Raw genomic sequence first — 57,671 nt, forward strand, 5'->3', positions numbered from 1 at the left:
TGACGACGGCAGGGAAGCGGTAACCGTGATAAAGCGATTTGGGTTTCTTCATCACTTCATTGTACCGCCGTCTTCCGCAGCAAGCTGACAGAGCCCTCTGCCACCATCCGTTCGAAGCCCGTGCGCGTTTGCGTTCCGGCCGCAGAGCGCCCCAGATCCTCGTCGATCACTTCGATCTCGTTCCAGCCCAACTGATGCAGACGATCCTGCATCGCATACTGAGCTTCTGGCTCTCCAGATTGTGGCTGACCTGGTAGGCCGACGACTGGCGCACGTACAACATGGCCTTGCGCGCCAAATGCTGCGACCGAATTTTGTCACTCATCGCGCACCTCCGGCTCGTGGACGACGGCGAACAGCCCGCGACGGTGTTGCGCCAGCAAACGCACGGTCTGCTGCCGGACCTCTTGCGGCAGGTGCGCGCACTGCGGTGCCTTCGGAAAAGGACGGAACAGGTCGAGTTGACCGCCCGGTTATAGATTTGTCTGGCGTGGCATCAGCACCTCCTGTAAGGGACAAAGGATGGTGCTCGGCTTGTACCACACCGTCCTGCCCGGCACGAGTTCCCTGCGCCAGCAAGCGCTTCGGTTCCCGCAACGCTTACAGTTGACGGCGGCAGACGTTGCCGAAGTAATGCGAAAGCAGGCAACTGGATCGAACATCCACTGCGGCACTTCCAGCAAACGCGCCGTCTCGAACGGTTCCAGCGCGCAGCGCAAAACCGTCTCTGCATTCTTCCTCTCGACCGTCCACACACCGTGTGCCCGCACCACGGGTGCCAGCGGTAGAGAACTTCCTTTGATTCGCTAATATGGGTGTTGTGTTGTCGGCTTGTACAACCAGAAACGGCCCCATTCAAGTCTGTCCGATCAGACGCCGGATGAGGCATACTTCGGAACGCTGCCAGCGATCAAATCGGCAGCTTGATGACCCCGGCGCTTCAACTTGTAAGGTCGATCTGACTGTCCGAACCAACGGCGCCACCTCTCCAGCCGGAACGCCCAAGTCCATCAGAACGAGGCCGAGCGCGAGATTCAAACTTGCGACGCCTCCATCTGAAAGCCCGAATTCGTGCTCAATTGGCTGGACCAACGTTGAGAAAATGAAGCGGTCAGCGACGTTTGAAGTGTAGATCGCGGTTGCAAGCCTGTGCACCGACGCCGGGCGGCGTAGACTGCTCGGATTCAACTCTCTCGCTCTGTGGATTCGACGACGTCATCCGGAACGTTTTTTCGACTCGACGGTCGGATTGATTGCTTTTGACTCGTTGTGTCAACGAGTCAAAATGTTTTTGGGGGAGTATTTGTACCTACTTCGCATGCCGCGTCGGAACGTTGACGCTGGCCGGTTACATGATTAGACTGGGTGGAAGAATTTTTGACCGTACGTCTGCCCAGTTCTCGCTGTCGCTTTGACCTGCCTAAAAAGTTGGGTGGTGACAGAACAGAGAACCAGTGTTTTTCCCCATCACTTCGGGCAAACGTCCTCTCGCGATTGCTCGACCGCACAGCTCCGAATGCCTCGACTCGTTAAAAACACAGCACAAGAAGCGGCCACAGAGACTTCCGCGCCGCCAGCCTCTAAAAAGGGCAACGTTAGATCGCTTAAGCGGTTGCTCGTGCGCGAGGAAATCATCAAAAGTGCCGCGACTTTGTTTGCCGAACGGGGTGTACGGGCCGTAGCGCTTGATGAAGTCGCCAGCACGCTTGGATACACAAAATCGAGTGTGTACTACTACTTCGAGAGTAAGGATGAGTTGCTGTGGGCGGTGTTCAACTACATCTCCGGGCACTTTGTGGGGGAAGCCGAACGCATTGCTGAGTCAGTCCCCGACCCCGTCGATCGCTTGACGAGCTTGATCCGTATGCACGTACGCTTCCTTGCAGAGCACCGTGAGTGGGCCACCGTCTTTTACCGCGACATTCAGGCCTTATCTGAGCAGCGACAAAAAGAGGTTCGCGGCATCATCGTTAAATATGACGCAATTTTCAGGCAGGCAGTATCGGAAGGTGTAACGAATGGGGGCATGCATCCGCTCGCGCCTGATATCGTGGCCAATGCTGTGCTCGGAGCCTGCAACTGGATGGTGAACTGGATCTCGCCTAGGCATCAGCAGAATATTGAAAAAATCGCCGACACCTATGTTTCACTTTTTATGAATGGCATTGTTAAACGGCCGCAGGCATAAAGCGATCAACTCCAAGAGAAGGAGGCCAGGCGCCAGCGCAGGATCGCGCTAGAGCATAAGCCGCCGATACCGATAGTCCGCTCGGGTTGTGGGCCGCCCCGGCGAAAACCGGACACGAGGTAACGGTTAAACTTTGAGGTAGAACTTCAATGGGTTCCACGGTAGAGCTGGGCTTAAAAGCAGGTCTGCTGAGACGATGACCAGCATGACTTTAGACGCCAAATTATTCAAGCGTTTGAACGAGCATGTTCACCCCTTTTTCCGCCGAATCCATGCCTTGTCGTATACGCCATACCAAGATCCGCGATGTGAAAATCGTCGAACCGCACATCGTTAATGATGCGCGCGGACTGTTTTTTGAGAGCTTCGACCAGGAGTGGTTTGAAGAGAATGTAGCCCGGGGGTACAACTTCGTTCAGGACCAGCATATGGTCTTTTCCCATAACGTATTGACCGGCCTCCACTATCAATTACAGCAGCCTCGAGGTCTGTTGCTGCGAGTGGTGAGCGGGGATGTATTCGCCGTTGCGGTCGATGTTCGACGGTGGTCAGTCACCTTCGGGCGCTGGGTTGGGGAGCGTGTCTCCTCGGCAAACAACTGGCAGATGTGGATTCCACCCGGGTTCGCCTATGGATTCCATGTGCGCTCCGACGTTGCAGAGATACTTGTCAAAGCGACGTCGAACCGAAACGCAACCTTTGAGCGCACTGTGTGTTGGAACGATCCCGAGATCAATATCGCGTGGGGCATGAAATCGGAACCTCTGGTGACAGCGGCATCTGCAAACGGCGTGGCCTTCCCCGCTATTGAAGTTTATTAACTCGCGCGCTTCGAGCGACGAGTGTTGAGTGGATCTGAGAGACCTGTTAGACGGAAGGTAGACAATGCGCGAATGAACCCAGTAGGGTGGCGTCCGGTGTCGAAGGTCGGGTTCCCTCGGTCCAGACTTCCTTCACGGCCCTTGCTGCCACAACCCCCGTCCGTGGCCGGCTTGCTTCGGCCCTTCGTGCTCCCAAGAAGGACCGCTTTTTTTGTATTGACGGTCCTTAGCTCTCCCCACGCGGAGTGACATGTTCGACCGCTTGCGGAGCCGTTCACGAACAATACTAATCAAACATGCTGAAAGTCACTAAGGCTGTCTTCGCAGTTGCAGGTCTTGGGACCCGCTTCCTTCCTGCCACAAAGCCAGCCCGAAGGAGATGCTACCCATCGTCGACAAGCCGCTAATCCAGTATGCGGTGGAAGAAGCGATTGCGGTGGGCATTACCGAGATGATTTTCGTGACGGGCCGAAGCAAGCGCGAGATTGAAGACCATTTCGACAAGGCGTATGAGATCGAAGCTGAACTCGAGGCACGAGGCAAGACGAAACTGGTCGAGCTCGTGCGCAGCATTAGGCCGAGCCATGAGGACTGCTTCTACGTCCGCCAGCCTGAAGCGCCGGGCTCAGGCCATGCAATGTTGTGCGCGGAAAAACTTGTCGGAGACAACCCGTTCGCGGTGATTCTCGCGGACGACCTGCTGCACGGCACCCCGCCGGTCATGAAGCAGATGATCGACGTCCTTGACCACTATCACAGCTCCCTTATCGGCGTTGAAAAAATCTCGCCTCAGGACTCGAAGTCGTACTGAGTTATTGACGACAAGCTCTGGGCAGACTCAATCGTTAAGATGTCCAACATCGTCGAAAAGCCGTCTGCCGAAGTCGCTCCGTCAAATCTCGGCGTGGTTGGCCGATATGTGCTCAAGCCACGCATCTTCGACCATCTCCGCACCCTCAAGCCGAGCGAAAGCGGCGAACTGCAGCTGACAGATGCGATCCAGTCGCTGCTCGGTGACGAACAGGTTCTGGCGTACAAGTATCGCGGCACGCGCTTCTATTGCGGCAGCAAGCTCGGGTATCTGAAGGCGACGGTTGAGTTCGTGTTGAGCCACCCGGAAGTACCCGCGGATTTCCGGAAGTACCTTCTGGAGCAGTTCGGGCCGTCATATGCAGACTCACCGGCACCTTAGGGAAATCGGCGCCGTGTTTGTGACGGCGTGGCGATGCTGTGTTATGCCAGCGACTTTTTGCGAGGTCCAATCGACCTCTAAACCGTTTAGTTGTCCGGGGGCCGTGGCCAGCTAACGCCGGCCCGTTTCTTCACCCGAACTCCAGAATTATGACCTGGCATGGGTGGTAGATGAAGCAGCATCGTGAATCGGGTGGTACGTTCAACCAAAGTGCCAATCGCAGAGCTGTTCAAGCCGATGATCAGATCTTTTCCCAATGGCCTGGAAAAGCGCGATCGGGAACTTCGGCCGGACGCTCACTGATCAGCACCTCCGAGGTGATAAATCTTTTACCTCGTTGCTGCGTTCTGGCACGTGGCACGCGCAGTACCCGGCCGGTACGCAGACACGCAGAGAGTTCGCGTCGCAATGCACCGCAGCCCTGAATGTAGAGCGCTTGATAGATGGCTTCGTGCGAGGTCCGCATAGACTCGTCGTCGCCGCCAGCAGGGCATCGAAATATTATGTGAATCATTCTCTGGACTCGGCGTTCAGCGTTGTTGACGCGTCCTGAGTTCTCCGCGCGGTTCTCGTGCGCGCTTGCCGTCGCGGCGACATCGAAGCTGAATTTCCTGCCGCCGGCGTGCGCAAGACGCCCGGCCGCCATTTCCTCTGCGCGCAAACATTCAACGCTCGGCCATCGCGGTGGCGCTTTCGGAACAGGTCATGAGTCTGGCCTATCCAAACTTCAAAAACAGCATCAAAGATTCCGCGCTTCATGCTGCGGCCGCAGAAATTTTGGCTGTGCTGGCAGAGCTTCAAAAGCATGAACGCTATCGCAAGACGCCACAAGGATTCGGTAAGCATCCGATTCGCTGATCAATGGAAATGCTTAACGACCGAAACGGCTAATGATCGGCGGGTTTAGCAGTCCTCCTAAGGAGATACTCAATGAATGTGAGCCAGGCAAAGGCACGCGTTGTCGCGACTGGCAACTTGACGGCTATCGTGACCGGTCTGGATCGCGGCGTGTACGCATTCCGCAACTTCACCTGCAGCACCGAAGTGCGCGCCGATGTTGGCTACTTCGATTCTAATGCCGGCATCCACTGCTACGGCGATGGGAGCAGTGAGGCGCAGGATCGTCCGGAAGTAGCGTGAACAAAGACGGTGACGCGGCAGCCAAGGCGCTGATGGATGCGGTGGAACTGATCGACGTTCATCGACCCAGCATCGAATCAAAATATCTGCTGGCTGCGTGCATCGCGTGTTGCGAATACGAACTGGATGCCGCCCGCACGACCGCAAAGAACGCCCTTGCTTACGCAAAGCAACGCAGTCGCCCGGCTCACTGATTTTCAAGCAGAGTCTGGCGCGTACGGCAAGCCGGATAATCGGACAGAAAGAGACGGGGCGAGTTATCTGCGAGACATTCAATGATCGCGCAGTGGCGGCCCTGAACACATCGAAGTATGAGGCGGTTCCTATGCTGGAATATTTTCAGGAGCGAATCACAAGCTTCGAAGCGAGGCCGAATGTCAACCCGAGACCTGATTGATAGGGCCCGCGCGCTGGAGCGAGCAAAGACTCCAACATCCGCCCTTATTCATGCCGTTGCAGACTCTGCTGCGCGATGTCTGGCGGCCGCCACGGGCGGCCGCGTTGATATAATTTTGCAGGGCGTCGTTGCTATCTCGCGAGCCCCTGAAGGCGCGCGAACCAAGCAAAAAAAGTAACGTGAACGAACAAGCAAGAAGTTTCGAAGCGGCAACACTTTGCGAGATTCAAGCGGCCGATATCGCTCGCCGCGTGACCGCCGCGAAGATCGTGTCGCTTTAGTTCATGCAACCGCCCTCTGCACCCTTCGCAAATCGAGGGACGTGCTACGCATCGACATGTCGCATGGAAAATCGAGCTCAGTCTGCGGGCTGGTGTGGGCGGTCGGGGCATTCCCGGACCCCTCATGGTCCGAGCACTTCGGCGCTCTGGCAGCGCAGACCTGAGCCGGCAGCAATCCGGTCGCAGTACAGCGCCCGCACCGACGCCCGTCGGTTGCGGGCGCTGTTGTTTCCGGCCGCCGGGGATGCCCTGATTCGGACAATTGCGCGAGGCGCAGAAAGTCGGTTAAAGTTCTTCTCGAAGGGTAGACCCGCAGGAGCGGCATCTGCCTTTTTCTGTTTACGCTTCTCGAAACCGAACCAGGAAACAGTGAGCTGCTACTTTTTTGACATGGACGCCGTCATGGGCCACAGGACGACCTGCCAACGCGAGCGCTGAGCGGGTCATCGGGGGCGGCAGCGCGCTGGCACCCGTCCGCATGCCGCGCACGCAACGTCGCACGTCGGTGCGCAAACCGGCGAGCGCGGACGGTGAGCCCGCGCCTCGCTCACACGTCCACTGCTATACGCGCCGTTTCGAAAATCAATCGGACGAAACCACCCGTGTCCGCCCCGCAGAGCGGCGCATCCCGCCTAGCCGTGCACGCCATCGCCGGACATCTGGGGAGCCGCACCGGCGCGTAAACTGCAGCGGGTACATCCGGTAGATTGACCGCGTCCGCTGTAAAATCACGGGGCTTGCAAGTCAACCATCGAGCCGCGTGAACAACCGCGCCGAGAATAGTCACCAGCAAACCCGCAGGCGCGAACGCCAGATGTGCGGCTTTCGCGATGCCCGTCGCACGCAGGCGTTTCTCTCATGCTTCGGCCCGAGCCGGCAGCACTTCGCGTTGCCCAGACATCGGATGAGCGCGGCATGTCATCGCGCCATGTTGCAAGAACGGCTCGCTACATGGCATGACTGGACCGCCTCACTGGCAGCCAACCGGGCTATCTGATAAGGATAACTATTCTTGAGGCCGGCACGTAGCCTGTGCTCCTCAACTTGACAGTGCCCGAATCCCCAGTTACGGTGGTTGTCGGTCAGCTTCAGTAACCAGTCAGCGATCTGATCGTTCTCCGCATTGTGCTTTCGCTCATAGCGGTAACACGTCGGGCTTACGCCAAATGCCTCGCATGCAAGCCGGATCGACACCCCCTCGGCGTGCTACTGCGTCCCTGGCCATCTCGCGGCGAGAAGATGGCCTCAGTCTTTTTTTTGCCAGCGCCTCCGCGACGATCTCGGCCTTGAACTTCTCTTTAACGTACATCTTGCAGCCGTGCGTTCTCGGTCTCCAGCTCCTTCATCCGCGCCATCAGCGATACGTCCATGCCGCCGTACTTGCCGCGCCAGTTGTAGAAGGTCGCCGTGCTGATACCGAGCTCCCGGCAAATCTCCGGTACCGCCAGCCCGGACTCCGCCCGCCTCAGCGCATCCATGATCTGGCTATCTGTTAACCTCGACTTCTTCATTGCGTAGAACTCCCTTTGCTGGAAATTCTACTTCTGATCCCGCTTACTGGACGGGAGGATTACCCACCAACCCCGGCCTCGGCGGCTTGTGTCGCGAAGGGCTGCCCCAGCAGCGTGGCATCGCCACGGCCGTCTAGCAGGGCCTGATATTGTTCTGTCACGCCGCCAGCGGGGGTAAAACCGCAGCCGTTTTCGTCGATGCCAGCTTCGCGCGACATGGCTTGCAGGGCGATGACAAAACCATTGTCAACCGCGTCGACGAGCAGGTTGGCGCCGCGCAGGTCGGCCACGCTCTTGCGGTCAGGCGCGGCGACCAGCGCCAGGGGCGTGGTCGGCTCGACTTGCGCCACCACCCGAAAATCCTTGGGGCCAAGCCGACGGTTCCAGCCGATGACGTTGTCTATCGCCGAAACGACGGCGTCGACTTCGCCCGCGACCAATGCTTTGAACTGCGCGTCGGAAGAAGGATTTCGGCTGGCCTGGATGGCGGTTGCCCCTGGCGCTTGCCCTGCCAGCACAGCCAGGGGCAGTGCCACGAACCACATTACGTTGATGTGATTCAAAATGCGTTTTTTGCTTCCCGGTACGACGCGCCGCGCGCAGGTCTCAGAAGGAAGTGCGCCAGTGCGGGCAGCAGGATCAGCGCGCCAAGCATGTTCCACAGGAACATGAAGGCCAGCAGCAGACCCATGTCGGCCTGAAACTTGATCGGGCTGGCAACCCAGGTGACGACGCCGACGGCCAGTGTGACGCCGGTGAACATCACGACTTTGCCGGTGAAGAGCAGGGCGCGATAGTAGGCTTCTGACATGCTCTTGCCCTCGCGCAGCTGCGCCAGTGTTACCGACAGAATGTAGAGCGCGTAGTCGATGCCGATGCCCACGCCCAGAGCGATCACCGGTAACGTGGCGACCTTCACACCCATGCCCAGTGCCACCATCAGCGCCTCGGCAAGCACGGAAGTCAGCATCAGCGGCAGCACCGCCACCGCTACCGCGCGCCAAGAGCGGAAAGTGATGAAGGACAGCACCACCACCGCGCCATACACGAGGTACAGCATCTTGCGCCAGGCGTCCTTGACCGCGATGTTGGTCGCCGCCTCGATGCCGGCGGCGCCGGCGGCCAGCAGGAACTGCACATCCTTTGTGTTGTTCTCGCGGGCGAATGCCTCGACGTGCTCCACCACGCGGTTCAGCGTGTCGGCCTTGTGGTCGCGTAGGTAGACGTACAGGGTGAGGAGGCCGCAGCTATCGTTGTAGAGGCCGCGCGGCGCGCCGGCCGTGACGGTGTTGAGCATGTCCTGGTTGGGCAGGAACTCGTACCACTTTGGATTGCCTTCGGTCAGGCCGACCAGCATGCGGCGGTTCAGGAGCGCAAGCGAATTGGTGTCTTCCACGCCGTCAAGTTGGCGCAGTTGCCATTCCAGCGCGTCGATCTTGTTGAGCGTGTCGTATTGGGAGCAGGCGCCTTCCGGCGTTTTGATCATGACCGCGAGCACGTCGCTGGAGGCACCGTAGCTCCGGTTCATGAAGCTGACATCGCGGTTGTAGCGACTGTCGGCGCGCAGCTCGGGCGCGCCCGGATCGAGGTCGCCGATCTTGAGATGGGCGCCAACGGCCAGGCCCGCGATGCTCATGACTACCGCCGTGGCTACCGCGATGGATGCCCACTTGCGCTGGGTGAAGTGGTCCAGGAAGGCCCATAACGCGTGCTTGTCCTCGCCAGCGGCGTCGGCGGTTTCGGCGCGCAGGCTGCGCGCTGCGGCCTTGGCGCTCACGCCGGTGTAGGACAGCATGATGGGCAGCAGGATCAGGTTGGTGAAGATCAGCGCGGCCACGCCGAGCGAGGCGGCGATGGCCAGTTCACGGATGACCTGGATGTCGATGACCAGCAGCACGGCGAAGCCCACCGCGTCGGCCAGCAGCGCCGTCAAGCCCGCCAAGAAGAGGCGGCGGAAAGTGAAGCGTGCCGCCACCAGCTTGTCCATGCCGCGCCCGACGTCCTGCATGATGCCATTCATCTTTTGCGCGCCGTGGCTCATGCCGATGGCGAACACGAGGAAGGGTACGAGGATGGAATAGGGGTCGAGCGTGTAGCCGAGCGTTGGCAGCAAGCCGAGCTGCCACACCACGGCGACCAGCGAAGCCGCAACGACCAGCAGGGTAGAGCGGATGCAGCGCGTGTACCAGAAGACCATGGCCGCCGCGATCGCGACCGCCAACGCGAAGAACATCAGCACCGCGCGCACGCCGTTGATGAGGTCGCCCACGAGCTTGGCAAAGCCGGTGATGTGCACCTTCAGGCCCTGCTGCTCGTATTTCACACGCAGGGCGTCGAGTTTTTCCGAGAAGGCGGCGTAGCTGAACGGCTGGCCGTCGGGCGTGCGGGCCAGTAGCGGCACGAAGATGACGGTGGACCGCGAATCGAGGGAAACGATCTGGCCGATCTCGCCCGAGCGGGCGATGTTGGCGTCGAGCGCCATCAGGTTTTTCGCCGTCCCGGTGTAGCCGTCGGGTATTACGGGGCCGCCTTCGAGGCCATCCTCTGTCACGCCGACCCAGCGGGTCGAGGGGGTCCACAGCGATTTCATCTTCATTCGGTCGACGCCGGGCAGCAGGAAGATCTCGTCGGAAAGACCGCGCAGCGCGCGCAGATAGTTGGCGTCGTAGATGGTGCCCTTGGGGTTCTCCACGGCGATGCGCACCGCGTTGCCGAGACCGGAGAGTTCGTTCTGGTAGCGCAGGTAGTTCTGGATATAGGGGTGGTGGGACGGGATGGTTTTTTCGAAGCTGGCGTTTAGGTGCAGCTTGGTGGCCTGCCAGCCCAGTAGCGCGGTGACGATGGCGCACAGTACCACCACGACCAGACGGTGGTTGAACAACGCTCGTTCCACGAGCGAGCCGGAGCGCGGATCGAAGGTGCCGACTTTGTCCATGTGGATGACGGGAACAGACTTCATTTCTGGCCTCCGTTGGGCGCAGACAGAACGCCCCGAACGCTGAGCGTGAGCAGCGAACCGTCGCGCCTAGGGAAAACGCCGGTCAGGGATGGCAACCGGGTGCTGTTCAGCGTAGCGAAAGCGCCTTCGCTTTCACTGAGCACCATGCCCGCCTGGTCCACCAGCACCAGCGAGCCGTCGGCGCGCACGGCCGAGCCTGTGATGGATGCGGCGTCTGGCGTCGTGATTTGCTTCCAGTTCGCGCCGGCATCGAGCGAGCGCAGCACGTTGCCGCGCAGCCCGGCCACCACGATTTCGTTGTCGGAGGGAAGCTCGGCGGTGAAGAAGCTGCCGCTATAGGGGGTCTTGATTGCCGTGAAGGTCTGGCCGCCGTCTTCTGACAGCCGCACCAGTCCCTGTTCGCCGCACACGAGAATGCGTTCGCCGTGACGCCGGATCGCATACAGGTGCAGGCCACGAGGGTTGTCCAGGCGATCCGCCCAGGAGCTCCACTTCTGCCCGCCGTCCGTGGTGTAGTAGGCCATGCCGTAGGCGCCGACGACGATCACGCGCCGTGCGTCGAGCACCAGCAGGTCGAGCAGGGGCTTGTCGGGGCCGTCGGCCACAAGGCGCTCGGCGTCGTGGAGGGCCGTAGCATTGCCATTGGCCTGGGCGGCAGCAAGGGAAATCTGCGCGGCCTGACGGCCGTCGAGCACGCGTGTCCAGGTCTCGCCGCCATCGACGGTGGCGAGCACGGTGCCGCTGTGGCCGACCGCATAGCCATGTTTGTCATCGGCGAAGCGAATTGCCGTCAGTGTCACGCTGACGGGCGCCGAGACCTGGCGCCATGTAGCGGCATTGTCGTCCGATACCACCACGATGCCGCGCTCGCCCACTGCAATCAGACGCTTGCCCGCCTGCTCGATACCGAGTAGTACCGATTGCGCTGCCCGCTGCGAGATGACGGCAGGGCGATCCCGCGCGGGACCGACGGGCGCGGCGGACCAGGCTGTGCCCACGCCGAATGCACCGATGCAGGCGGCAAGCAGAGCTCGCGCGTGCCACCGGGTGGGGTGATAAAGCATGACATTGTCTCCTGCCTGCTGGCTCTTGGTTATATACAACCGATACGATCCGTATTAGGACGCAGATGTACCGTGCACACGTCAAACACATGGATCGTTCCGGCTTTGTTCGGAAGGGTCCGGGTCTCCATACTACGGACGCAACTATCCATTTTTGAAAGGAATGGGCCTGGCAAACGAGTTCCACCGGTTAAGAATGTTCGCGATACTCACGCCCTCGCGTTCCTGCGACCCGATTTTTCGTGTCAGCAAGGTCGAGCCGATGCATCGCTTGCCGGTAATTTGCCGCATCCCCCAGGTAGCCCCACTACCTCTCGGCAGCGGGGCCCCCGAAGAACTGTACGTGCAAGATTCCCTGCATACAGCTCGAGCGCAGCATTAAGCGCCGTATTGACGCCGGTCTTGCCATTGCAACGCAAGCCCTTCGGAAACGTCACATCGTTGATTCGCCTCAGTCGAGGGGCGCGTTGTCTCTGAAGCTTCATACCCAACCGTTACCAGTTACGCATGCCAGATAGGCAACTGCTGGTCGTACAGCAGATCACGGCGCGACGATCCGTTTAAATTTCGCCGTGCGTGACAAGGCAAAAACGAGCTTTACCGCCTGCTACATGCCGCTTGGCGCGCGGCAGACGGCGACACGTGTCGCACTAGATCAGTTCAACGTAAGCCGCGGTGTACGACGGCAGTCGTCCGGAGACCCCGCGCACATACACCGGCGCGTTGATGAACTGCGCCTTGAGATCGCCCTCGGGAAAATAGAGGCTGATTTTCCCGCGTTTCTTCAGGCTCTGGTTATATTCACGACAGTTCGTTACCACCGGTAGCCGGGCTTCTCGCGCTTACGCTCCTGACCTGCTTTGAGTCTGGCTTTGTACGGCATCCGCTTTGATCCACGCGCCCCTTGATCTTACGGTTTTATAACAATCGCGCCCCTTCCGAACAAAGCCATACTCATGTTGATGTGAGGGTTAGCGCACGCTTTCGCCAGCCATGTTTTCGGGTGCGAAGAACGATTCCGGATAGGGGGTCGCGTTGATCTTGTATTGCATCTTCTCCTCGGCGCCGAGTCCCATGGCGTCATAGCTGCCGGCTGACAGGTCGTAGGCGCCGAAGCCGAAGGGGATCTCGCCGGGGACGTCGGGCATGGCGACCGGGATCGAGTAAGTCATGCGCCAGAGCTTGTCGTTGGCGTCGTAGCGGTCGGCCAGCACAGCCAGCCAGGAGTCCTCATCGACGTAGTAGAGCGATTTCTTCGAGGTGTGGCGCTCGCCCGGTTTCAGTGTGGCTTCCACCACCCAGACGCGGTGCAGTTCCCAGCGGATGTAATCGGGGTTGAGGTGATGCGGGCCGAGGATGTCGCTGTCCTTGGTGGCCGCCAGCCAACGGTTGCAGTTGTAAGGGATGTACATCTCCTTCTTGCCGATCAGTTTCCAGTCGAAGCGATCCATGCGACTGGCGAAGGTTTGGATCTCGTCGAACGACATAACGCCCGCGGCGGCTGGGGTCGGCGTGTCGCAGCAGGCGTTGGGCAGCTTGCGCACGCGTCGCTGGCCTACCAAGTACACCCACGTGTTGGTGTGGGATTCGTCGATGGTCTGGTGGCCGACGATCGCTTCGCCTGCGCGGATGGCCGGGCCGTGGGTGTCGACGCGGACCATCGAGTAATCGTCGCGGAGATTGTCGGAAGATCCGTCCTTGAAGTAATAGGGCGAGTTGCTTTGCTCGGTGACGTCCGAAAGCAGCACGGCCTTGCCGTCGGCCGTGACCTGCCAGTTGTGCGCGCTCTCGACAAAGGACTCGCCGCCCCAGTGCAGTTTGTGATTGAGCATGACTTCCGCCCCATTCTTGGGGATAGGGAAGGGAATGCCGCCAATGGCACCCTTGGACATTGCCCCCGAGCTGGATTCGACCAGCGTGGCGCGCGTGGCGTTCTGGAAGGTATTGTCGTAGACGTATTGCGGCGCGGCGGCCGAGCGGTGTGTCGGGTAGACGTCGAGGCGATAGGTGTCGGGGTACTTCTTCAGCAGCGCCTTGACGCCCTCGGCCAGCTTGTCGGCATACTGATCCATGTTCTTCGCCGTGATCTGCAGTATGGGCTTTTCATTGGCGAAGGGGTCAGGGCGGCGGCCGCCGTTCTTGAAGCCGGGAGTGGGCGTTATCAGGCCGCCGGTCCAGGCGGGAATGGTGCCTTCCTTGTTGCCGGCCTTTTCGGCGCCGAACGGTGTCAGGTCGCTTTTCAGGTGGGCGGCTTCGTCGGCAGTAACGGCGGCGTGGGTGGAGGCCATTACGGCCAGGGCGGAAAGCACCGTGGCGGCGCGGGCGAGTGTCTGGAATTTCATGAATTGCTCCTCTCTTGCCTTTGGATCAGAAAGTAGTGCTTACGGACAGCGCGACGAAGTCACGATCTTTCATGTACTGCCCGTAGGTGAGGCTCGCGGGGGCGCCGGCTAATATCGGAGCACTTGGGCCGTAGAAGTGCGTGTAGGCCAAACTGAAGTACCACTGGTCGAGGTAGGTGCCCTTCACGCCGATGCTCATGTCGCCGCCGTTTGTTGCGGGCAGCGAGGGGCCCAGGGCTTGCGAACGTGAGCCGGCGGGACTCCAGCCGATGCCGAGGGGCACGCTGATGTCCAGGCCCGGCAGCACCTGGCGGTAGGTCGGCTCCAGCACCATGCGGAATGCCCAGGCGTCGCGCGTGGAGTTGGGATCGAGCGCCTGGGGGTTCTTCTGCACCGACAGCACGCGGTTCCACATGACTTCGGCGGTCAGCGAGGCTTCGCGGGCCAAGGGCGACGAAGGCAGGGTCCAGAGCGTGCTGGCGTTCATGTGGGCGGTGCGTCCCACGGCATAGGCGGGATTGCCGCTGTTGTTGTTGGCCGCCGTGCCGGTCAGCGCCGACACGTCACTGGCGCGGGGGGAGGCCAGATCCTGGTTGTTGCGGATCGATGCCTCGATTGCCAGCTGGATGTCGCCGAAGGTGTGCGAGGCGCTGGCGCCCAAAGCGGTGATGCCCTCCTGGTAGACCAGGTGGTAGTTGGTCGGCACGCCGGCGGCCCCGATGTCAGTGACTACCTGCGGGTTCTTGTCGTTGAAGCGTACAGCGTACAGGCCGAAGTCGGTATCAAGCGCCGAGAAGCGCAGTTCCAGACCGCCCTGGCCACTGTTTTTCGCGTCCTGGTTCCGGCCCCGAAACAAAGGGTTGGGATCGCCGGGGATGTACAGGCCTTCGCCGCCTGCGGGCTCGAAATCCAGGCCGGAGAAATAGCTGCCGGCTGGGGGCAGGCGGTTGGCCTCCCAGGTGAACTGGTAGAAGGCGCCCACCGAAACGGCGGGGGTCAGTTGCCATTGCGCCGACAGTTGCGGTACCGGCAGTATGGCTTCCTTGAACTGTGTGCTGGGCACGGAGGCCAGCTTGACGACGTCCGAGGGGGCCATGGCGCCGGCGATGGCGTTGCTGCCGAAGAACAGACTTTCGCCCCACAGCACCGAGTGCTGGCCGGCTCGCACGTTCAGACGCGTGCTGCCGATGTCGAATCCGCCGAACATGAAGGCATCCAACAGCTCAGCATCGCGGCCCTCGAGGGTGCGGGTCGTGGGGTTGAAGGTGTTATAGGCGCCGGAGAAGCGGTTGGCGGTACCCGGAGAGTTGTTGTCGTTATATGTGTTGTAGACGCTGTCGTACCAGGCCGCCCCACTGACACGAAAGCCATAGCGCTGCTTATAGACCACGTCGAGCTCGCTCAGCCAGTCCACGCGGTTGGAGATCAGGCCCGGTTTGAAGTTGCGATCGCCATCATCCGTGTTGGCGGAGAAGGCGTTGCCAGTGAGCAGCGAGTTGCTCTGACCATTCACCCTGAACGCATTGCTGTATTTCAGCGTGTTGTCCCAGCGGACGGAAAGATCGTCATTGCCCGTGCCGATATTGAAAGCATGCGCCTGGGGAGTGGCGCAGGCCGCCGCCGCCAATGCGAGCATGCCCAAGCGATGATTGGGTTTCTTGCAGTGTTCCACCTTTGTCTCCTCTCGCGCGTCGTGTTGTGTTGTGTTGTGTTGTGTTGGGGGGGGGCTGTCTGGTAGGAATCCTAAATTGGCTCGCCGAGGAATTTGTAGCAGTCCAGCAGCAACGCGGCGGTTCTTTGCGCGTTGCCGACCGGGTCTTCGCGTTCCCATCGGGAAATCTGGAACGACGCCTCCCAGACGCGTTTGACGCGCGGAATGCGGCGGCTGCTGTAGGCCTCCAGCGCCTGCGCGGCCTTGCCCGGGGCGGCCAGGCACTCGGCCAGCACCACGGCGTCTTCGATAGCCCTGCCGCCGCCCGAGGTCATCGATACGACTACATACCGGACCTTTCGTCGCCGTCCTTCGAGCAACGCGTGTCCGACGAGCCGTGCACCGGTCATGCCGTAGGGATGCCCGACGGAAATGCCTCCGCCGTGAACGTTGTAGCTGAGCGGGTCAATACCAAGCCGGTCGCGGCAGTAGAGAGCCTGGCACGCAAACGCCTCGTTCAATTCCCACAGGCCCACGTCCTGAACTCGCAGACCGTGATGGGCCAGAAGTTTCGGGATGGCATAGACTGGGCCAATGCCCATTTCCTCCGGCGCACAACCAGCCACGGCCATGCCAAGGTAGGTACCGAGAATGTCTAGTCCACGCCTCTCCGCGAGCTGGCTGTCCATCAAGACGCACGCGGACGCCCCATCTGAGAGCTGACTTGCATTGCCCGCCGTCACCCGCCCTCCCTCCAGAACCGGTTGCAATTTCTGGAGATTGTCCAACGTCGTGTCGGGTCGATTGCCCTCATCGCGCGCAAGTTCGACCTCCTTGAATGAGATCGTCTGAGTAGCGTTGTCGACCACCTTCATCGTTGTGCGGATGGGAACGATCTCATCGTCAAACACGCCGGCCCGTTGCGCCGCCGCCGTTCGCAACTGCGATTCGAGTGCGTACTCGTCTTGCGCGATCCGGCTGAGGCCGTACTTTTCCGACACGAATTCTGCGGTCTGCAACATCGGCATGTAGGCATGCGCGGCAGAAGCGACGACTGCGGGATCCTGCTCGTCCGCTGTCCAAGCCATGTACCGCTCCTGCAAGGCGGAAATGTTCTCCTGACCGCCTGCGACAACGATTTGCATTCCATCAACCATGATCTGCTTGGCGGCAGTCGCGATCGCCATCAAACCTGACGAGCACTGGCGGTCAAGAGTTTGACCGGACACGGTCTCAGGTAGGCCTGCGGCCAGTGCCGCAAAACGTGCCAGATTCCCTCCTGCCGTTCCTGCACCAAGCACGGTGCCTACAACAACGTCGTCAACTTCGGATCCCTCAGCTGATGCTCGCCGCACCGCGTGACGGATGGCATGCCCCATCAGGGTTGGAGATTTCGTGCAATTCAGCGACCCGCGGAACGCTTTGCCGATGGGCGTTCGCGCCGTCGAAACAATGACCGCTCTTCGCAATTTCGTTCCCCTATAGCACTTTTAGCAGGCCTCACTGTAAATCGAACACCAAGCAAATGCTTGTTTAAACATGCCGTGAAATGCCTGCGCACCGCTAGGGGAAACACTACTGATCGAAGCATGACAACCTAGCATATGCTTGGTCTCATGCCTTACATCACATCGCAGACAGCCAAGGACACGTCACCGGGTCGCGCACAGCGCAAGGCGACCGCACGCTGGTGAGTGCGAGCACGCGTAAGTCGATGGGGCATTGAGCAAGATAAATGATGTTCGAGGGACGAAGTAAAACGGCGGCAATGGAGCCCCGCTTTCCGATGCCTCGTGATTAACCCGATTGATGTCAACGCGCCGTACTGGAAGTGGGCTTGGCTTAACCCAGCCATCCAGGACTGCGGCGAACATGGCGATCCTCTCGAAACGGTCCGCCATCGTTGTTGCGCCAGGCGGGCAACATGCAGGGTGATCAAATCGGTCAGCCGCCATCGCATAAATGCGGCCGAACGGCAATGGCGGAGCCTGCTAGCGCAATTAGTCGTCCTACTAGCAGAATTAATCAACCTCAACAACTGTAAAGTAATCCGGATCCAGCAGGAGACCGCCGAGGCAACGCCTTGGCCCCTGCGGGCTGCTGCCACCGAATAGTAAGGCGATGCAGGCGTTGCCGATCTTCCGCTCAATAAGGATGGGGTAAATCTGCTCGTATCTGGTAGCTATGCGGCTCCGCCAACCATTGAGTTGCGGCCCTATGTGCGCAATCTCGATGTTCGTCAGCTTCGAGATTTCTGATCAGTCGAGGTGTTTATCCCCCTTCGGTTTTTTCATGAACCGCCCAACAAGCCCCATGAACAAGGGCGAACGCGTTAGTCTGAGGATGATCGGCTCTATTGGCGCTTTCACAAGCCGGTTCAGCGGCGCCAGTTCCCCAGGCTTACGACTTTCACGGCCCATTCTTGGATTCACCGAACAACGCACCGGCATGGCCAAAGCCATGCGCCGCGCGCACAGCATGTCGCGATCGCAACGGACGATGTCGTTGGTCCGTCCTTCGATGGCTTTCTGCGCATAGTCAGGATCGGCGAGCATCTGGCGAGCTTCCAGGACCAGATCGCCATGCCCGTCGGCGATGGCTCGCGCCGCTCGTAACGGGTCGTGGAGCGTGCTGAGCATCACCGGCACCGACAGCTCACGCTTGAACACACGCGCGTCACCATTGTCAACCAGGTTCTCGCCGTCTCGGTCCGGCATCCGATTCATAGATTCATAGCAACCGTACACGAGCGCAACATAGTCGATGCCTGCCTTTTCCACTTCCTTCGCGATGGCGACAAAGCCCTCGGGTCCTTGCCCGTCCGGCATGTAGTCGTTGGCTGTGATACGCAGGCCGATGACGAAGTGGGGGCCTACGCGCTCACGAATCCCCTTCACAATGTCTACGAGCATGCGCGCGCGATTTTCAACAGAACCGCCATACTGGTCCGTCCGCCAATTCGTCCGCGGCGACACGAAGGACGCGAGGAAATAGCTCATGATTGCCGGGATTTCGACGCCGTCCCAACCAGCGCGGTGAAGCCGGTCAGCGGTAGCGACCATCTCGGTCTGAAGGCCCTCGATCTCTGCGACGGTCGCTTCTCTCGGTACGGGTGTCGCCATCTCGCCCCCGGGGATGGGCATGCCCAATACAGCGCCGCGCATAACAACGTTGATCGGGCTTGCGGAGATTACGTCGCGTCCGGGACCTGGTCGTCCCATCCGGCCCATACTAGGCGATATCTCGCCGATGATCGGAGTGCCGTGCGCATGGACCGCCGTGGCAAGTTTTGCAAGGTCAGGGAAGAATTCCTCGATGTCGGCTCTGATGCCGCCCGCAAAGGGAGTTTCCGCGATGGCGCGCGCCGCACCGCTGCAACTGACGATGATCATTCCAACGCCGCCCCGGGCCCGGGCCTTGAAAAAGGCGATGGTCTGTGCTGTCGGCTTACCCTCTCTGGATGCGCCGGTTGCCGCCATAGGTCCCATGACCAGACGGTTCTTGAGGGTGAGCCTGTTGATATTGATGGGCTGGGAAAGAACTGCGGCTGCTTCTTTTGGCGTGGTCACTGGTATCCTCTCTGCGATGTTGTCGTTACAACGATGCTTGCCGCGTCTGTGAGTACATCCGTGATGCCTGAATTCGCGGCTGCACAGAAGGGCAACTCCATTTCACCAAAGTGAGTACTGTCTACTCGGCCAACTTCACGAACCTGCTGCGAAGTCTTTGCGGCCTTCGATACAATTTGTCGAAACAGACCGCCGCAACGTGGCATTCTGTACGATTGGAACAGGCAGCGCCGCCTGCCTGCGGCCCTTCGCTGTCCATTCCCGGATTCTCCGCGAAGCGGAAAAGATGCCCAACGCGAATCGTTTCACTGGAGACCCGTGCGATGCATGTCGGATGATCCCGTCGGGGCTGCGAGTCGAATGTGAGTGGTGGCACAGGCACGTGCGTAACTGTGGGTCGCGTCTTGCGTATCGACGAACTAGCCGGACTGTGCCATCCAAGACCACTATTGTTCTTCCAGAACGAGCCGGACCAGTGCATCGCCAAAGTCCTCAGTCGTATATTTTCCGCCTGGTTTAAGCCAGGTCATGGCATGCCGCAGCGATCCGAAGATAACCTGTTCAGCGATCACAGGGTCGCAACGCAGCAGGCCAGATTCGTGACAGGCGTGAAGAGTCCGAATCCAGCTGTCGCGGTAGCGTGCCCGATATCGCTTCAGCTCCTGCAACGCAGACGGCGGGGCATCGCGCCAATCGAAATAGAGAACCATATGAAAGTCCTTCCGCTCATCATGAATGACTGCATCCAATTCCAGACGAATCAACTCACGTAACTGACGATATGGGTCCTGATCTGCCGCAAGGACTTTGTCGAATCCAATAGAAACGGTGAGAAACGCTTCTCGCATGATCTCGACAAGCATTTCTTCCTTCGACGCGAAATGATGAAAGAGACTTCCAGACAAAAGGCCGACGGAATCGGCAATGTCCCTCACCGTTGTACCTTTGTATCCCCGCGAGCGGAATAGCGCCGCGGCGGCACGGAGGATTTTGTCGCGCGGCACTTCTTCGTTGGAGCGGCGCGCACGTCTTCTCGCTGGAACCGACATATCAGTCATCTTCATTTGGTTTCGCTGTTGCAAGTGATGTCCGCTGTATTCGCGCACATCAAGTCTCTGGGTGTAATGCCGCAGAAACGACGCACTGAGTGGCTTAAGTGTGTCAGGTCCGCATGGCCGGTCTCGAGCGCCAGCTCGGTGATGGATTCGTCTGCGTCTAAACTCTCGAGGAAGTTTCTAACACGCTTCCATGCGCGCAGTTTGCGAAGCGGGATACCGACTTCCGATTTGAACAGGTGTAGCAAGCGCGAAAGTGAAACATTGACGATGCCGGCGAGATCAATTGCGCTGTCTTGCGCGGACGGTTCCTCACGAATTCTATCCAGCACGCGTTCGATCCGCGGATCGAGGTCGCGACGGGTGAGAGTCGCGCCGAAGATCTTCCACTCGGCATCGAGAGCGCTGAGCCTCTGCGGAGCAGCGGTCTGCTGCAAATCTCTAACGAGATGCAGCACCCGCTGCCTTAGCAGGTCCAATTGAGGCTGTCCGGCTATGTTCGGCAACTCCTTTTGGAGGTCGAATACTTCAGGCTCGAGCAGGACCATGTGCACTTCACCTTTACTGTCGCCGACCTCGAAGCGGTGAGGGGTGTGGTCGGGCACAACCGTGACGCAGCAGTTTTGCCAATGTTCTTCGCCCACCTGGATGCAGAATCCACAGTCTGATTCAGACACATAGACGACGGCAGCCCCCAAGCCGTGAACGGCGTCGGCAATTGGCATGCTGCGCAAGAGCAACATTTCTGCAGAAGCCACAAGCAATGCTGGGCCGCACTTGCAGTGCGTGGGCTGCCAGCGTGCGGTCGCCTTGCGCTGTGCGCGACCCGGTGACGTGTCCTTGGCTGTGTGCGATGTGATGTAAGGCATAAAACCAAGCATATGCTAGGTTGTCCTGCTTCGATCAGTAGTGTTTCCCCTAGCGATGCTCGGGCGTTTCACGGCATGTTTAAACAAGCATTTGCTTGGTATTGGATTTACAGTGAGACCTGCCAAAAGTGCTATAGGGGAACGAAATTGCGAAGAGCGGTCATTGTTTCGACGGCGCGAACGCCCATCGGCAAAGCGTTCCGCGGGTCGCTGAATTGCACGAAATCTCCAACCCTGATGGGGCATGCCATCCGTCACGCGGTGCGGCGAGCATCAGCTGAGGGATCCGAAGTTGACGACGTTGTTGTAGGCACCGTGCTTGGTGCAGGAACGGCAGGAGGGAATCTGGCACGTTTTGCGGCACTGGCCGCAGGCCTACCTGAGACCGTGTCCGGTCAAACTCTTGACCGCCAGTGCTCGTCAGGTTTGATGGCGATCGCGACTGCCGCCAAGCAGATCATGGTTGATGGAATGCAAATCGTTGTCGCAGGCGGTCAGGAGAACATTTCCGCCTTGCAGGAGCGGTACATGGCTTGGACAGCGGACGAGCAGGATCCCGCAGTCGTCGCTTCTGCCGCGCATGCCTACATGCCGATGTTGCAGACCGCAGAATTCGTGTCGGAAAAGTACGGCCTCAGCCGGATCGCGCAAGACGAGTACGCACTCGAATCGCAGTTGCGAACGGCGGCGGCGCAACGGGCCGGCGTGTTTGACGATGAGATCGTTCCCATCCGCACAACGATGAAGGTGGTCGACAACGCTACTCAGACGATCTCATTCAAGGAGGTCGAACTTGCGCGCGATGAGGGCAATCGACCCGACACGACGTTGGACAATCTCCAGAAATTGCAACCGGTTCTGGAGGGAGGGCGGGTGACGGCGGGCAATGCAAGTCAGCTCTCAGATGGGGCGTCCGCGTGCGTCTTGATGGACAGCCAGCTCGCGGAGAGGCGTGGACTAGACATTCTCGGTACCTACCTTGGCATGGCCGTGGCTGGTTGTGCGCCGGAGGAAATGGGCATTGGCCCAGTCTATGCCATCCCGAAACTTCTGGCCCATCACGGTCTGCGAGTTCAGGACGTGGGCCTGTGGGAATTGAACGAGGCGTTTGCGTGCCAGGCTCTCTACTGCCGCGACCGGCTTGGTATTGACCCGCTCAGCTACAACGTTCACGGCGGAGGCATTTCCGTCGGGCATCCCTACGGCATGACCGGTGCACGGCTCGTCGGACACGCGTTGCTCGAAGGACGGCGACGAAAGGTCCGGTATGTAGTCGTATCGATGTGCGTGGGTGGTGGCATGGGTGCTGCAGCTCTTTTTGAGGTTGCCATGTGATGCGAAATGAGAAGTCAATCTCCCGTCGTATCTGGACGCGATACTACAGCGATCCGGAAGCACAATTCGCGCTGCGGAAGGACAACGGCCTGGCCATTTTCCGCGAGGCAGTTCGAAGGAACTCCGGCGGCGCAGCCATTCACTATTTCGACGCGACGATCAGCTACGGGGAGCTCGACGAGCTCTCGGGAAAGTTTGCGGCGTGGCTGCACTCGCGCGGAGTGGGCGTGGGTGATCGCGTAGCGCTGTACCTGCAAAACGTCCCGCAGTTTCTCATCTGTCTTCTGGGCGCATGGAAGGTGGGCGCAGTCGGCGTCAGTATCAACCCGATGAATCGCTCCCGGGAGCTATCGCTCCTGCTTGCTGATTCGGGATCGAAGGTGCTGGTTCTGCATCCGGAGCTTTTCGAGGAGACAGCTTGCGAAGTGCTTCGGAGCTTCCCCGATGTCACTACTGTGACGACGTCGGCACGCGATTTTCAGGCGCGCAACGACGAAAGGATTTTTACTGAGGGCGGAATTGATTGCTGTGAAGGCACGCTGAATCTCAAAAGCGTGCTGGCTTGTTCGGGGCATGCCCTCCATTCAGTGGGTGTTTCGCCAGAGTCGAGCGCAATGCTGGTCTACACCTCCGGCACGACGGGTGTGCCGAAGGCCGCCGTCGTCTCGCATTTGAACTTCGCGTACGGTGCGGAAATCTGGCATCGCTGGATCAGCTTGCCGGATGGAGCTCCCGTGCTCGGTATGGCGCCGCTGTTCCACATCACGGGGCTGATGGCGCATCTTGGCCTGTGCTGGGCCGCAGCCTCTCCGGTCATTCTTTGTATGCGCTTTCATCCGCAAGTGGCGGCCGATGCAGCCACGGAGTGGAGCGCGCGGTTTGTCGTCGGGGCTATCACTGCCTTCATCGCAATGCTGAACCATCCAGACATCACCCGCGAGCACCTGGCGTCGCTAACGAATGTGTACACCGGTGGGGCGCCTGTGCCAGCGACAGTGGTAGACGACTTCGAGCGCAAATTCGGTCAGAGGATCAGGAACTGTTACGGCCTAACCGAGAGCACCTCGCTGGCAATCGGGATTCCGCCGACGGCGACCGCTCCCATCGGTGCGCTTGGTTCGATCTCTATAGGCGTTCCCGTTTGGGACACAGACGTATGCATCGTCGGAGATGACGGTGACCCTGTGCCCCATGAAGAGGTTGGTGAGATACGGATCAGGGGTCCCCAAATCGTCTCGGGCTATTGGCAACGCGAACAGGAGACGGGCGAGACCTTCCGTGGCGGCTGGCTCTGCACCGGTGATGTCGGGTATATGGATTCGAATGGCTGGGTCTTCGTTGTTGACAGAAAGAAGGATGTGATCATCGCTTCCGGTTACAAGGTATGGCCGAAAGAAGTCGAGGATGTCATCTACGGACATCCGGCGATCCGGGAGGTGGCTGTGGTCGGTGCGCAGGACCCGTACCGGGGCGAGACGGTGAAGGCCGTCGTCAGCCTGAAACCCGGATTCTCCCTTGAACCGGAGGAACTCATCGCCTACTGCAAGGAGCGCATGGCGGCTTACAAGTATCCTCGTATCGTCGAGGTCATCTCCGATCTGCCGAAGACGGTAACTGGCAAGATCCTGCGGAGGGAATTGCGATGAACTCAACCCAAAAAAGGCCGTCCGACGTCGTACGTTTTGAGGCGCGCGAAACACTAGGCGTGGTGCTGATCGATTCTCCGCCCTTGAATGTGCTCACCGGGCAGGTCATCGCTGGACTTGCCGATGCCTTGGATGCCTTCGAGCGCGACCGATCACTTCGGGCACTTGTTGTCTGTTGCGCGGGGCGGACATTTGTCGTAGGCGGCGACCTGCACGCGCTGGATTCGGCGGAGTTCACGTCCGCACCTTATAACCACATCCTTGCCCGCCTGGAGTCCTGTGATCGGCCTGTGTTCTGTGCCCTGCATGGCAATGTACTGGGCGGGGGACTCGAGCTTGCGCTGGCGTGTCACTACAGAGTCGCGCTGGTCGATACCCGTTTGGGCCTGCCGGAGATCAAGATCGGTGTGCTCCCTGGCTCTTTGGGAACTCAGAGGTTGCCCCGGCTTATTCCGGCTCAGGACGCTATCTCGATGATGTTAAGCGGTCAAGCTATCGACGCGAGGGCGGCATTCAAGAGCGGCCTGATCGATTTGATTGACGAGGTACATCCCAACGCTCTGGAATCCGGCGTGCGGTTTGCGGAAGCGCAGCTTTCCAGGGGCGCGGGCGCTCGCCCTACGCGGGCTCTCCCGGTCAAGGCGGAAGGTCTTCCGCGCGACTACTTCACAAAAAAACTGGCAGAAGCGGAGAAGTCCCCGGTTCCCGCCGCGCGCGCGATCGTTGAGTGCGTCCAGGTGGCGGTGGAAGATAGCTTCGATGTCGGGGAGCAACTCGAGGCGTTGCGCTTCGACCAATGCCGCAGGTCGAAGCAGTCTACCGCGATGCGACATGTGTTCTTTGCCGAGCGTGAGGCGCGGCAGGTTCCAGGAATTGGAGCAGGCACCGACCAGAGGGTGCTCCGCAAGATAGGAGTGGTTGGGGCCGGTACCATGGGAGCCGGCATTGCGATGAACTTCATGAACATCGGCATACCAACAGTCCTCCTCGAAACACGACAGGAATTGCTGGACAAGGGTCTCGCAAACATTCGCGCCACCTACAATTCCGGCGTAAAGAAAGGTCGGCTCGATGAAACGACCGCCCGCCGACGCCTTGAGTGTTTGGAGGGCACGTTGCAAGAGGGCGATCTGGCGGACTGCGATCTTGTCATTGAGGCCGTGTTCGAGGATCTTGAGCTCAAGCAATCGCTCATGCGGCGGCTGGGCCGCATCTGCAGGCAAGGGGCGATCCTCGCCACAAATACTTCCACACTTGATGTCGACGCGATCGCACTGGCAAGCGGAAGAGCGTCTGACGTCGTTGGATTGCACTTCTTCAGTCCCGCACATGTCATGCGGCTGCTAGAGGTAGTACGGGGTGCCCGCACATCGCCTGACGTACTCGCCACCACCGTGGCGCTTGCCGGGCGGCTCGGAAAGGTACCGGTGGTTAGCGGTGTCTGCTACGGATTCGTTGGTAACCGCATGGCAGAGCCCTACATGCGTGAAGCCGAGTTCCTGCTTTTGGAAGGCGCCACGCCGCAACAGATCGACGACGCGGTGCAAGATGTTTTGCGGCTTGGCATGGCAATGGGGCCGTGTCGCATGCTTGACCTGGCGGGCATTGATGTTGGTGCGAAGACGCTGATCGAACTGGGCAAACAAGGCGGGCTCCCGCCGGACCCATCCTATAGGGTTGTTTGCCAGCAGCTCTTTCGCGACGGGCGTTGGGGGCAGAAGACAGGCAGCGGCTACTACCGCTATGTGGGGCGCGCTCGTGAGCCCGAACCGCTCACTTCTGACGTATGTGAGATATTGGCAAATGAGTTCGATATCCGCCGTGGGCGCACAATCAGCGATGGGGAAATCTGTGAGCGCCTGATGCTGCCACTGATAAACGAGGGGTTCAGGATCCTGGAAGAGGAAATTGCAATGCGCCCGGGTGACATTGACGTGGTCTGGACCGCGGGCTACGGGTTCCCGGCTCACCGTGGTGGTCCGATGTGGATGGCAAACGCATGGGGCCTGCCTAACGTGCTTGATCGTATCCAGCACTATCAACGCACATTAGGAAATCGCTTCGGATATTGGACACCGGCGAAACTTCTCGTGGAGCTTGCACAGCAGGGTGCCACGATCAATCGTCTCGCGGCCTCCAAAGCGGGGGTGGCATGAGCGAAGCCAATGCCGCGGTCAGGCTGGATATCGACGGTCCGGTTTTGATCATTACACTGTCCAGGCCAAAGGTTTTGAACGCAGTCAACACTGAAATGTCGAAAGAGCTCTCGGCTGCGATCCGGGAACTGGACCATCGGTCGGATTTGAGGGTGGGGGTCATTACAGGAGCGGGGGGAAATTTCTGCGCCGGGATGGACTTGAAGGCGTTCGCTCAGGGCGAGCGGCCGTTCCTGGAGGAAGGAGGGTTTGCCGGACTGGTAGAAAAGCTTCCGACCAAGCCCCTCATTGCTGCGGTCGAAGGCTACGCCCTCGCGGGCGGCTTCGAAATCGTGTTGTCCTGCGACATGCTGGTTGCTTCGCGTAATGCGCAGTTTGGCCTGCCAGAAGTTCGGCGTGGATTGATCGCGGCTGCGGGGGGGCTGTTGCGTTTGCCACGCCTTATCGCTCGGAATCTTGCGATGGAGCTCGCGCTCACGGGGCGCAACCTGACTGCAGAAGAGGCATGGGAAGCGGGACTTTTGAATCGGCTGGTAGATGTCGGAGGGGCGCTTCCCGCGGCGCTCGACGTTGCGCGTATTGTCGCATCGGGTGCGCCGATGTCGGTCGCGACCAGCAAGAACCTGATATTGCACGGAAGGACGTGGGCCGAGTCGGATATGTTCGATCGCCAGAAGCCTGCAGCCGATGCAGTACTCGCATCGCAGGACGCGATCGAGGGTGCCCGTGCATTCGTGCAGAAGCGCGAACCTGTGTGGGTTGGACGTTAGCAGCTGACAGCCGACACCAGGAACCGGTGCGTAATGTGCATTTCGCTCGGGTCTTCTACGTCGGTTCGTTGTTGCAATCGAGCCTTTTCGGTGCCTCGATATGGTGCTGATCTTCAGCGACAGCACCTGACCGTGGGGACGACGTTCCGCCGGTCCCCGGTGCGTCCGCTGCGTCCCGGGACCGCCGCACGCTGTTGCGGCAGGCACTACGGCGAGACGGCAGCTACGCCTCGCTCGTCATAGGCTGGCCTTCGGGTGTCAGCGTCAGCAACAACTTTAGGGCTTCCCCATGCTGGTGTTTGGGCGGCCTCGATCCTTCCCATACCCGTGCGGCGAAAGCCCGGCCATGGGCATCAGGGGCGCGCCGTTTGCAACCGGCTGAGGCCCGGTGTGTTATCCGGTGGTGCTCGACCTGGTCAGCAGGCCTATCGTCGATAAGCGACGTCAGTCCATCCGTATATGAACTGACACTATGCGCATTGGGTATCGTGTAGCTGTAGCGGCGCAACGAGGGCGTGATCCAAGCGGGTCGTCCGCAACTGGCGTTCCCGCAGACATTGCTCGATGCGATAGTAACTCGTGCGCATCGTCGCGGTGACGACTGATCAGAGAGCATTTTCGAGTGAAGTGAATCGCCCCGCGTGAAACACCAATGGTGCACCATCCCGGCTTGCCGTGCGCACAACTCGACCAACGAAGAGCAGGTGATCGCCTGCGTCCCGGCAGTCATCATGCGCACAGACGAGCGTTGCGATCGCCCCATCAATAACTGGGACGCATTCGGGTGCTTCGATTAATGCCACGTCGATAAACTTGTCTGCAACGCCGGAGCTGGCAAAACGACGCGCCAAATGCTCGTGGTCGCACGAAAGAAAATTAATCGCAAAATGGGAGCAGTGGCGAAACGCTGCAAGATTCGGCGAATGGTTGTCGAGGCTCCAGAGAATGAGTGGTGGTTCGAGCGAGAGCGTGGCGAAGGAATTGATGGTCAAGCCGACGGAGCGCCTCTCGGGCGTGCGCGTGGTAACGATGGCCACGCCCGTTGGGTAAGTGCCGAAGAGCTTGCGCAACGCTCGTGGTTCAGGTTCAGCGTTTGACCACATTGAAGTCGAAGTCGCATTACAGACCTCGGGAGTGCTGCAGCTCGGCATATGATGTCCCTTAAACTATGGCCCATGCGGCCTGTTGTCGCCCAGCAGGGCTTGCACTCTGCCTCGTTAAAACGGCTCAGAGATGATTCAAGTCATCTCATCGGAGGCGTCCCGCGCTGGCTGTTCCGCCTGAATGCCCTCAAGCTTGAACTGGCCGACCAGTTTCGCAAGTCTGCCTGTTCGGTCCTTCAGTGAGCTGGCTGCTGCCGAAGCCCTTTCGACGAGTGCTGCGTTCCTTTGCGTGACCTGGTCCCCGAGCTCGTCGGTCGAAGTGCCTCGACGCGTACATAGCATCCCTGATGTGAGCTGAAGTGCCTGAACTCGATGACTCGAACTGGCATCGCGGGATTCGGTGCAAGCCAATTTTCGACCATCAAACGCAGATTTTCCTGAGCTAGCCATCGGCTGTTCCTTCATTTCCGTTGATCGGCACCCTATGAGCGTAGCCGCGATGCAACTTGTGCGACAGAGAATCGAATCCTTCGCACAGTTCTTCGAAGGCGTCAGGACAAACCGGCGCCAGCCTTGCATAACCTTTGTACTACAAACTTTTAACTCAAGCCTTCACAAGCGAGAACGCGGTGAAGACGCAAATCTGGTGCGCCGTTTTCAACTACGTGCTGATTGCCATCGTCAACAACGACTTTCAACGCGATGCCTCGCTCTACACCTTTACAGATTCTTTCGGCATGTGTGTTCGAGAATTCGGAGATCTCGCGCGCTTTGCGGCCCGATCGATCACTCCCGCAAATGCCGCAATCTAACCATCTGAACTTGTTCGAAACTTAACCGGACACCACTGATTGAACATACTGTTTAAGGCGGGCCTTCGATTCAAGCCGGATTTGACCACGAATAGGAGCGTAGGACGAGAAACAGCATCGGCTTTACGCTTTTCGCACGCCTGTGATCACCGCATAGTCCATGCTTGCGATGAACGTGCCGTCGGTTGCGCGATTGTGGCGCTCAAGGATCGTGATATAGCCTTCTCTAAACGTTTGACGCTGTGGCGCGGTAAGACGCGTGAGGAGCCCACGGATGTTGGGGTTCCAGCGCGAGACGTGGCCGAACGATGCTGCGGCCGACGGAAAGCAGGTGTCGGTGCTTTGATAGCGCACGCGCACAAGGTCGAACCATGGATTCAGCAGCGCTCCGGCGCGTGGCCCATGCGACCAGGCGTAATGCGGGTGCTCGGGGCGACCCGGGGGCTTCACGAGCTCCTGAACCATTTCATACACCTGCGCAGGGATGCTCTGCGCGGTATAGGCGGTCAGCGCGATGACGCCGCCTGGTCGCACGACGCGCGCCAGTTCGCACGCTGCGGCCTCCTGATCAGGCAGGAACACGAGACCGAGCGTCGAAAGCGCAACGTCGAAACTGCCGTCGGCAAACGGTATTGCGCGGGCATCGGCGCTTTGGAAATCGATGCCGTCCAGCGCCTCGGCCTCAGCGCGCCGGCGCGCACGCGCAAGCGAGGTTTCGTCGATGTCAACCGCGGTCACCTGTGCGCGCCGGCGCGCCGCGGCAAGCGCGGCGTGCCCGGTACCGCAGGCAATGTCGAGCACTCGTGTGCCGGCGGAAAAGCCTAGCTCCGCGATCAGTCGCTCTGTCGCGAGCGCTTGTTCAGTGGCGAGCTGTTGATAGTCATCATCGGGGTCGGCGGCGCTGAACGGCTGCGTCACAATGGTTCTCCGGTGGAAATCAAAGAAAAAAGCAGGGCGGTATCAGCGGGCGGTGGCCTGGCTGTACTTCTCGAGGAGCCCTGCCCGGTGGCCTCGAAGGACCGCAGTAGTGGTGGCGAGCTCGTCGACCAGATCCACCAGCTTGTCGTACTGTGGTGACGGTTTCATGCGGCCATCGGCGTCGAACGCCTCCTGCACCATTGGTACGCACAGCTGACTTGGCGTCACGAACATGCCGAGCCATCGCCCCACTGTGGCCAGCGCGCCCGATGTGTTATAGCTGGGGCCGGCCCCGCAGACCTGCACGGTAGCGAGCGGCTTGGCCGCAAACAGGGGAGTGCCCTTGATCGCTGGCGGACAGCTGTCGAGCTGATTCTTGATAATCGCGGAGAAGGTGCCGTAATTCTCCGGGCTGCACCACAGCTGTCCCTCGGACCACAAGACTGCCTCATGCAGTTCCTTCACCTTCTCGTGGTCTGCGGGCACGGTCCCGGGCACCGGAAGTCCCACGGGGTCGAAGACGCGAACGTCGCCGCCCAGATGGCGCAACAGCCGTGCGGCCTCCTCAACCAGCAGGTGGCTGAATGAGCCTGACCGGGCCGAACCGTAGAGCAAAAGGAAGCGCGCAGGGTTGCTATCAGGCGTGCGGGCGGGCAATCGTGCCTGGTCCAAGGCGGGCAGGTTGGTAGTCATGAGTTCTCCTCCGAATCGGCAGCTTTCAGCTGGGTTAAATGTCGAGCGTTAGCGAAGGGCTCTTCGAGCCAGAGCAGCAGATCATCATCTTCCTGCCCATGGCGCGTTCGGCATCGCTCAATATTAGATCGCGGTGATCAGGCGTCCCTGCGAGGACGCGGGTTTCGCAGGCGCCACACACCCCCTGCTCACAAGAAAAAGCGACGTCAAAGCCCTCACGCTGTAGCGTTTCCAGAATTGTCTTGCCAGGTTCTACGCGAAGAATCCGGCCGCTTTTCGCAAGATGGAGGTCAAAGCAACCATCCTTGGCGACCGAAACGTCACCTTTGAAATATTCGAAATGGACGTGTGCGTCGTCTATCGTAAGGTCCCGGCAAGTGGCCCGGAACGAGTCGAGCATTCCGCCGGGGCCGCAGCAATAAACGTGGTCGTTCGGCGCGAGCGCGCCGATTACTGCGGCGAGGTCCAGCAATGTGCCACCCGGTTCATGGTCGACGTTCAGTATCACCTCTCCCGCACCGGCTGCAGCCAGCGCCTGAAGCTCATCGAGCAGCGCTGCGCGCTCGCGGGTGCGTACACAATAGTGCAGTCGCCACGGCCGTGCTATATCGTTCAGCCGTGCCGCCATCGGCACGAAGGGGGTGACGCCGATGCCCCCTGCTACAAATACCGAGAGGTTCGCTGTTTCGTCCAACGGAAAGTTATTGCACGCTGCCCCAATGCCAATCAACGCGCCGGGACGCAGCTGATCGGCGAGAAAAACAGAGCCGCCCGTGCTGGCTGCATCGCGCGCAACGGTAATCCGATAGCCTTTGTCACTGTAGATTCGTGACAATGAATAACTGCGCATTAGCCCATTCGGTAGATGGACGTCAATGTGCGAACCGGGCTCGAACGGCGGGAGGGGAGCGCTATCCGTTGCCGCCAGATACAACGAGAAGACATCGGTGGCTTCCCAGGCAATACTTTGCACCCGCATGATGCGAACTGATTCGGTCATACCATCTCTACTTGATAGAAGGGCGCACCACGTCCGGTTGTTAGCCGGGGTCGGTGTTAAACGAGCGAATGAAACGGCTTTTCGCCGAACATCTCGAACGAAACGTCGCTGCTATTACGTTGACCAGCAAGTGACGCGTGCTGGTAGACGGGATCGCTGCCCTCCATGATCCGTGCCCAATCGACCACCTTGTCGCGCCGGACGATACGCCATCGGCTTTCACGTTTCTCGAAGATGTCGATGTACCGAGAGGCGATGATCAGATCCTTCATGTCATCGCCCATCGGGGTCAGATGCCGGCCGATTTCGTATGACTCCACACGTGCGCGATCGCCCTCCAGGTCGATCAGAATGTTGCCGATCAAATGCTGGACATGCTCGGTCTTCTGCTGGATCGCCAGCGCGGCCTGCAACCATTCGCCGAAATCGACTGCCTCGGGGGTGCCCCACCGGATCCTGGCGTCCGAAAAGAAGCCGGAGGCGAGGAGCTCCGCGTCGATCCGGTCCATTCCGCGGTTAATCCGGTAGAGGCAGGTTCGGATGTCCTCACGCGCGACGAGCTCATTCACTCGTTGTGTAAGCGCGTCAATGCGTGATTGCTGTTCAGTGTTGGGCATGCTTGTCTCCTTCTGTTGATTTGCCTTGATGCGTGTCCGTCTCTGTGACAGACTATAGCTAATCTTGTCCAACTGAGCAAGATAGTGGCGTCAAATTCAGTTTGTAGAACGGTCCAGCACATGTGTGATGTTGCGGCTGCCGGTTGACGGAAAATCAAGGAGACAGCGTTGATGAATATAAAAGGCAAGGTTGCAATCGTCACTGGTGGCGGCAGAGGAATCGGTCGAGCACATGCGCTCGCGCTTGCCCGTGCAGGGGCTAGCGTCGTCGTTAATGACATCGGTAAGGAATTCAGCGGCGAGGGGGAGGCGAGCGCCGCACCAGCAGAGGCCGTGGCCGCAGGGATTCTGCGTGATGGCGGATCTGCCGTCGCGAACGCCACTGACATCTCGGACTGGGACGCTGTTGGTGGACTTGTCGAAGCCACGCTGGCTGCCTTTGGGCGTCTGGACATCGTTGTAAATAACGCCGGGATCACGCGCGGCGTGCCTATCGCAAAGGCGACGCGAAAGGACTGGGAGCAGACGATTGCCGTCAACCTCAACGGCGCCGCGGCACTGACCCACTGGGCGGCTGCATATTGGGCCGGGCAAGAGCCTGAGGCGGGGCGCCGGATTATCAATACGACTTCAGGTATGGGGTTGACGCCGATGCCCGGCGATTCGGCGTATTCCGCTTCCAAGGCGGCCCTCGCGATGCTGACGATGTGCAGCGCGATGGAGCTGGCGCCTCTGGGGGTGCGCGTCAACGGAGTTGCTCCTGTCGCCCGCACGCGAATCAGCGAGAGCGTGGCTGCTGATCTGATGAAACCGGTTACCGCGGGGTTCGATCGCATGTCGCCTGATCACGTCGCAGCGCTGGTAGCTTATCTCGCGTCATCTAACTGCCGCTTCACTGGACGCATGCTGGGCGTTATTGGCGACGATGTCACGCTGTTCGACGGCTGGTCGGTGAGCCGCGATTTGAATAACGGTGAGCAGGACTGGTCCCCTGACGGGTTGGCCACTGCTTTGGCAGAGTTGCCGCTGGTGCAAGAAGGACTCACACAAGGCCTGAAGGCGACGATGCCTTATCCATTTCCGCCGCCCTCCGTCCTTGAGGCGCTCGCCGCTGTCGAAAAGGCTTGAGGTTCCGTACACTTTTCAGGATCTACGACATGACGAATTTTGGGACCGAGCAGGTGCCCGGCGAGTGTCGTCGAGCACTTTCCGTTGACATATTCAAACCTGGGACTACGAATGGAGTCGGAGTCATCCTACTTCATGGCGGCGGCTGGGCGTCGGGCGATCGGCGGATGATGCACGGGTACGCTGAAGTTCTGGCGAAGACGGGGTTCGTTGTGCTCGCGGCCGAATACCGCCTGCTTCATGAGGCGCCGTGGCCCAGCCAGATCGAGGATGTGCGCGACATGGTGCGATGGGCACGCGCGCAAAGCAGCCGGTTGGGAATCGACCCGGACAAGATTGCGTTACAGGGTTATTCGGCAGGTGCGCACATCGCGCTGATGGTCGCGGGCACGCAGTCCGGCTCCGGCAACGAGGGCGCTGTTCCCGGCAATCCGTCGGGAGCGCAGGTGGCGGCGGTCGTCTCATTTTTCGCGCCGGCGCGCCTTGCAACGGATCCTGTCGCCATGGAACGCCCTCCGCTCGCGTTGCTTCTGCAGGGCGGCGGCGAGGAGGCGGCGCGCGCGGCGAGCCCAATCCATTTTGTTAACTCGCGTTTTCCCAGCACTCTCATCCTTGGGGGCATGGCGGATTACATGCAGCCCCTCGACGCCGGGATGGATCTGCTGAGCGCATTCGTCGATGCGGGAGCAGAGGTCGAGTTCCACTACCTTCATTCACAGCGGCACGAGTTCGCAATGACCCCGGCGATGATCGATGGAGTGATGGCGGAAGTTGCGTTCTTCTATCGTCGCACGCTGATCGATCGCGCTGCTCTGGAGGCTGAGGCGCGGGCGATAAATCCGTTCGCGCGTGCATCCAGTCAGCGGGAATTCGTGCAAATGATGGCCGTAGCGCAGCCACGCTGAGTGGGGTGGAACAACGCGGGGAGGAACGCAGGCAATGCACGCGTTCCCCCCGCGTCTTTCTTTTTCCCAAGGCTTCGCTGAGGACTGCACCTTCACGGTATTCAAGCGCTGGCCTTCGGGCCGCGAGGCACTGTCATTTCAGCTTGGGGTGCGATGACCGTTTGGAAGCACTTCGCACTCGCCGATCGTATAGTCTCGTGTGAACGGTACCGACTACGTGGATTGGCGGTGGTTGACAAGGACGTTCCGACTGAGGGTGCCGGCTTCGCTATCGAGGGCGGGCATGCCGCCTCGACCTTCACACCTGGCGTGAAGCCCTACTGGGTGGACCGTTTGCGTGCAACCCGGGCAGAGGACGGCTTTGCTGTTGACGGCCGGAAAAAGAGGCTCAAGCAAAGTTCTACGTGCCGCTCGATGAAGTCCTTATCGAACGGCGATACGCCGACATGATGCTCGATCTCTGGTGCCAGTCCAAAGATTCGCGTCGCCGCGCCGATGAACAGAAAGTGCAGGTGTGCTGGGTCGCCGTCAACGAAGCGACCGGCGGCCTGGAGCTGTCGGATAAGATCAAGCGTGTACTCGAGGTCCTGTGAGCGGATCCGGTTAAGCAGCCAGTGCAGACGATTTGACTGCCCGGCGACCTCGTACGAAAACAACCAGCCGAGCTCTGGTCTTGCGCCTGACATCCGTATGAAGTCGCCGTAAACGGCACGCAGGACGACTTCCGGATCGCTACCCTTTAACTGATCAACCGTTCGCACAAACTGATCATGCAACTCGCCGAGCGCGAGCTCCATTACCGCCTGCCAGACGGCTAGCTTCGTCTCATAGTGGTAGATGACGAGTCCGTGCGGCACCCCTGCGCGGTCCGCTATTGAGCGCGTCGTAGCGCCATCGAAGCCCTGCGTCGCGAACTCTCGAAGCGCTGCGTCGAGGATTTTGCGACGCGTTGCTACCGCGCGACCCTGGCGACGGCGGACATTGACCATGTCGTCGTCTGCTGAGTCGACCTCAGCAGATGTCGAGGGTTCGGGGATGGTGCTTGTGACAGCCTGTTTCGTTGTTCTGCGCATGCTCTGATCCTATGGTACGAGCCTCCTTTGTTCGTGCGACTCGTTCTCGTATCCCCACCGGCCACTTCACTTCGTGCTGCGTGGCTGCGTCCTGGTGAACCGTTCTGGCTTGCTTCGTCGATGCTCGACATCCTTGCGCCAACCTGTCGCGTTGGTTCAGTTCGTGCAACTTCGTTGCTGAACTTCTGCAGCTGGACCAATGGTATCCCTTAACCAGTTTGCGCTGACATACCGCTTTCTCAGCAAGGGCGCACGCGGGATCGATTCCGACGAACCTGGTCGACGGCCTATCCCAGCTAAACGGCCGCTCAATGCCTTTGCCATGGCTGACTGGCTAAGTCTCTCGCTGAGGGCGAGTTATCCGGCGACGCGTTGTCCATTGCCTGCCAGACGGGGGCTCCGCCCCAGCACGTGGCGAGGCATCGGACGACGATGGTGGAAGCTATTTCAACGGCATCTCAGAGCCGTGAGTATATCGCCCGCCCGCTCATGGGTATGGAAAGTATCTAGTGCAAATGGACAATATAACTTGTAGCATCCGTTCTCAGTTGACATGAACTACTCGCGTCGACTGTGGGGGCGTACGCGAGCTCGGAGGGAGCTGCCGCTCGACGTGGTGAAGACCGCCGGCCTGTTTCGGCAAGATGGAGACATTGAATGATCAAACCTTGGCTTTTCGAATTTTTTCGCGCGCCGACCGAAAAGGGCGTATTAATCCAGAGTCCGCGCGCTGGAGTGACGCCTGCGGACGTAGCGGACGAATTTGCGAGTTTCTGGGCGATGTGGACCCGCGCCGAAGGCTATGGCTTCGAAGGCATCTTCTTTAGCGAGCACCATTTTGGTCCTGGCTATAGCCCCTCGCCCAATCTGTTGATCGCCGCACTGGCGCCAGTCACAAGCAAGCTCAGGCTCGGCGTCATGGGCATGGTGCTGCCGTACTATCAGCCTTGGCGGGTCATCGAGGAGATCGGTATGCTCGATCACCTGACAAGAGGCCGGCTGGAGGTTGGAACCGCTGCGGGTATTCCGCCCGAAATGGCGAAAGTGGGTCTCGGTGTTGTCGAGGCGAATGAGCGAAACCTCGAAGCGCTCGAAATCCTGGACTGGGCACTCGCCCATCCCGGCGAACCCGTCACCCATCACGGCAAGTATTGGGACTTTGAGAATCTGACTCTGGTGCCCATGCCATCGCAGCGTCCGTCCCCGAATCGCTGGACGACGGTGGTGAGCGAGGCGTCAGCGCGCCGTGCGGCATGGCGTGGCACGCGCATTTGCACGGGCTTCTCGTCCGTGGAACAAGTGCAGAAGGTATTCGGCGGCTATCGTGAGGAAGCCGGGAAAGCGGGCCTCGCAGTGTCTGAAGATTTGTTAGGTCTGCGACGAATCATCATGGTCGACCGTGATGGTGATAAGGCCCGTGATCTGGCGGCGCAGGTGGAGGAGCAGGTGCGCAACATGTTCCTCAAGCATGACGACAAGGTGAATCACGGCCCGGTGCCAGATGCGCCGCAAAAGTCGCATGGTGGGATTCCGCTTTCGAGTGACGAATTTATCGCTGGCTCTCCGGTCGAGGTTGCGGACCTCATCGCTGCGCAGTGCGAGGCTACCGGTGCGGGCCATCTGCTTGCCATGCTCGACAACCATGGCGGTCCTGCAGAGAACCGCGTCGCGTTCGACCTTTTTGGTCAGGAAGTGGTGCCGCTGCTGCGCCAGGCGAATGTTGGCGGTGAAGGGCGCCATGCACTGGAGGCTACGAACGAGCAAGTGTAAGTCGTTCGTTTGAATCAGAGGGAAAAAGAGGAGACACAAGATGGGCGACGAACGCGCAGTGGAGATTGATACTGGCACCGGCTACGGCATTAAGCAGCCCGCCTACCGGCGGGAGTTGGTTGAGGTGGAGCAGGGGACTCCGATGGGTGAGCTCATGCGGCGATACTGGCAGCCGTTTGCCCTTTCCGAGGATCTCACCGACAAGCCTCGCAGGGTGCGCTTGCTCGGGGAGAATTTGATCGCGTTTCGCGACAAGCAGGGGCGCGCAGGATTGGTCCATGAGCGTTGCGCCCACCGCGGCACCAGCCTCTATTTCGGTCGGGTTGAGGAAGACGGTATCCGCTGCTGCTATCACGGGTGGAAGTTCGACGTTCGGGGGCGCTGCCTTAACCAACCGGCTGAAGTCGATGGTGGACGCCATCGCGCCAAGGTCTGTCAGCCATGGTATCCCGTCGAGGAGCGCTATGGCCTCGCCTATGCTTATATGGGTCCGCCCGAGAAAAAACCTGTGTTGCCACGGTGGGAGCATCTGGAGAACCTGGCGGACGATGAGTACGTCGAGGTCCGTTGGAAGCCGGGTTATGGGCCGCTGAACGATCAACCGTACAACCCGCTCAACTTCAATTTCCTCCAGGCGTATGAGAACACGCTGGACGCGGCACATCTTCCATGGTTGCACTTTCACCACTCGGGCGATCAATTTACGGGTGCCCCGTTGATGCGCGTCGATGGCGATGACGCTGAGCTGCCGCCCTATGCGCACGTCAAGAATCTCGCCGGACAGATTGTTTCCGGGCGTTCCGTGTTGGGCGTCAAGCAGGGTGTTCCCATGCCGGTTCCGGGGCAGGGACTCTTCCTTGCTTCCAACGAGGCAATTGTCCCCAATATTGCGGTAGTGGCAACGCTGATCGATCTCCTCTACTTCGTGCCAGTTGACAACACACACTACTTCAATTTTTTGCTGTTCCGCTCAAAGAAGGGCCAAAAGCGCGGCGAGTTCGACCTGGTGCACATGGGCAAGACGTGGTGGGAGCTGACGGAAGAGGAGCGTCAGAGCATGCCAGGCGACTATGAAGCTCAGTCGAGCATCGGTACGCTCCCAGCGCACAACCGCGAGCATCTGGCTCAGAGCGATGTGCCACTTGCTCTTCTGCGCCGGCGACTGGCAGAAGCGGTCAAGGACGTGCAGGAAGGACGTGACCCGCCCGGGGTGCAATTTGGCGCCGACGCGCCACCACTGCGGATTGGCGCTCACGGGATGATTCCCTACACGCCGGCTACTGAAGGGACTACGTTCTAACGAACTCATAAAGGGCCATACATGAAGCTCATCTGTTATGAGGACGGCGATGCTCTCGCGATCGGCTACGTTGATGGGGCCGAGGTGGTGCGCCTTGCCGACAGGGACACGTTCTGGCGCACTCCGTGGGCGAGTTTTTCTGCTGGCGGCGGAGAGCGACTGCCTCGCGAGGGGCTTCGCTTGCGCTCCCCGCTGCGTTCGGACGCGAAGGTGGTTTGCATCGGCCTGAATTACCGTAGCCACGCAATCGAGACTGGCAGCCCGATTCCGGAGCGGCCGGTCGTATTCTCACGCTGGGCCGAGACTGTCATATGCGACGGCGATGAATCGCCGACGATGGACACGGCGTACGACTGGGAAGCCGAACTCGGGGTGGTGATCGGGGATACGCTGTTGGGTGCCACACCGGAAGCCGCGCGTCGAGCCATTCTTGGCTACTGCACGTTCAACGACCTCAGTGCCAGGACGCTGCAACTGGAAACATCCCAATGGACGCTGGGCAAGAACACCGATCGCAGCGGCCCCATGGGGCCGATAGTCACGGCCGACGAAGCGGGCGATCCGGCGGATGGCTGGCGCGTCACAACCGATGTCAATGGTGAGCGGGTTCAGGATGGCATCACCTCGGACCTGATCTTTGACGTGCCTACGTTGCTGGCGTATGTCTCGCGTTCGATGACGCTGAGCGCCGGTGATCTGATGATCACCGGCACGCCTTCGGGTGTGGGCATCGGCATGAAGCCGCCGCGCTATCTCAAACCAGGGGACGTGGTGCGCGTGGAAGTAGAAGGTCTGGGCGCCGTGATCACGCCGATTGTGGAACGGCCGCAGGCAAGGTGACCAACGGGAGCGCACAGATGAGCACGGCTGATTTTTCACAATACGTCGACCCCGCGAAGGTGCCGCGGCTATCAAAAAGCGACGCCAGAATGAGCCTGACCGATTACCCGCCTTTCCTTGATCGGCTGCTTGGGGTCTGGGGACCATTGTCCACCCAGGAGTTTCATGGGCTGACCACTGACGGACATCGAATAGAGGGCCTCTTTTCCACTGAGCCCGATGGCGCACCGGTGGAAGCTGCCGCCAAGGCGGCAGCTCACTGGCTGGCAGCGCTCGATTCCAGCATCCGAGACAAGGTGTCATTTTCCCTCGATTCGGATCTGTGGCGGCATTGGCAGAACACACCGCTCATCCTGCGCGATTCGCAGGTCGAGTTGTTGGAGCTGCCGATGCCGCAGCGGGAGCTCGCACTGGAAATCGTGCAGGCCTCGTTGTCGTCGAGCGGCCATCAGCGCGTGCGCGATGTCATGTCTAACAATCTGTTCCTCGGCCGACTGATCGATTTGACAGAGCTCCTCAACGAGTGGTCGTTCACGATGTCGATCTTTGGCACGCCGTCGGTAGAGCAGCCGTGGGGATGGCAGCTGTTCGGACATCATCTGGCGCTGAACTGCATCTTCGTGGGTCGAAGGATGGTGCTTTCACCGGTGTTCATTGGACTTGAACCCGACCACGGGCATGGCGAGGAAAGCCGGAGGCTGTTCAGACCGCATGAGGAGCGCGCACTGCGCCTGATGCGCTCGCTAGGTGACGCCGAACGGTCGCGTGCGGCGCTGTACGGCTCCATGCTTACTTCAGAGCAGCAGCCCGGACGTTACCACCCTGACGATGGCCGGCAAGTCGGTGGTGCGTTCCAGGACAACCGGATCGTTCCGCATGAAGGGGTGCCTGTAGGTAGTCTGGGCCTGAGAGCCCGACGCAACCTACTATCGCTGGCGGAGCTGTTTGTCGAAAATCTCCCCGGCGGACCAGCAGAGGCGCGAATGCGCGAGATTGAACGCTATCTCGAACAGACACACTTCGCATGGATTGGCCCGGTCGATGAGGTTAGCCCGTTTTACTTCCGCATCCATAGCCCCGTTGTGTTGTTCGAATTTGATCACCACAGCGGCATCTTTCTGGCCAACGAAGAGCCGGCGCGGTTCCATGTTCACACCATCGTGCGCTCGCCGAACGGCGGTGACTATGGTAAAGACCTGCTGCAGCAACATTACTCGTCCAGCGCCCACGATCGCGCTGTGCCCGGGCGTCAAGCAGGCCATGATCACGCACACGACGACCACCGGAGGCACGGTGCTCACAGCCACGACGGAGGAAAGACTTTTCACCGACATGATTAGGTGGTGGCCTGAAGACCAGGGGTGAACGCGATATTCGGGACTAAGTGAAGCGGAACTCACTATGACGGAGATGTTCGTGGATGATGCACTCCCCAACAACGGAAACGGAACAGAGGAATGCTAATGAGTACGACGTTCGACAAACTTGTGTCGCACATTGATCAGCCCGGTATCGACAGTGATCCCGAGCAAGACATTATCAAACTGAAGCCTGATATTACCCATGAGGAGGCGCTGGCTGTGCAGCTGGCTGTAAAGCGCCGTCGTGTGGCAGCGGGTGATCGCATCATCGGTCATCAGGCGTCGTTCACGTCTGCTGGCATTCGAAAGATGTTCCCGGATGCTCCTCGTCCGATGATCGGCACGTTGCTTTCGTCGCTCGCTCGCGCGGACGGCGACGAAGTCGCACTCGACTGCGACGCTGCTTTTATCGAAAGCGAATTGGCGGTGGTGCTGGCGAGCGACCTGGAGGGCCCTGAGCTTACGCACACTGAAGTGCTGCGAGCGATCGATGGCTTTCTTCCTGCGATTGAGGTGGCACCGCTGCGTCCCGGCGTGCTTGAGCAGCGCTACAGCTTCGCCCACATGATTGCCGTGCAGAAGGCCGCTGGAGGCTACATTGTCTTCGGTTCCCGGATTACATCCGCGCGCGGAATCGACGCGCGACTGGAGGCCTGTCTGGTGAGCATTGACGGCGAGGCCCGTGCCGCGGCCGCTGGCTTTGAGGCCATGGGCAGCCCGCTTCAAGTGATCTCGGCGATGGCCGCCGGCCTGCACAAGATTGGCGAGAAGTTGCACGCCGGTCAGATTCTCATGACCGGCAGCCTGGCGCCGCCTCAGCGCATCACACCACAGAACCGCTTCGCACAACTCGACTTCGCTACGTTGGGCAGCGTAAGCGTGCGCCTGCGCGAACCAGTAGCCGGCGACGACTGAACGGGAATCTACAATGCGCTACGTAAGACCCTTTCTGATCGATGGGCTGTCGGCTGGCCCTGCGAGCGAATGGCTTCTCGGCCCGGAAGACGGCGTCGGTTGCACTGTGCGGCTGCACCGAGGCGGGGTGTCGAGGGCAGTGTATTCCCGCGACGATGTCGAGCAGTTCGCCCTTCTGCTTGCCGGTTCTGCATTTCTGCATGCTCACGGCGAATCTCAAAATTTGAGCATCGGCGAACTTGCCTTCATCCCGGCGGGTATCTCGGGCTCGGTCAGCGGAGACGGAGGGGCAGTTTGGGCAGAGATCGAAACTGTGGTGCCGTCTGGCTTCTCCCGCGCCGCGATGCCGGCGTCCTCCGCACGAGTGATCCCCATTGATCAGTCCCGCTTCGAAGGCGGGGGCTTCGCCTACCAGAGCCTCATCGACCGTAAACAGGGCGCGCAGACAATGCGGATGAATGTGCTGCAGGTGCAACCCGGAGCGGGTAGCCCCGACTTTCATATCCATGCGTTTACGCAGATCTACCTGATTCAGGAAGGTGAAATGACATTGGACATCGGCAAGCAACGTGTTGCCGCCCCAGTCAACTCCCTCGTCTTCCTGCCGGCCGGCGTCGTCCACCGAAACTTCAACGCTGGCAACACTATCGAGCGCCACGTCAGCCTTCTCGTGCCCGAGCCCGACGACGGTCAGATCTTCGACTTCGCTGTCACCATCCATGATCGCGAAGCTGAGTTACTTCAGCAACTACCCAACTAATCGCTCTTGCATATGGATGCGGCACATGCAGGAACCTTCACAGTTACCGATAAGGCAACCGGGGATCGGCTGGGTAGCGTGGGTCGATGGCAGCCGGTCAGTGTGCCTCTCAGTCTGCAACGCGTCATACATACCGTAGTGCAATACCGCAGCAACGGGGTGGCCGATCATGGCACCCCATCCAACCACTAACAGAGACTAAGGCTTAGAAATGGATACACTTTCCCTGGACGTTGCCAACCGGATCGTTGTCGAGGCGCTCGCTAGTGCACGGCGCAACGGCTTTCGGCCGATGGCGCTCGTCGTGCTCGACGAGGCGGGACTCATCAAGTTGACGAGTCGCGAGGACGGCGCTACTGCTTTGCGGATCAACATTGCGCATGGAAAAGCTGCTGCGGCCTTTGGGCTGGGCGTCTCGTCGCGAACATTGCTGGAGCGCGCAAAAGACAATCCAGTGTTCTTCGGCGCGATCGGCACAGCGAGCGAAGGAAAGTTCGTGCCGCAGACGGGGGCGATTCTGATCACGTCCAGAAGCGGGGCTGTGCTCGGTGCAATTGGTGCGAGTGGAGGCACCGGTGACGAAGACGAGCAGATCTGCATCGAGGGCGTTCGCGCCGCGGCGCTTTACATTGCTGAGGAGCCTTGACTTCTCAGATGAGATACCACTGCGGATATATCGTACCGGCCAGTCTGGCCGCCTATTTGGGCGCAAACGTCCTTCTGGACCTGAATCTTTTGGTGGCCCTTGATGTGCTGCTTGTTGAGCGAAAGATCGCGCGCGCCGCGGAAGGGCTCAGTTTAAGTCAATCGGCATTTAGTGGCCGGTTGGCTAAGGCCATGCGCTACTTTCGCAATTGGGATATGACAGCGGGAGGTCCCGCGGACCCGTAAGGGCACCGCAAGGTGATCATTCCGGCGATGCTCTTGTCCGAGGGCGCATATACCCCGGTCAGCATGCTTCGCGCTCGTGAGCCGCAACACCGCGAACACTACCAGATCGAGTTCGATACCCGGGTTCGCGATGACAGTTGCATTTGCCATTCGGCAAACCCGTGGGCGAACATCGTATCCAGCCCGATTGGCCGCGTCCGTAATATATATCGTTCGCGCCGAAACCCAAGGCGCACAACTCAAGGTGAAATAGTGATAAAGCACATCGTGATGTGGAACGTTCGTGGCGAATCGCCTGCGAAAAAAGCCGAAGCGGCGAATCTTGTCAAGAGCGCGTTCGAAGATTTGAACGGGAAAATCTCCGGGATGCGCAAGCTCGAGATCGGAATCGACATCAGCCGTATCGACTACGCTTGCGACGTCGTACTTTATTCGGAGTTCGACAGTCGGGAAGCACTACAGGCTTATGCGACTCATCCTGAGCATCTGCGTGTACGGGACGAAGTTGCGGGTGTGCGCACCGACCGGTACCAGGTGGATTACGCGACAAGCGAGTGAGCAAGTGAGCAAGTGGGCAAGTGGGCAAGTGAGCGATTGCGCGGCGTCCGGAACAAGCTCAGCGCAACCTGCCCGAAGCAATGCTGGCGAGAGTAGAGGACACGACGTTCGAGGCGCTTTCGTTCACGCTGTGACCGATAGGCCGTCTGCTGTCGGAACTTGACGTGTCCTCCGGGCAGCTGCCCGCTTTTTCATCGCCACGGTCGATGTCTTCGAACTAGCCGATCTTCGCGGTCTGCCGCTTTCGTCAAGAGCTCTCCGTTGAATCAGCCAGGCTCCAAGTTGGGTGACAGAATTCGCATGTCGGTCAGCCATGACACAGCAACATCTCATCCGGAGGTCAGTGGGTCGTGCCGACCGGATGGTCAGCTTTTTTTCTTGAGAAGTCGTCCAGCCCAAGCGAGATCTGATACTCAATCGGTTCGATCGGAATATTTTCGAAGCCCACGCTTTATGGCTTTGTAGAGCGCAGGGCCGAGTTCGCTTTCCATTTCTGCCTCGGTCTGTTCCAGCGCGGTGTGGAATTGTTCGAGCCAGTTCCGGCCTCGTTCAGTGAACAGCACAACCTTGGCACGTCCGTCGGTGGGGTCCGGTTCCCGCTTCACGATTCCGAGAGTTTCAAGCTGCGTGATGAGTTCTCCAAGTGACTGCTTTGTCATCGCCGCCCGACGCGCAAGCTCAACCGCCCGGGTTCCCTCAAGATCGAGGTTTCGGGTGACACTGATATGGCTGAGCGTACATTCGTCGTGGCCCGCGATAGCCATCTTCTCCAGTACGCTCGCCTCAAACCGGTGAACTGCCTCGTTCAGCAGCCTTCCTATATTTGACGTCCGCCATGCACCGCTCGCTCCAGGACGCGCCACGTCATCGTGGACTGCACGCCGTTCTGTCATTTTCTTCCGGTCGCTGGTTGTGTCGGGTGTCACGGCCATGTTAGTTGCTGTTTTCAAATGAATGATTGGCTGAAAATCGCCCATATGCCTTGCCGCACAAAGTATATCGCCACCTTGCGAGCCGGGTTTGAATCCAGGCGGTGAAAACACCTACTTGTTGATGTGGTCAGGCAGCCTTACTATCAATCATGTCAGAAATGCTTGCGATAAATCAACCTCAATATCAGCTATGAGTGCGGAAACGATGGAAGCCGATGTGATGATCTGCGGTGGCGGCCCGTGCGGCCTCATGCTGGCCAATGAACTTGGGCGCCGTGGCGTCTCCGTGTTTCTAGCGGATGAAAAGGAGAGCACTGCATTCAATCCCCAGGCAAACGCCACTCAGGCCCGGACCATGGAGCACTACAGACGGCTGGGCTTTGCGGACGAAATCCGCGCCCAGGGCTTGCCTCCGGACTTTCCCACGGACATCGCCTACTTCACCCGCTATGCGGGGCACGAACTCGCGCGTTTCAGGCTGCCGTCCGCCCAGGAGGCCATACTCAAGGCTCGGGAGCTCAAGGGCCCGTGGAGTGCGGCCGAGTTACCGCATCGGGTTTCGCAGAAGTACGTGGAGGCGGTGCTCCGGCGTCAGGCCGAACGGCTGCCGGGCGTGACTGTTCGCTACGGACACCGGGTGGCCGATTTCAAAGAGGATGCCGAGGGAGTAGAAACCACGGTTGTGGATCGACGCGGCGGTACACCTTTTATCGTCCGCAGCCGGTATCTGGTTGGCGCGGACGGGCCGAGGAGCTTCGTGCGCGAGCGGCTGGGGTTCCGCTATACGGGCGAAACAGGCATCATCCGTGACTTCATGGGTGGCCGCATGTTTGCCGTCTACCTGCGTTGCCCCGATTTTTACCAGCGCATCCCGCATGCTTCTGCGTGGATGAATGTAACGTTTAATCGTGACCGCCGGGCATTCATGGCGGCTGTGGACGGGAAGGGTGAGTTTGCTTTCCACACGCAGTTGCGGGCACATGAGAAGGAAGAGACCTTCACCGACGCGGACGCGCGTGCGCTGTTTATAGCCGCGGCAGGCATCGATCTCGACGTCGAGGTCCTCTCCAAGGGGGGCTGGACAGCGGGGCACTCGCTGGTTGCCGAGCACTTTCAGCGGGGTCGCATCTTTCTGGGAGGCGATGCGGTGCATCTGTTCACGCCGACTGGTGGGCTCGGATACAACACGGCGGTGGAGGACGCCGTCAATCTCGGCTGGAAGCTCGCCTCGGTGTTAAAGGGGAAGGCCGGCGTCGGCCTGCTCGACACGTATGAACTCGAGCGTCGGCCTCTTGCCATCAGAAACACTAGTTATGCCCGTGCGTTCGCCGATTCCCTGGGCTTATTCGCTCCGGTAGCGGAAATCGAGGAGGACGGGCCACGTGGTGACGCCGCGCGGGTCGAGGCCGGAAAGTATCTGGGTGAACATGGGCGCGCCGAGTTCAATATTCCCGGTGTTACGTTTGGCGACCGCTACGATGGCTCGCCGGCCATCGTAGCGGACGGCTCATGCCCACCCGCCGACGCTCCGAATGCTTACACCCCTACTGCCTATCCGGGTGGACGGCCACCTCATGCGTGGCTTGAAGATGGATCGTCGCTTTTTGACGCCTTTGGATTTGATTGGACGCTTCTGGTGTTGGGTCCGATCGCTGAGGATGCAACGCCGTTCGCGTCGGCGATGAATCGGTTCAATGTCGACCTCCGGGTCGTACGGATATCCGGTCCCGAAATATCTGCGCTTTACGAAGCACCGCTTGTTCTCATCCGTCCGGACCAGATCGTTGCATGGCGTGGAAGTACAGCGTCGGAAGCTAACCGTATCGTGAACCGGGTACTGGGCCACCGCGACGAAGCGCGTGAAGGTGAGCTCACGGTTTTACCTAGTGAGATGCGTGATTCGGGAGTTCGTCAATGACTGCGAGCTTTACATACCAGATCAACCCGGGCCGCATTCTGTTTGGCCCGGGGACACTGGAAGCCGTTGCTGACGAGATCGGGGGACTGGGCGCGAAGCGCGCGCTGATCCTGTCCACGCCGTTCCAGCGCGCCGATGCGCAGAAACTGGCTGGGCGAATAGGGTCACTGGCGGCCGGCATGTTCAGCGAAGCCGCCACGCACACCCCGGTGGCCGTGACACTTAAAGCCATGGAGGCATTCGAGGCTTCGGGCGCGGATTGCCTGGTCGCGCTGGGCGGCGGCTCGACCATCGGCCTGGGCAAGGCCATCGCGTGGCGCAACGACGCACCGCAGATCGTCGTGGCTACAACATACGCGGGTTCCGAGGTGACTCCGATCCTGGGGCAGACCGAGAACGGGATCAAGACGACCGTCCGCGATCCGAAGGTCCTGCCCGAAGTCGTGATCTACGACGCGACGCTGACTATCGACCTACCCGTGGCGATGAGCGTGACCAGCGGTCTGAACGCGATGGCCCACGCGGTCGAGGGCGTATACGCACGCGACCGCAATCCGGTTTCGTCGCTGATGGCGGTGGAGGGCGTGCGCGCATTGCGCGATGCGCTGCGCGTCATCGTTAAGCGTCCGGACGATCTGCCAGCCCGAACCGATGCGCTTTATGGCGCCTGGTTGTGCGGCTCGGTGCTGGGGACCGTCGGCATGTCGTTGCATCACAAGCTTTGCCACACGCTGGGTGGAAGCTTTGACCTGCCTCACGCGGAAACCCACGCGATCGTGTTGCCGCATTCGGCAGCCTACAACGCACCGGCGGCCGCTGCGGAACTGCAGCCGCTGGCTGACCTGTTCAGCGGCTCGATCGGCGGCGGACTTCATGACTTTGCCAGGTCGCTTGGCGCCCCACTGGCCTTGAAAGATCTGGGTCTGAAGGAATCACAACTTGACCTTGCGGCCGATCTGGCGGTAAAGAACCCGTACTGGAATCCGCGTCCCATCGAGCGGACTGCTGTACGTTCGCTGCTGCAGCGCGCCTGGGAAGGCGCTCGGCCGGAATGATGGTCGTTGACGTGCGATATCGTTCATCAAGGGAAATCGACCATGCCCGAATTTTTTAAAGAAAGCAGTTCTGTTGAAGCCGTCAATTCCCGCATCGCGCCGGATACCAATCCCCGCTTCAAGGAGGTGATGACTTCGCTAGTGGCCCACCTTCATGCCTTCGTGAAAGATGTTCATCTCACGCAACAGGAATGGGAGGTCGCGATCGACTTCCTGACCCGGACCGGGCAGATCTGTAGCGAAGAGCGGCAGGAGTTCATCCTGTTGAGCGACACGCTGGGTGTGTCGATGCTGGTCGACGCGATCAATAACCGCCGCCCTGGTGGCGCGACCGAAAACACGGTGATGGGGCCATTCCATGTCGTGGGTGCGCCTGAGCGTGAAATGGGGGCGCATATATCGTTCGATGGAAAAGGCGAGCGTTGTCTTTTCGTGGGGCGTGTAATCGATCTGCACGGCAATCCTGTCGCCGGTGCCCGCCTCGACGTGTGGTCCGATAACTCGGAAGGATTCTACGACGTGCAGCAGCCGGATATTCAGCCCAGGTGGAATAACCGCGGCATCTTCACGACCGGCGAGGATGGGCAATATAACTTCGTCGGCATCAAGCCCGTTTCATACCCGATCCCGCATGACGGACCTGTCGGGAAAATGCTCGCTGCACTCGGGCGTGGCCCGTACCGTCCTGCACATATGCACTTTATGGTGACTGCGGAGGGCTTCCAGAAGCTGGTCACCCACACGTTCGTCGGCGACGACGCATACATCACTTGCGATGCGGTATTTGGTGTCAAGCAAACGCTGGTAGCACCCTTCGAGCGCATTAACGGCGTCGAGACGATCTGGCGTTCATCATTTGATTTCGTGCTTACACCGATTGATGTCTCCCCGTGACATTTTTTTCTTCATGTCCCCAGGTGACAAGGGGGAACCGGGATCTTCTACTGGCAATTACGACGAGATGCAGTTTATGAATACCCAGATATCGACCGCCGAAGACCGGATTACCGTGCGCGATGCGGTCATCGACCTGATGCGTCGCCTCGGCATAAAGAAACTCTTTGGCAATCCCGGTTCGACCGAGTTGCCGATGCTCCGGGATTTCCCGTCGGATTTTCAATACGTCCTCGGCCTCCAGGAAGCTGTGGTGGTAGGTATGGCCGACGGTTACGCGCAGGCGACCGGCAATGCGTCGCTGGTCAATCTGCACTCTGCTGCGGGCGTCGGAAATGCGATGGGCAATATCTTTACGGCGTACAAGAATCGTACGCCAATGATCATTACTGCGGGCCAGCAGGCCCGATCGATTCTGCCCTTTGATCCGTACCTTGGGTCGATGCAGGCGGCCGAATTGCCCAAACCGTATGTGAAATGGAGCATTGAGCCTGCCCGGGCGGAAGATGTCCCCCTGGCGCTCGCCCGCGCTTACCACATTGCCATGCAGGAACCGCGCGGTCCGGTATTTGTCTCGATTCCGGTGGACGACTGGGACCGGCCGGCCGAGCGCGTTGAGTTAGCTGATGTTAGCAGTCGCGTGCGCCCGGACCCGGACGGCATTGACCGAATCGGCGCTGCACTGGACCGATGCAGTCGACCGGCCTTTGTTGTCGGTGCCGCGATTGATCAGGCAGGAGCCTGGGACGAAATTGTATTGCTGGCGGAGAGGCACAATGCGCGGGTGTACGTCGCTCCGATGTCCGCTCGTTGCAGCTTTCCTGAAAATCATTATCTGTTCGGTGGGTTCCTGCCGCCAATGCGAGAGCGGATCGTGCAGGCCCTGTCAGGGCATGATCTAGTCGTCGTGGTGGGGGCCCCCGCATTCGCATACCACGTTGAAGGAAACGGCCCTCACATTCCTCATGGGTCCGCCCTGTGCCAGCTCGTGGATGACGCTTCCGTGGCCGCTTCGTCTCCGTCTGGACTGTCGGTTGTCGGCAATGTCTGCCTTGGTCTTGCGGACCTGCTCTCACGCCCGCAGGTATCGCAGCGTCCCGCCCCCGAGCCTCGTGTCGCCCTCCCGCGCGCCGAGGCGGAAGAGGTGATGTCGGTGGCATTCGCGTTGCAGACGCTGGCTGAGGCGCGGGACCCGTCGCACATTGTGGTGGAGGAAGCGCCCAGTTCGAGGCGGACGATGCAGAATTATCTGCCGTTCACGCAAAGGGGCACTTTCTTTACGATGGCAAGCGGTGGGCTAGGTTACGGGATGCCTGCAGCCGTCGGCGTCGCTCTGGCCAGTCCCGGAAGAAAGGTCATTGGTCTGATCGGTGACGGGTCCAGCATGTACTCGATCCAGGCACTGTGGAGCGCATCGCAGCTCGGCCTTCCAGTGACATTCGTCATCCTCAATAACGGGCGCTATGAAGCGCTTCGGGATTTCGCTCTTCACTTCGGTTTCGACAAACAGGATGTGGTGCAGGGCACGGCCCTCCCTGATATTGACTTCGTGGGCCTGGCAAAAGCGATGGGATGCAGCGGCATTAGCGTGGACCGTGCGGACATCCTTCCGAACGTGTTGAAAGAGGCATTCGCGGAAGGCAGACCGAATCTGGTCGAAATTATGGTCGCCTGAAAGCGGTTTTACGCGAATCATGGACCGAGCCTGACAATATCACAAAATAGGATACCTAAATGAAAGAGATGGCACTATTTATCGACGGAAACCACGTTCCAGCCGCTGGGAAAGCAACGTTCGACCGCCGCAATCCTCTCGACGGTGAAGTGGCAACCCGCGCTGCTGCTGCTTCCGTGTCCGATGCACAGGCTGCCGTGCGCAGTGCTGCGCAGGCATTCCCGGCATGGGCTGCGGTGGGGCCTGGAAAGCGGCGCTCACTTCTGGATGAGGCTGCGCGGGTCCTTGCAGCAAAATCCGACGCACTTGTGGTGGCCATGATGGCCGAGACAGGAGCCTCCGAAGTCTGGGCGCGCTTTAACATCCATCTAGGTGTCGAGTCCTTGCGCGAAGCGGCGGCAATGACAACGCAGATCACTGGTGAAGTGATTCCCTCCGATATCCCCGGGAACCTCGCGCTCGGCGTACGCCAGCCTGCTGGCGTAGTACTGGGCATCGCCCCGTGGAACGCTCCCATTATTCTCGGGGTCAGGGCGATCGCGACTCCACTCGCATGCGGTAACACGGTCATCTTCAAGGGTTCGGAAGTGTGTCCCGCTACGCACGGTCTGATTGTCGACGCGCTTCACGAGGCTGGGCTGCCCAGAGGCGTGGTGAATTTCATCACGAACGCGCCGGAGGACGCAGCTTCGATCGTCGAAACCCTGATCACGGCGCCCGCTGTCCGGCGCGTGAACTTTACCGGCTCGACGCGTGTAGGAAAAGTCATCGCCCGACTTTGCGCTGACGCACTGAAGCCTGCCGTACTCGAGCTTGGAGGAAAGGCCCCGCTGCTTGTCCTCGCGGATGCGGATATGGAGGCGGCCGTCGAAGGCGCAGCATTCGGGGCCTTTATCAATTCCGGTCAGGTTTGCATGTCGACGGAGCGGATCATCGTCGACGAGCGCATTGCCGATGCCTTCGTGGAACGTCTGCGTCTCAAGGCGTCGTCATTGTCTCTGGGCGATCCGCGCAACGGACCGGTTGTGCTGGGCTCGGTCTTCGACATGTCAACCGTACATCGATGCAACGCGCTTATTGACGATGCGCTGGAGAAGGGGGCGACGCTTGTATGCGGAGGTCGTGCCACAGACACGCTGATGCCCGCAACGTTGCTGGACAACGTGACCTCCGCAATGAAGATCTTCAGTGAAGAATCGTTCGGTCCCGTCAAGCCGATCGTACGGGTGCGCGGCGACGAGGAGGCGATCGCGTGTGCAAACGAAAATTCGTATGGTTTGTCTGCCGCGGTCTTCAGCCGCGACGTCGCCCGGGCAATGCAGGTCGCGGCTCGCATCCAGTCAGGCATTTGCCATATCAACGGTCCGACGGTTCACGATGAAGCGCAAATGCCTTTCGGCGGCGTCAAGGAAAGCGGCGTCGGCCGTTTTGGTGGACGCGCCGGGATCGCGGAATTCACTGATCTTCGCTGGATAACGGTGCAGACAACGCCTCGCCACTATCCCTTCTGACAGGGATCTGAAATATCGAAGCACCAGACCGCAAACACTCGAATCGCCAACGAAAACCAATTAAACGCGCGACGGCTCGAACCCGCGCATGAACAGGAGACACAAGATGGCTAGCTATGTACCCCCCGCCAGTTTCGGCGGCGATCCGCCCACACGGCGCGATGATGAGATAGGACTGCAGAGCGAAAGCAGAACGGTGGATATTGGGAAGGTGCTGGACGACGGCCCGTTCACCGGCTTTCAGAAGCTCATCGTCCTTCTTGCCGCGCTGTCGGTTATTTTCGACGGCTGCGACACCCAGGTGATCGGGTTTGCCATTCCGGTGCTGATCAAGGAGTGGGGCATCGCACGGAATGCCTTTGCGCCGGTGGTGGCCGCAGGACTAATTGGAATGGGCATCGGCAGTGCCTGCGCAGGTCTGTTTGCGGACCGCTTCGGGCGACGCTGGGCCGTGATCGGTAGCGTGCTCGTATTTGGGTTTGCGACGGCCGCAATCAGCCTTGCCCCCAATCCGACGGTGGTTGCGGTACTGCGCTTCGTAGCGGGCCTTGGTATTGGCGGGGCGGTACCGACCGCTGCAACGCTGACGGCAGAATATACCCCGATACCGTTTCGAACGATTGCGATTACGGTCACGATTCTGTGTGTGCCGCTCGGTGGGATGTTTGCCGGTCTGTTCTCGAGTGTCATCCTGCCGGCGTACGGCTGGCGCGTGCTGTTTCTTACCGGTGGTGTGCTCCCACTCGTCCTGGCGATCGTGCTGCTGTTCGCACTGCCGGAGTCCCCGCGTTTCCTTTCGCGTCGCCCACACCGTTGGAAAGAATTGACGAAGCTTCTCGGCCGCATGTCACGTCACGTTACAGACGATGCAAGCTTTGTTGATGTTCGCGAACAGAGCGCTGAAAAGCACGTCGGTTTCACGGCACTGTTCAAGGATGGCCGCGCCTCCGACACCATCGCCATCTGGTGCGCATTCTTCATGTGCCTGCTGGCCATCTATGCGGCCTTCAGCTGGCTACCGAGCATGTTGGCCAACGGAGGCCTGTCGGTGCGCCAGGCGGGTTATGGACTTACCCTGTACAACCTCGGTGGCGCGATCGGCGCGCTGGCGTGTGCCGTGATCATCGGGCGCTTCGGCTCGCGTGGACCGCTGCTCCTCTGCTGTTTCGGCGCGGCCGCCAGTGTTGGGCTGCTGATGACGGTGAATGTCGTGCAGCACGTATCGCTGCTGATGGCCGGGCTCTTCGCACACGGCCTGTTCGTCAATGCGGTGCAGGTAGCGATGGTTGCGCTTTGCGCGCATGTCTATCCGACCGGCGTCCGTGCGACCGGAACCGCATCGGCATTCTCCTTCGGCCGCATGGGCTCCATTGTCAGCGCCTTTGCCGGAGCCGCGATTATTACCGCTGGCGGTGCGTCGTCATACCTGCTGATGTTAGGTGCCGCAATGACCGTCGTGCTGATCGCACTGGCACTCGTGCGGCGACACATACCGCGTTCCATTAGATAAGAAGGGTGGACCTCCCAGATTGCCTGCTTCATTCGTCCCATCGTTTCGCCGACGTGGCTTGCCCGTTTAGATGGAATGGTCGCCTCCCGCCTTAACGGGCCGTCCGGCGCCGCGGTCTCGCGTCCAAAGCATGCCACATTGCTGGTTCGGCAGTCCTGCCGTCAAGGAGAACCAGATGGAACCCACGACCATTGCCATCGACCTGGCCAAGCGCGTTTTCCAGATTCACTACGTCGAACCCGAGACCGGCGCGATTCACAGCAAGGTACTCAAACGCGCCCAGCTCGTGCCGTTCTTCGCCAACCGGCCTGCGAGCCGTGTCGTCATGGAGGCCTGCGGCAGCGCCCATCACTGGGCGCGTGTGCTGGCGCGCCTTGGCCACGACGTGCGGCTCATCGCAGCCCAGTTCGTGCGGCCGTTCGTGAAGTCGAACAAGAACGACGCGGCCGACGCTGCGGCGATCTGGGAAGCCGCACAGCGTCCCGGCATGCGGTTCGTGGCCGTCAAGACCGAAGACCAGCAGGCCATGCTGGCGATGCACCGGATACGCCGGCAACTGGTCCGGATTCGCGTCATGCAGGTCAACCAGCTTCGCGGGCTGCTCTACGAGTTCGGCGTCGTGTTGCCGCAAGGCCGCCGGGCATCGATAGAAGCCGCCAAAGCGGCACTGGCGTCACTGGCCGACCAGTTGCCATGCATGCTCGCAGACAGCCTGCAGGATCAGTTCTCGCGACTTCGCACGCTCGACGAACAGATCGCGCGGATCGAGCAACGTATTCTCGAGTGGCGCCGCAACGACGATGCATGCCGCCGCATCTCCGAGATTCCAGGCGTGGGCGTGCTCACGGCGACCGCTGGTGTATCGGTCATCGGACAGGCAAAGACGTTTCGCTCCGGACGGGAATTTGCCGCCTATCTGGGCCTCGTGCCGCGACAGAACAGTTCCGGCGGCAAGGTAAAGCTCGGCGGTATAAGTAAACGCGGTGACGTGTATCTGCGAACGCTGCTGATCCACGGCGCCCGATCGGTCATCGTCAGCTCAAGGCACTTGCCGGAGCGTTTGCGCCAGATGCTGTCCCGGCGTCCAACGAACGTCGTTGCTGTAGCACTCGCAAACAAGATGGCACGAACAATATGGGCCTTGCTGGCGTACGGCCGAACGTATGAGGCCGCACCATCGCGGTAATCAAGCGTCAAAGCCTTCCCATCCACGGTTGCACAGGTGTACTGAGTGATGGCAAGACAGGTTGGACCGCGCAAAGGCCAGCCTGAGACATTTCTCGGACCTTGAGTCCGTCGTTTAGATTAGGACCTTTGCGGCGAAATCCATCGGGGCCGGCGGGCATGCCTGCGATCGAGTCCGGATATAAGTCCGTAACCACCCTCCTCGCCACACACAATCACCTTGCAAATGGGAGGCGACCATATAAGAAATGTCCGGTTTTGAAGTTCAGAAATCCCTATCTGGAAGGACTTTCAAGCACCGGGCCTGCCCGCATTCCGGCCGTTCCCAGAATCGCTTCATTCAACTGTTCCCGGGTCAGCTCCCGCTGCGTGCGGGTGCCCACCTTGCGCTCCTTCGGCCGCGGCGCTTCGCCCTGATTGGTCCTCGATGGCGAACCCGACGCCCGCCGGTCGTCACGCTGCGCCTGGATCACCTGCGCCATCTGCAATGTAAGTCCCAGCCGCTTGTTGTCAACCACCGCCGCCTGGTCAATCTCCGAGAGCCGGTCGTAGCGGACACAGGGCAGGGCAGCACCATTCACCCGGATCTCGATGCGCCCGTCCGGATACTCGAATACGTCCAGATAGCTGTGAATCAGGCTGCGGTTTGCCTCCGTGTCTTCGAGCAGATAGATCACCCGGTCATACTGCACCGTCAGCACCTTCGACACCCGCCGCGGCACCCGGGACGTCAGGATCAGATCAAGATCGTCATCTGCCCGCAACGGCCGGTGCGCATCGAACGTACTCCTCGGCACCTTGCCGAACCGGCCGTTGAAGTCGGCGATGAAGTGGGGCGCGTAAGCGTTGGCCGCCTCCTTCGTGCGGATGCCGCGTAGCCGCAATTCCTTCACGAGGCGATCCTGCAGCGTCAGGTTCGCGCGCTCGACGCGCCCCTTGGCCTGACTGCTGTTCGCGCAGAAGGTATCCACATTCAGCTCGTACAGCGCGCGGCCAAACTGCGTGACACCCTTGCCAGGCGTGGCTGAATGACTGTTGCAGTGAAACACGCTCGTTTTGTCGCTGTACAGCGCGACCGGCTTGCCATGCTGTTCCAGGTAGCGACGCATCGCCTCGAAGTAACTGAAAGTCGACTCCGTTGCGGTGAAGTGCAGCGCCATCAGCCGCCCGGTCGCATCGTCGATGAACACCAGCAGCGTACAGGCCGGTGCCCGTTCCTCGAACCAGCGATGATCGCTGCCATCGATCTGGATCAGCTCGCCCAGGCATGCGCGGCGGTTTCTCGGCTGGTGGAGTTTCGGCGGCCGCTGTTTGCGTGGAATCCATAGCCCGGCGTCCCGCATCCAGCGCCGCACGGTTTCCTTCGCCAGCACCACGCCATGACATTCAGCCAGCTTCTCGCACGCCAGCGTCGGTCCGAAATCGGCATAACGCTCACGCACCAGCGCCATGGCCCGTGCCCGCAGATCCACCGGCAGTTCGCGGTTGCCGGGCTCGCCACGTCGTGCCGATACCAGCCCCGCCGGTCCACTGGCTTCATACCGATGCACCAGCCGGTTGACCTGACGCTCGCACAGCTGCAGACGTTCAGCCGCCTGAAAAACCCGCAGCCGACGTTCGGCAACCGCCTCGATAATCTTGACCCGCTCAAACTCGTGCATGCTGATCGTGATGAATCCACGTGCGTTCATGTCCGGCTCCCCAGGTCACCACCATGGCGCAGCATGCGCGCTGCGCGCGGCTCGGGGAGGACAATCGGACATTTCGTATGAGCCAGAATCGGACATTATCAAAAAGCTCTGACGCACGATGTCGAGGCCATTTCAAGATGTCGCTGCGGCAGCTATTTAGAAATGTCGTGTTTTCAGGATTTAAAGTTTTGACTCTGAAGGAGTTACCGCTCACCCGGTGTTGAAGGACAGTGCCTGAAAAAGCAGGGCGCTTACGTCCGTTCAGACAGCACGTGCAGACCGACGGCCAGGTTTTCTGGATGATTTGGGCTGCCTGCGTTGCGCCAGATCCACGACCACTTCGTTGATGTCGGTCTGCGTGAATTCGCGCTGCTTCTTCGTGCCGGACAGCTGCTTCGGCTTGCGCACCGCCTGACCCTGATTCGTTCGGGAAGGGGAGCCGGAGATGCGCCGGTTGTCGCGCTGCGCCTGCAGCGCCTGGGCGACCTGCAGCGCGTGACTGAGTCTCTTGTGCTCAATCACCGCGCCCTGATCGACGTCAGCCAGCTTGTCGTACAGCCTGCAGGACAGAACCCTGTCATCGGCGCGGATCTCGATGCGTCCGTCCGGGTACTCCCACACGTCGATGTACCGGTGGATCAGCTCGCGGGTCGCCGGCGTGTCATCCAGCAGGTACATCACCCGGTCGTACTGCACCGTCAGCGACTTCGATACGCGACGCGTCTCGCGCCAGGTCAGCAGCAGGTCCAGACTCTCGTCAGCGCGCAGCGGCCGGTGCGCATTGAAGTCGCTCTTCGGCGGTTTCGCGAAGCGCACGTTATACGCTGCAATGAAGGCGGGCGCATAGGCGTTGGCGTCGACGATCGTGCTGATGCCTCGCAGTCTCAACTCCTTCACAAGGCGGTCCTGCAGCGTCAGGTGCGCGCGCTCGACACGTCCCTTGGCCGGGCTGCTGTTCGCGCAGAACGTATCGATGTTCAGTTCGTACATTGCGCGGCCGAAGTGCGTCACGCTGCGACCAGTCTTGCTGGCTGCCGTGCTGCGAAACACGCTGGCTTTATCGCTGTACAGCGCGACCGGCTTGCCATGATGCTCGATATACGCGCGCGTCGCCTCGAAGTAACTGAAGGTCGATTCATTCGCCGTGAAATGCAGGCGCATCAGCCGGCTCGTCGCGTCGTCGACGTACACCAGCAGCGTACACGCCGGCGCGCGTTCCTCGAACCAGCGATGGTCGCTGCCGTCGATCTGGATCAGCTCGCCCAGACATGCGCGCCGCGCACGCGGCTGGTAGACCTTCGGTGGACGCTGCCGGCGCGGTATCCACAGGCCCGTGTCCGTCATCAGCCGTCTGACCGTTTCCCTGGCCAGGCGAATGCCGTGGCACTCGTACAGCTTCTCGCAGGCCAGCGTCGGGCCAAAGTCGGCATAGCGCTCACGGATGATCGCCAGCGCCCGCTGGGCCAGATTCTCGTCCAGACGCCGGTTACCCTGGCGGCCACGCTTGCGCGAGGCCAGTCCAGCCGCGCCCGATTCCTGGTATCGGATCACCAGACGCTCGATCTGCCGCACAGTCAGACCCAGCCGTTCAGCCGCGCGTCCGGGCTTCAGCCCCATGTCCACCACAGCCTGGATCACCTTCAACCGGTCGAGTTCGCGCATGTTCAATGTCACCAGTGTGGCTGGATGCATCGCCGGCTCCGTAGTCCC

Annotated in this window: 45 protein-coding genes and 7 pseudogenes (1 of these 52 running past the window's edge); 29 read left to right on the forward strand and 23 right to left on the reverse strand. The window is 60.0% G+C overall.

Features of this window, described 5'->3' with window-relative positions:
- A pseudogene (locus tag BJG93_RS35040) lies at window positions 1-52 on the reverse strand (IS6 family transposase) (its annotated part extends 133 nt beyond the left edge of the window); the annotation flags it as partial.
- A 4-nt stretch (window positions 53-56) separates the two neighbouring features.
- The gene (locus BJG93_RS36655; protein WP_202904045.1) at window positions 57-212 is read right to left on the reverse strand and encodes a hypothetical protein; all 156 of its coding nucleotides are present in this window, start codon (window positions 210-212) and stop codon (window positions 57-59) included.
- Between the two features lie 1,304 nt (window positions 213-1,516).
- Here BJG93_RS36655 and BJG93_RS35050 point away from each other — a divergent pair.
- The 3 genes and pseudogenes from BJG93_RS35050 to galU all read left to right on the forward strand — a co-directional run bounded on the left by BJG93_RS35050 (window position 1,517) and on the right by galU (window position 4,201).
- Window positions 1,517-2,188 carry a TetR/AcrR family transcriptional regulator gene (locus BJG93_RS35050; protein WP_082194440.1) on the forward strand — a complete coding sequence of 224 codons (672 nt, stop codon included), beginning with the start codon at window positions 1,517-1,519 and terminating at the stop codon, window positions 2,186-2,188.
- Window positions 2,189-2,433: 245 nt separating this feature from the next.
- Entirely contained in the window at window positions 2,434-3,009 is a 576-nt protein-coding gene (gene rfbC, locus BJG93_RS35055; protein ID WP_231337688.1) for a dTDP-4-dehydrorhamnose 3,5-epimerase, read from the forward strand.
- A gap of 296 nt (window positions 3,010-3,305) precedes the next feature.
- Window positions 3,306-4,201: pseudogene (galU, locus tag BJG93_RS35060) on the forward strand (UTP--glucose-1-phosphate uridylyltransferase GalU).
- 85 nt (window positions 4,202-4,286) lie between these two features.
- Here galU and BJG93_RS35065 read toward each other — a convergent pair.
- Window positions 4,287-4,676: pseudogene (locus BJG93_RS35065) on the reverse strand (transposase); the annotation flags it as partial.
- A 230-nt stretch (window positions 4,677-4,906) separates the two neighbouring features.
- On the opposite strand from BJG93_RS35065, the gene BJG93_RS35070 reads away from it, so the two are divergent.
- The 4 genes and pseudogenes from BJG93_RS35070 to BJG93_RS35085 all read left to right on the forward strand — a co-directional run.
- Window positions 4,907-5,059 carry a hypothetical protein gene (locus tag BJG93_RS35070; protein ID WP_154671656.1) on the forward strand — a complete coding sequence of 51 codons (153 nt, stop codon included), beginning with the start codon at window positions 4,907-4,909 and terminating at the stop codon, window positions 5,057-5,059.
- Window positions 5,060-5,131: 72 nt separating this feature from the next.
- Window positions 5,132-5,341: a hypothetical protein gene (locus BJG93_RS35075; RefSeq protein ID WP_027193700.1), complete on the forward strand. Its 210-nt coding sequence runs from the start codon at window positions 5,132-5,134 to the stop codon at window positions 5,339-5,341.
- Window positions 5,338-5,535: a hypothetical protein gene (locus BJG93_RS35080; protein ID WP_027193699.1), complete on the forward strand. Its 198-nt coding sequence runs from the start codon at window positions 5,338-5,340 to the stop codon at window positions 5,533-5,535. The genes BJG93_RS35075 and BJG93_RS35080 overlap by 4 nt, the downstream gene beginning before the upstream one ends.
- A 1,235-nt stretch (window positions 5,536-6,770) precedes the next feature.
- Window positions 6,771-7,016 (forward strand): annotated as a pseudogene (locus BJG93_RS35085) (IS6 family transposase); the annotation flags it as partial.
- 50 nt (window positions 7,017-7,066) lie between these two features.
- On the opposite strand, the pseudogene BJG93_RS35090 reads toward BJG93_RS35085, so the two are convergent.
- The 11 genes and pseudogenes from BJG93_RS35090 to BJG93_RS35140 form a co-directional block, all read right to left on the reverse strand.
- A pseudogene (locus tag BJG93_RS35090) lies at window positions 7,067-7,530 on the reverse strand (transposase); the annotation flags it as partial.
- A gap of 59 nt (window positions 7,531-7,589) precedes the next feature.
- Window positions 7,590-8,093 carry an ABC transporter substrate-binding protein gene (locus BJG93_RS35095; protein WP_174566146.1) on the reverse strand — a complete coding sequence of 168 codons (504 nt, stop codon included), beginning with the start codon at window positions 8,091-8,093 and terminating at the stop codon, window positions 7,590-7,592.
- Window positions 8,090-10,489 (reverse strand): efflux RND transporter permease subunit, encoded by a 2,400-nt coding sequence (locus BJG93_RS35100; RefSeq protein WP_034476904.1) that lies wholly within the window; start codon window positions 10,487-10,489, stop codon window positions 8,090-8,092. The genes BJG93_RS35095 and BJG93_RS35100 overlap by 4 nt, the downstream gene beginning before the upstream one ends.
- A complete protein-coding gene (locus BJG93_RS35105) occupies window positions 10,486-11,553 on the reverse strand; it encodes a WD40/YVTN/BNR-like repeat-containing protein (protein WP_027193698.1) in 1,068 nt (355 codons plus the stop codon). The genes BJG93_RS35100 and BJG93_RS35105 overlap by 4 nt, the downstream gene beginning before the upstream one ends.
- 650 nt (window positions 11,554-12,203) lie before the next feature.
- The gene (locus BJG93_RS35110) at window positions 12,204-12,374 is read right to left on the reverse strand and encodes a hypothetical protein (RefSeq protein ID WP_154671655.1); all 171 of its coding nucleotides are present in this window, start codon (window positions 12,372-12,374) and stop codon (window positions 12,204-12,206) included.
- 150 nt (window positions 12,375-12,524) lie between these two features.
- Complete coding sequence (locus BJG93_RS35115; protein WP_027193697.1) at window positions 12,525-13,895, reverse strand: DUF1329 domain-containing protein; 1,371 nt, start codon at window positions 13,893-13,895, stop codon at window positions 12,525-12,527.
- Window positions 13,896-13,920: 25 nt separating this feature from the next.
- The gene (locus tag BJG93_RS35120; RefSeq protein WP_051374124.1) at window positions 13,921-15,531 is read right to left on the reverse strand and encodes a DUF1302 domain-containing protein; all 1,611 of its coding nucleotides are present in this window, start codon (window positions 15,529-15,531) and stop codon (window positions 13,921-13,923) included.
- 332 nt (window positions 15,532-15,863) lie between these two features.
- Window positions 15,864-17,015: pseudogene (locus BJG93_RS35125) on the reverse strand (acetyl-CoA C-acyltransferase); the annotation flags it as partial.
- Between the two features lie 789 nt (window positions 17,016-17,804).
- The gene (locus BJG93_RS35130; protein WP_034476900.1) at window positions 17,805-19,115 is read right to left on the reverse strand and encodes an oxidoreductase; all 1,311 of its coding nucleotides are present in this window, start codon (window positions 19,113-19,115) and stop codon (window positions 17,805-17,807) included.
- A gap of 446 nt (window positions 19,116-19,561) precedes the next feature.
- On the reverse strand, window positions 19,562-20,179 hold the full coding sequence (locus tag BJG93_RS35135) for a TetR/AcrR family transcriptional regulator (RefSeq protein ID WP_071336780.1): 618 nt from the start codon (window positions 20,177-20,179) through the stop codon (window positions 19,562-19,564).
- Window positions 20,176-21,051, reverse strand: a complete 876-nt coding sequence (locus tag BJG93_RS35140) for a helix-turn-helix domain-containing protein (protein WP_051374122.1) — start codon at window positions 21,049-21,051, stop codon at window positions 20,176-20,178. Before BJG93_RS35140 ends, BJG93_RS35135 begins: the two co-directional genes overlap by 4 nt.
- A gap of 135 nt (window positions 21,052-21,186) precedes the next feature.
- On the opposite strand from BJG93_RS35140, the gene BJG93_RS35145 reads away from it, so the two are divergent.
- Genes BJG93_RS35145 through BJG93_RS35160 form a run of 4 tightly spaced genes read left to right on the forward strand, consistent with a single transcriptional unit; the run spans window position 21,187 to window position 26,946 of the window.
- Entirely contained in the window at window positions 21,187-22,374 is a 1,188-nt protein-coding gene (locus BJG93_RS35145) for an acetyl-CoA C-acyltransferase (protein WP_071336798.1), read from the forward strand.
- A complete protein-coding gene (locus tag BJG93_RS35150) occupies window positions 22,374-24,020 on the forward strand; it encodes a class I adenylate-forming enzyme family protein (protein WP_034476897.1) in 1,647 nt (548 codons plus the stop codon). The genes BJG93_RS35145 and BJG93_RS35150 overlap by 1 nt, the downstream gene beginning before the upstream one ends.
- Window positions 24,017-26,176 carry a 3-hydroxyacyl-CoA dehydrogenase NAD-binding domain-containing protein gene (locus BJG93_RS35155; RefSeq protein ID WP_027193693.1) on the forward strand — a complete coding sequence of 720 codons (2,160 nt, stop codon included), beginning with the start codon at window positions 24,017-24,019 and terminating at the stop codon, window positions 26,174-26,176. The genes BJG93_RS35150 and BJG93_RS35155 overlap by 4 nt, the downstream gene beginning before the upstream one ends.
- Entirely contained in the window at window positions 26,173-26,946 is a 774-nt protein-coding gene (locus BJG93_RS35160) for a crotonase/enoyl-CoA hydratase family protein (RefSeq protein WP_027193692.1), read from the forward strand. Before BJG93_RS35155 ends, BJG93_RS35160 begins: the two co-directional genes overlap by 4 nt.
- Before the next feature lie 605 nt (window positions 26,947-27,551).
- Here BJG93_RS35160 and BJG93_RS35165 read toward each other — a convergent pair.
- Window positions 27,552-28,049: a flavin reductase family protein gene (locus BJG93_RS35165; RefSeq protein WP_231337689.1), complete on the reverse strand. Its 498-nt coding sequence runs from the start codon at window positions 28,047-28,049 to the stop codon at window positions 27,552-27,554.
- A gap of 614 nt (window positions 28,050-28,663) precedes the next feature.
- On the opposite strand from BJG93_RS35165, the pseudogene BJG93_RS35170 reads away from it, so the two are divergent.
- Window positions 28,664-28,886: pseudogene (locus BJG93_RS35170) on the forward strand (IS4 family transposase); the annotation flags it as partial.
- A 98-nt stretch (window positions 28,887-28,984) separates the two neighbouring features.
- Here BJG93_RS35170 and BJG93_RS35175 read toward each other — a convergent pair.
- Genes BJG93_RS35175 through BJG93_RS35190 form a run of 4 tightly spaced genes read right to left on the reverse strand, consistent with a single transcriptional unit; the run spans window position 28,985 to window position 32,089 of the window.
- Window positions 28,985-29,779 carry a class I SAM-dependent methyltransferase gene (locus BJG93_RS35175; protein ID WP_051374121.1) on the reverse strand — a complete coding sequence of 265 codons (795 nt, stop codon included), beginning with the start codon at window positions 29,777-29,779 and terminating at the stop codon, window positions 28,985-28,987.
- Window positions 29,780-29,821: 42 nt separating this feature from the next.
- Window positions 29,822-30,472, reverse strand: a complete 651-nt coding sequence (locus tag BJG93_RS35180) for an NAD(P)H-dependent oxidoreductase (protein WP_051374120.1) — start codon at window positions 30,470-30,472, stop codon at window positions 29,822-29,824.
- A 34-nt stretch (window positions 30,473-30,506) separates the two neighbouring features.
- The gene (locus tag BJG93_RS35185) at window positions 30,507-31,472 is read right to left on the reverse strand and encodes a PDR/VanB family oxidoreductase (protein WP_027193689.1); all 966 of its coding nucleotides are present in this window, start codon (window positions 31,470-31,472) and stop codon (window positions 30,507-30,509) included.
- A gap of 56 nt (window positions 31,473-31,528) precedes the next feature.
- Window positions 31,529-32,089, reverse strand: a complete 561-nt coding sequence (locus BJG93_RS35190; RefSeq protein WP_082194434.1) for a nuclear transport factor 2 family protein — start codon at window positions 32,087-32,089, stop codon at window positions 31,529-31,531.
- Between the two features lie 171 nt (window positions 32,090-32,260).
- Between BJG93_RS35190 and BJG93_RS35195 the strand changes: the two genes are divergently transcribed.
- Complete coding sequence (locus tag BJG93_RS35195; protein ID WP_051374117.1) at window positions 32,261-33,217, forward strand: SDR family NAD(P)-dependent oxidoreductase; 957 nt, start codon at window positions 32,261-32,263, stop codon at window positions 33,215-33,217.
- Between the two features lie 29 nt (window positions 33,218-33,246).
- Complete coding sequence (locus tag BJG93_RS35200; protein ID WP_154671654.1) at window positions 33,247-34,122, forward strand: alpha/beta hydrolase; 876 nt, start codon at window positions 33,247-33,249, stop codon at window positions 34,120-34,122.
- A 317-nt stretch (window positions 34,123-34,439) separates the two neighbouring features.
- Here the strand turns inward: BJG93_RS35200 and BJG93_RS35205 are convergent, their stop codons facing one another.
- Window positions 34,440-35,195 (reverse strand): TetR/AcrR family transcriptional regulator, encoded by a 756-nt coding sequence (locus tag BJG93_RS35205; RefSeq protein WP_027193688.1) that lies wholly within the window; start codon window positions 35,193-35,195, stop codon window positions 34,440-34,442.
- Between the two features lie 657 nt (window positions 35,196-35,852).
- Between BJG93_RS35205 and BJG93_RS35210 the strand changes: the two genes are divergently transcribed.
- The 8 genes from BJG93_RS35210 to BJG93_RS36660 all read left to right on the forward strand — a co-directional run bounded on the left by BJG93_RS35210 (window position 35,853) and on the right by BJG93_RS36660 (window position 43,590).
- Complete coding sequence (locus tag BJG93_RS35210; protein ID WP_027193687.1) at window positions 35,853-36,965, forward strand: LLM class flavin-dependent oxidoreductase; 1,113 nt, start codon at window positions 35,853-35,855, stop codon at window positions 36,963-36,965.
- 40 nt (window positions 36,966-37,005) lie between these two features.
- Window positions 37,006-38,265, forward strand: a complete 1,260-nt coding sequence (locus BJG93_RS35215) for a Rieske 2Fe-2S domain-containing protein (RefSeq protein ID WP_051374115.1) — start codon at window positions 37,006-37,008, stop codon at window positions 38,263-38,265.
- A gap of 21 nt (window positions 38,266-38,286) precedes the next feature.
- Window positions 38,287-39,105: a fumarylacetoacetate hydrolase family protein gene (locus BJG93_RS35220; protein WP_027193686.1), complete on the forward strand. Its 819-nt coding sequence runs from the start codon at window positions 38,287-38,289 to the stop codon at window positions 39,103-39,105.
- A 17-nt stretch (window positions 39,106-39,122) separates the two neighbouring features.
- Complete coding sequence (locus BJG93_RS35225; RefSeq protein ID WP_154671653.1) at window positions 39,123-40,445, forward strand: DUF3500 domain-containing protein; 1,323 nt, start codon at window positions 39,123-39,125, stop codon at window positions 40,443-40,445.
- A 123-nt stretch (window positions 40,446-40,568) separates the two neighbouring features.
- Window positions 40,569-41,381: a 2-keto-4-pentenoate hydratase gene (locus tag BJG93_RS35230; protein ID WP_027193685.1), complete on the forward strand. Its 813-nt coding sequence runs from the start codon at window positions 40,569-40,571 to the stop codon at window positions 41,379-41,381.
- A 13-nt stretch (window positions 41,382-41,394) separates the two neighbouring features.
- The gene (locus BJG93_RS35235; protein ID WP_027193684.1) at window positions 41,395-42,141 is read left to right on the forward strand and encodes a cupin domain-containing protein; all 747 of its coding nucleotides are present in this window, start codon (window positions 41,395-41,397) and stop codon (window positions 42,139-42,141) included.
- 211 nt (window positions 42,142-42,352) lie between these two features.
- Window positions 42,353-42,787: a GlcG/HbpS family heme-binding protein gene (locus BJG93_RS35240; RefSeq protein WP_027193683.1), complete on the forward strand. Its 435-nt coding sequence runs from the start codon at window positions 42,353-42,355 to the stop codon at window positions 42,785-42,787.
- Window positions 42,788-43,284: 497 nt separating this feature from the next.
- Window positions 43,285-43,590: a Dabb family protein gene (locus BJG93_RS36660; protein WP_027193681.1), complete on the forward strand. Its 306-nt coding sequence runs from the start codon at window positions 43,285-43,287 to the stop codon at window positions 43,588-43,590.
- Between the two features lie 413 nt (window positions 43,591-44,003).
- Here the strand turns inward: BJG93_RS36660 and BJG93_RS35255 are convergent, their stop codons facing one another.
- Window positions 44,004-44,567, reverse strand: coding sequence for a MarR family winged helix-turn-helix transcriptional regulator (locus BJG93_RS35255; RefSeq protein WP_231337690.1), 564 nt, complete (start codon window positions 44,565-44,567; stop codon window positions 44,004-44,006).
- Window positions 44,568-44,727: 160 nt separating this feature from the next.
- Here BJG93_RS35255 and BJG93_RS35260 point away from each other — a divergent pair, with 160 nt between their 5' ends.
- The 7 genes from BJG93_RS35260 to BJG93_RS35290 all read left to right on the forward strand — a co-directional run bounded on the left by BJG93_RS35260 (window position 44,728) and on the right by BJG93_RS35290 (window position 54,271).
- Window positions 44,728-46,440 (forward strand): FAD-dependent oxidoreductase, encoded by a 1,713-nt coding sequence (locus BJG93_RS35260; RefSeq protein WP_202904044.1) that lies wholly within the window; start codon window positions 44,728-44,730, stop codon window positions 46,438-46,440.
- Window positions 46,437-47,495 carry a maleylacetate reductase gene (locus BJG93_RS35265; protein WP_027193679.1) on the forward strand — a complete coding sequence of 353 codons (1,059 nt, stop codon included), beginning with the start codon at window positions 46,437-46,439 and terminating at the stop codon, window positions 47,493-47,495. Before BJG93_RS35260 ends, BJG93_RS35265 begins: the two co-directional genes overlap by 4 nt.
- 42 nt (window positions 47,496-47,537) lie before the next feature.
- Window positions 47,538-48,389 (forward strand): dioxygenase family protein, encoded by an 852-nt coding sequence (locus tag BJG93_RS35270; protein WP_027193678.1) that lies wholly within the window; start codon window positions 47,538-47,540, stop codon window positions 48,387-48,389.
- Window positions 48,390-48,465: 76 nt separating this feature from the next.
- Window positions 48,466-50,064 (forward strand): benzoylformate decarboxylase, encoded by a 1,599-nt coding sequence (mdlC, locus tag BJG93_RS35275; protein WP_027193677.1) that lies wholly within the window; start codon window positions 48,466-48,468, stop codon window positions 50,062-50,064.
- Window positions 50,065-50,123: 59 nt separating this feature from the next.
- The gene (locus tag BJG93_RS35280; RefSeq protein WP_027193676.1) at window positions 50,124-51,575 is read left to right on the forward strand and encodes an aldehyde dehydrogenase; all 1,452 of its coding nucleotides are present in this window, start codon (window positions 50,124-50,126) and stop codon (window positions 51,573-51,575) included.
- A 106-nt stretch (window positions 51,576-51,681) separates the two neighbouring features.
- Window positions 51,682-53,085, forward strand: a complete 1,404-nt coding sequence (locus BJG93_RS35285; protein WP_082194432.1) for an MFS transporter — start codon at window positions 51,682-51,684, stop codon at window positions 53,083-53,085.
- A 175-nt stretch (window positions 53,086-53,260) separates the two neighbouring features.
- The gene (locus tag BJG93_RS35290) at window positions 53,261-54,271 is read left to right on the forward strand and encodes an IS110 family RNA-guided transposase (RefSeq protein ID WP_027193674.1); all 1,011 of its coding nucleotides are present in this window, start codon (window positions 53,261-53,263) and stop codon (window positions 54,269-54,271) included.
- Between the two features lie 274 nt (window positions 54,272-54,545).
- On the opposite strand, the gene BJG93_RS35295 is transcribed toward BJG93_RS35290, so the two are convergent.
- Together BJG93_RS35295 and BJG93_RS35300 are read right to left on the reverse strand one after the other, a co-directional pair.
- Window positions 54,546-55,961: an ISNCY family transposase gene (locus BJG93_RS35295; RefSeq protein WP_034476892.1), complete on the reverse strand. Its 1,416-nt coding sequence runs from the start codon at window positions 55,959-55,961 to the stop codon at window positions 54,546-54,548.
- Between the two features lie 261 nt (window positions 55,962-56,222).
- The gene (locus BJG93_RS35300; RefSeq protein ID WP_027194256.1) at window positions 56,223-57,653 is read right to left on the reverse strand and encodes an ISNCY family transposase; all 1,431 of its coding nucleotides are present in this window, start codon (window positions 57,651-57,653) and stop codon (window positions 56,223-56,225) included.
- Between the last annotated feature and the right edge of the window lie 18 nt (window positions 57,654-57,671).

The organism is Paraburkholderia sprentiae WSM5005 (assembly GCF_001865575.2).
In the GTDB taxonomy this organism is placed as follows: Bacteria; Pseudomonadota; Gammaproteobacteria; order Burkholderiales; family Burkholderiaceae; genus Paraburkholderia; species Paraburkholderia sprentiae.

Excerpts from the sequence above, each read along its gene's own strand:
- BJG93_RS36655 (WP_202904045.1), bottom strand. The coding sequence starts at position 212 with ATGCAGGATCGTCTGCATCAGTTGGGCTGGAACGAGATCGAAGTGATC.
- BJG93_RS35050 (WP_082194440.1), top strand. The coding sequence starts at position 1,517 with ATGCCTCGACTCGTTAAAAACACAGCACAAGAAGCGGCCACAGAGACT.
- rfbC (WP_231337688.1), top strand. The coding sequence starts at position 2,434 with ATGTTCACCCCTTTTTCCGCCGAATCCATGCCTTGTCGTATACGCCAT.
- BJG93_RS35070 (WP_154671656.1), top strand. The coding sequence starts at position 4,907 with ATGAGTCTGGCCTATCCAAACTTCAAAAACAGCATCAAAGATTCCGCG.
- BJG93_RS35075 (WP_027193700.1), top strand. The coding sequence starts at position 5,132 with ATGAATGTGAGCCAGGCAAAGGCACGCGTTGTCGCGACTGGCAACTTG.
- BJG93_RS35100 (WP_034476904.1), bottom strand. The coding sequence starts at position 10,489 with ATGAAGTCTGTTCCCGTCATCCACATGGACAAAGTCGGCACCTTCGAT.
- BJG93_RS35105 (WP_027193698.1), bottom strand. The coding sequence starts at position 11,553 with ATGCTTTATCACCCCACCCGGTGGCACGCGCGAGCTCTGCTTGCCGCC.
- BJG93_RS35115 (WP_027193697.1), bottom strand. The coding sequence starts at position 13,895 with ATGAAATTCCAGACACTCGCCCGCGCCGCCACGGTGCTTTCCGCCCTG.
- BJG93_RS35120 (WP_051374124.1), bottom strand. The coding sequence starts at position 15,531 with ATGCTCGCATTGGCGGCGGCGGCCTGCGCCACTCCCCAGGCGCATGCT.
- BJG93_RS35135 (WP_071336780.1), bottom strand. The coding sequence starts at position 20,179 with ATGAAGATGACTGATATGTCGGTTCCAGCGAGAAGACGTGCGCGCCGC.
- BJG93_RS35140 (WP_051374122.1), bottom strand. The coding sequence starts at position 21,051 with ATGCTTGGTTTTATGCCTTACATCACATCGCACACAGCCAAGGACACG.
- BJG93_RS35150 (WP_034476897.1), top strand. The coding sequence starts at position 22,374 with ATGCGAAATGAGAAGTCAATCTCCCGTCGTATCTGGACGCGATACTAC.
- BJG93_RS35155 (WP_027193693.1), top strand. The coding sequence starts at position 24,017 with ATGAACTCAACCCAAAAAAGGCCGTCCGACGTCGTACGTTTTGAGGCG.
- BJG93_RS35160 (WP_027193692.1), top strand. The coding sequence starts at position 26,173 with ATGAGCGAAGCCAATGCCGCGGTCAGGCTGGATATCGACGGTCCGGTT.
- BJG93_RS35165 (WP_231337689.1), bottom strand. The coding sequence starts at position 28,049 with ATGTGGTCAAACGCTGAACCTGAACCACGAGCGTTGCGCAAGCTCTTC.
- BJG93_RS35180 (WP_051374120.1), bottom strand. The coding sequence starts at position 30,472 with ATGACTACCAACCTGCCCGCCTTGGACCAGGCACGATTGCCCGCCCGC.
- BJG93_RS35185 (WP_027193689.1), bottom strand. The coding sequence starts at position 31,472 with ATGACCGAATCAGTTCGCATCATGCGGGTGCAAAGTATTGCCTGGGAA.
- BJG93_RS35190 (WP_082194434.1), bottom strand. The coding sequence starts at position 32,089 with ATGCCCAACACTGAACAGCAATCACGCATTGACGCGCTTACACAACGA.
- BJG93_RS35195 (WP_051374117.1), top strand. The coding sequence starts at position 32,261 with ATGAATATAAAAGGCAAGGTTGCAATCGTCACTGGTGGCGGCAGAGGA.
- BJG93_RS35200 (WP_154671654.1), top strand. The coding sequence starts at position 33,247 with ATGACGAATTTTGGGACCGAGCAGGTGCCCGGCGAGTGTCGTCGAGCA.
- BJG93_RS35205 (WP_027193688.1), bottom strand. The coding sequence starts at position 35,195 with ATGCGCAGAACAACGAAACAGGCTGTCACAAGCACCATCCCCGAACCC.
- BJG93_RS35210 (WP_027193687.1), top strand. The coding sequence starts at position 35,853 with ATGATCAAACCTTGGCTTTTCGAATTTTTTCGCGCGCCGACCGAAAAG.
- BJG93_RS35215 (WP_051374115.1), top strand. The coding sequence starts at position 37,006 with ATGGGCGACGAACGCGCAGTGGAGATTGATACTGGCACCGGCTACGGC.
- BJG93_RS35220 (WP_027193686.1), top strand. The coding sequence starts at position 38,287 with ATGAAGCTCATCTGTTATGAGGACGGCGATGCTCTCGCGATCGGCTAC.
- BJG93_RS35225 (WP_154671653.1), top strand. The coding sequence starts at position 39,123 with ATGAGCACGGCTGATTTTTCACAATACGTCGACCCCGCGAAGGTGCCG.
- BJG93_RS35230 (WP_027193685.1), top strand. The coding sequence starts at position 40,569 with ATGAGTACGACGTTCGACAAACTTGTGTCGCACATTGATCAGCCCGGT.
- BJG93_RS35235 (WP_027193684.1), top strand. The coding sequence starts at position 41,395 with ATGCGCTACGTAAGACCCTTTCTGATCGATGGGCTGTCGGCTGGCCCT.
- BJG93_RS35240 (WP_027193683.1), top strand. The coding sequence starts at position 42,353 with ATGGATACACTTTCCCTGGACGTTGCCAACCGGATCGTTGTCGAGGCG.
- BJG93_RS35255 (WP_231337690.1), bottom strand. The coding sequence starts at position 44,567 with ATGGGCGATTTTCAGCCAATCATTCATTTGAAAACAGCAACTAACATG.
- BJG93_RS35260 (WP_202904044.1), top strand. The coding sequence starts at position 44,728 with ATGGAAGCCGATGTGATGATCTGCGGTGGCGGCCCGTGCGGCCTCATG.
- BJG93_RS35265 (WP_027193679.1), top strand. The coding sequence starts at position 46,437 with ATGACTGCGAGCTTTACATACCAGATCAACCCGGGCCGCATTCTGTTT.
- BJG93_RS35270 (WP_027193678.1), top strand. The coding sequence starts at position 47,538 with ATGCCCGAATTTTTTAAAGAAAGCAGTTCTGTTGAAGCCGTCAATTCC.
- mdlC (WP_027193677.1), top strand. The coding sequence starts at position 48,466 with ATGAATACCCAGATATCGACCGCCGAAGACCGGATTACCGTGCGCGAT.
- BJG93_RS35280 (WP_027193676.1), top strand. The coding sequence starts at position 50,124 with ATGAAAGAGATGGCACTATTTATCGACGGAAACCACGTTCCAGCCGCT.
- BJG93_RS35285 (WP_082194432.1), top strand. The coding sequence starts at position 51,682 with ATGGCTAGCTATGTACCCCCCGCCAGTTTCGGCGGCGATCCGCCCACA.
- BJG93_RS35290 (WP_027193674.1), top strand. The coding sequence starts at position 53,261 with ATGGAACCCACGACCATTGCCATCGACCTGGCCAAGCGCGTTTTCCAG.
- BJG93_RS35295 (WP_034476892.1), bottom strand. The coding sequence starts at position 55,961 with ATGAACGCACGTGGATTCATCACGATCAGCATGCACGAGTTTGAGCGG.
- BJG93_RS35300 (WP_027194256.1), bottom strand. The coding sequence starts at position 57,653 with ATGCATCCAGCCACACTGGTGACATTGAACATGCGCGAACTCGACCGG.